Below are 57,478 nucleotides of genomic sequence, written 5' to 3'. Positions count from 1 at the left end.
CCCTGACCGAGTCCGGCTGGTTCGCCGTCGCTCTCGACGCGGTTGACGGCTATCCGCCCAGACGCCCGTGGGAGCCATCGGAGCTGACCACGACCCTGACCGCGTACGCGGAGGTCGCCGCCGCCCTGGACCCACCGCCCAGTGACCTCGCCGCGCTCAACCCGCCGCACCTGGCCGACCTGGCCCGAGCCGACATCCTCTGCTGGGGTGACGTGGCAGCGGGCCGGGAGGCCCCGCCGCCGCTGCCGGCCGGGCTCGAGCAGCGGCTGCCCGAACTGGTCGGGCTCGAGTCCCGGCTGCCGGGGTACCTTGCCCCGGCGTCCGGTTTCGTCCACGGTGACCTGCGTCCGGACAACGTGCTACTCACCTCGCACGGGCAGGTGTGGTTCTGTGACTGGACCTGGCTCTGCCGAGGTCCGGCCTGGTTCGACCTGGTCACGCTCCTCCTCGGGGGGCTTGCCGTGGAGCAGCAGGAGATCACCGTCGCAGCGTTGGCCGGGACCGGCGGCGCAAGCTCCCCGAACGAAGCCGCGAGCTCCTCCTTCCCGAAGATCACCGTCGGACCAACGCCCGCCCTGACCACCGACTGGCTGGAAACCGCCTTCGCGGCCCACCCAGCTACCGCCGAGGCCCCGCCGGATGCCCTGGATGTCACGCTGGCGGCGCTGGCCGGCTACTTCCTCACCACCGCAGCCACGGTTCCGGAGACCGCGACCGAGCAGCTCGCGGCCCACCAACGCCGCAGCGGCGAGTACGCGCTCGACTGGCTCGCCCGCCGGCAGGGCTGGAGTTGAGCCGCGGTGGGTGCAGAGCTCCACCGCCCCCGGCGGGTGGCCCGGGAGGCAACTTTGGCGCTACCCAAGCGACCTGGTAGCCTGGCACCTCGCGCGACGATGACGCATGCTCGCCGCGTGGATGCAGACCAACCCGAGCTATCAGACGAGGCTGTCGCGTGGCGAACATCAAGTCCCAGATCAAGCGCAACCGGCAGAACGAGAAGCGCCGGCTGCGTAACAAGTCGGTCAAGTCGTCGCTGAAGACCGCCATCCGCAAGTTCCACGAGGCCGCCGAGACCGGCGACGTGGAGAAGGCGACGGTCCTCATGCGCGATGCCGCCCGCAAGCTGGACAAGGCCGCCAGCAAGGGCGTTATCCACGCCAACCAGGCTGCGAACCGTAAGTCGGCTATCGCCAAGCGCGTGGCGTCGTTCTCCGCCTGACCCAGCCATACCAGTTCAGGACAAGACCCCGGGTCCGATCCGGTCCGGGGTTTTGTGCTGCCCGCCGCACACTCCTGCGGTGACCCGGGGCAGCCGTCGTGTCGCCGAGGTCAGCGGTCGGTCGGGGCCGCTCCGGCCGAGGAGAGCTCCCCGCTGCGGCCGAGGACAGCTCCCGTGCTCCGGCCGAGGTCAGCTCCCCGGGACGCTCCGGTGCGGACGAGACGACGACGCCGGGCACGCTGTGCCAGTTCCAGCCGACCCGCGCGGTGCCGACCACCGGCTCCATCTGGTGACGGAAGCGGTCCCGCTCCTGGTCGGGCACGAGCGCCGCGGAGCGGACGACCCGCGCCGCCACCACGTCGTTGATCTTCACCATCACCGCGACCATCGTCGGCAGCACCAGCACCGACCACCAGCTGACCAGTTCGGCGAGCGCCAGTAGCGCCGCCAGCGCGACGGCCCCCTCGAAGAAAACGAAGCAGAGCACCCCACCGGGGTTGACGAACCGCAGCCCCAGCAGTCGCGCGTACAACGGCCGGTAGCGCTCCTCCTCCGCCGTCAGGATGGCCCACGACCTCGGTCCGGTCACCGGCCGCCACCCTGCCGCGCCGCCGCCACCGAAAAGACGGCCCGCTCCAGCGCGTACGCCCGGTCGTCCGAGCCCCCCTTCACGGCCGCATTGCACTCGGCCGCAGCCCGCATGGCCTGGACCAGCCCCTCCGGCGTCCAACCGCGGCTCTGCCGCTGCGCCCGCTCAATCTTCCAGGCCGGCATGCCGAGGGTGCTGGCCAGTTGGTAGGGGCTTCCCCGCCCGGCGGAGGCGACCCGGGCCACGGTACGCACGCCGTCGGCGAGCGCATCAGCAATCGGCACCGGGTCAACGCCGACGTGCAGCGCCCAACGCAGCGCCTCCAACGCAGCCGGCACGTCGCCCACCATCGTCGCGTCGGCGACGGTGAAGCCGGACACCTCGACCCGCCCCCGGTAGTACCGGGCCACCGTCTCCGGGCTGATCTTCCCCTCGGTGTCGGCCAACAACTGCGAGCAGGCGGCGGCGAGTTCGCGCAGGTCATTACCGACCGCCGCGATGAGCGCCTCGGCAGCGGAGTCGGTACACCGGCCACCGGCCCGCCGAAACTCGTCCCGGACGAACGCCACCCGCTCCCGGTGCCCCCGCAGCCGGGCAGCCGGCACCACGGTCGCGCCGGCCGCCTTCAGCCCGTCCGCGAACGCCTTGCCCTTGGCCGCACCGAGGTGGAGCACGACCAGCTGCACCTCGGGGTCGGGGTGCTTCGCGTAAGCGAGGAGGGCCGTCGCCAGATCCTTACGCGCGTCCTGGCCAGACCGCAGAATCAACAACCGCCGTCCGCCGAAGAGCGACGGACTGAGCATCTCCGCGATCTCACCGACGGTGAGGGAGCCGGCTTGATACTCGCGGACGTCCACCTCCGGATCCACACTCCGACTCTGGGCGACCGCCTCGGTGACCGCACGAGTAGCGAGAAGTTCCTCGTCACCGAGGACGAGCAGAATCGGAGCGAGGCTGGCGGCGGTCACGCCGCCCATATTCGCATGGTCGGCCGAGCACGCCAGCCCGGTCGTCCGCCCTCCGATGTCAGAGCCCGCACTCAGCGCAAATCCCGACTTTTACCCCTGTTTCATCTTGAAAACTGACATAACGAGCACCGGGTGGGGCTCTCGGAACCGGATGGCGACGGCAGTGCCACTGAACACCTATCCCGGGCTGCCACTGAACACCTATCCCGGGCTGGTAGTTACCCCGAACCCAAGACGTCGTAGCCACGGCCGGGGCGTCCAGCAGTTACCCATCCGTAAGCAGGTGACCGGGTGAGCACAGCATGACCACGGTCCGACCAGACAGCGTCTCGGCAACGGAGCGTGAGGAGGGCATCGTCGGTGCACAGGGCCCCTGCTTGCCCGCAAAGCGATCATCCGCAACAACCGTCGTAATGCGTTGTGGCACCCAAGCAAAAAATGAAGCCCGGGCCCGCCGCCCGTACGGGGGTGGTCGAGCCGGTCGACTGGTTCGACGCCTTCCTCCCGTACGGCGAACAACGGCGTCAACATCTGCGACAACCCGCGAGGAGCGCAGGTATACCATCATCACTTTCACCCGCTTTACGCCTGGAAACTGGCGTACGTAACTAGCGCCCGGTCGGGTCCTCGGCACCACGGGCAACAACGGCCAACCCGGATGGCTGGTTCACCACGGCAACGTCGCCGTCAAGGTCGGTACGCAGGATCCGGGTTCCGCCGCGGGCAAGACGGCCCAGCACCGACGCGTCCGGATGCCCATAGGTGTTCTCCCGGCCGACCGGGACCACCGCGACCAGCGGACGGACCGCGTCGAGAAAGGCCGGGTCCTGATACGCCGAACCGTGATGGGCGACCTTCAACACGTGCGCGCGGAGCCCACCAGGCGGCGCATGATCGAGGAGGGCCTGCTGTTCCTCGATCTCGGCATCTCCGGTCAGCAGGATCCGCACCCCGTTGACGGTGGCCAGTAAGACCAGCGAGTTGTTGTTCGGATCTGAACGGGTGCCCCGCAGTGGAACCGGTGGACCGATCACGGTCATCTCCACCGTGCCAGCCCGATAGCCCCAACCGGCCGGCGCGGAGATCATCTCGACGGAGCCCGCCGCCGCCGCGACCTGAACCAGGTCCCGGCCGAACGCCGGCTCCGACCACGACGGAGCGAGCACGGCCGCGACCCGCCGCCCCCGGAAGACACCGGCCACCCCACCCACATGATCGTGATGGAAGTGGCTGATCACCAGCAGCGGCACCTCCCGGATACCGATCCGACGTAGGCAACGATCCACCACCCCCGGCTCCGCCCCCGCGTCCACCACCACCCCCCGCCCCGGACCAACCGACAGGACCAGCGCATCACCCTGGCCGACCGCACACGCCACAACCACCCAACCGGCCGGCGGCCAACCAGCAGCCACCAGCCGCACCGGCAAGGCACCGAGCACGGCCGCAACCGCGGTCACCGCCACCAGCCGCCGCACCACCCGGCGACGGACCGCCACCAGCAACGCCAGCGTCAACCCCGCCAGTAGCAACGCGCCCCCGACCCCCGCCGGCCAGGGAAGCGCCCCCGCCGGCGTCCGCGCCCCGTAGTGCGCCACAGTGACCAGCCACCACACCGGCCAACTGGCCAGCCAGGCCAGAAACTCGGCACCCGCCGACCACAGCGGCGACAGCGCCGCCGCCACAACACCGAGCACCGTGGCCGGCGCGATCGCCGGCGCCACCAGCAGATTCGCCGGCACCGCGACCAGGCTGACCGTGCCCGAAATCCCCGCGACCACCGGCGCGCAGGCCACCTGCGCAGCAGCCGGCACCGCCAGCGCCTCAGCAACCCCCGGCGGCACCCGACGGCGACGTAACGCATCCCGCCACCGCGGCGCCAACAGCAACAACCCACCCGTGGCGAGCACCGAGAGCGCGAAACCGAAGTCCCCCGCCAGCTCAGGATCGACAAGCACCAGCACGGTGACCGCCGCAGCCAATGCCGGCAACGCTGCGCGCGGCCGACCCACGGCGAGCGCGGCCAACCCGATCGCGCCCATCGCCGCCGCCCGCACCACACTCGGCGACGGACGGACCAAGATCACGAAACCCACCAACGCAACCACACAGAGTCCGGCGGCGAGCCAGGGACCAGCCCGCCCCCAACGAGCGAGCAGCAACACCGCACCAACGACGATCGCGACGTTGGAACCAGATACCGCTGTCAGGTGGGTCATCCCGGTGTCGAGAAAGTCCTCCCGCACTGAGTCGGGCAGCCGGCTCGTGTCGCCCACCACCAGGCCGGGCAGCAGGCCACCCCGCTCGTCCGGTAGCGGCTCGCAGGCTTTCTGGAGGCCGGCGCGGAGCACGCCGGCGGCACGCTGCAAGCCCGGTGGCGACCCGTGTGGGACCGGGGCCCGGGTTGACCCCAGGACCGCAGCGGTCAGATCGCCGCCCCGTGGAGCAGCGAGTCGACCTTCGGCGGTCAGCCGCTGCCCCGGCAGCAGCGCTAGCCAGGCCGGGTCGGTAGCGAGGACCAGCATCCGGACCCGCGCCTCGACCCGGTGCCCGCCGAGAGTGGTGATGCGGGTCGACTCCGCTGCCACCAAGAACGTGGCCGGCCGCCCAGACCCGGAGCGGACCAGCCGGGGGTCGTCCCGGACGACCAGGTCGACGGTTACGACGGCCCGCTCCTCGACGAGGGCACGCACCGGGGTGGCGTCCCGCGCGGCTACCCGCGCGGCGGTGACGCTCGCTCCGCACACCACGCCGAGTAGGACGGCGATGGCCGTCCAGCCGTACCGGCGGACGGATGCCGGCGGCCGGCCGAGAAGCCCAGACAGGTAGACCCCGCCGGCGGCGGCCATCACCGCGGCGATCGCGGCGACCAGCAGCGACGCCCTGGCGGGCAGGTACAGGCCGGCCAACGCGGCCAGCCACGCGGCGACGGCCAGCCCAGCCAGCCGCAGGTCCGGCGGGTCAGCGGGCGTACCAGGGGCGGAACGTCCCGGGTGGGCAGGGACGCCGCCGGATGCGGTCGGTGCAGCTGCCCGCCGAGCGGGCCCAGGGCGCTGCCCGTCCCGGTGGCTTCTCACACCGTCACCAGGTCCTTGAGCTGTTCGTACCGGGTGTCGCCGATGCCGCCAACCTGGCGTAGGTCGCTGACCGACCGGAAGCCGCCATGCTTTTCACGGTGGTCAAGGATGCGCTGCGCGAGCACCGGGCCGACTCCGGGCAAGGTGTCGAGCTGCGCCAGGGTGGCGGTGTTGAGGTTGACCTTGCCGCCGGGCACCGCTCCCGCCGCGCCACCGGCGGAGGCCACCCCCGGTGGCGCGGTGACACCGATCAGAATGAGTTCCCCATCGACTACCTTCCGGGCCGGATTGAACAGGGCGACATCGACGCCGGGCAGCGCCCCACCGGCCGCCTGCACCGCGTCCGCGACCCGGGCACCGGCCGGCACCCGGACAAGTCCCGGTCGGCGGACCTTGCCGGCGACCGCCACGACCAGCTCACCGACCGCCTCCGTCGGGTCAATGGACGCGGACGGAACGACCGGCGTCACCGCTGCGACCGGCTCGACCGGCTCGACCTGAGGCCGGGACTGCCACGCCCAGAAGCCCGCACCGAGCACCACCAGCACAGCGACGAGAGTCAATGCCCGCACCCCACGCCGCCCCGGATCGAAAGCGCCCGGCCCCGACAGGACCCGGCTCGATGGGTCTCCATCCGATTCGGCGGACGACACCGCCTCCCCCTCCGACCCGTCCTGCGGGGTGCGCCACGGACCGTCCGGCGCCGCCGGCCGCGGCACCACCTCCGGCGCCGCGGCCATCGGCGGGCCGACGCCGGACAGCTCGCCCGCGGGCAGCACTCGATGCAGGCGCTCCCGGACCGCCCTCTCCTCGTCGTATGACACGGCGCGACGCTAGGCCGACGGGCGGAACGAACGCCCTCCGCGCGAGGCTCCGCTGTGGATGAGAGCGCGCCTGTGGACAGCCCCCTGACCATGGTCCCGGTATGCTACCGATCGCGCCTCCGACAGCCGTTCCGCCGGAACGAGCAGCGTGCTGGGTCAGCCCTCGGCAGGCGGACGGCGGTGCACGACCACGCCGATCAGACCGGGCCCCGCATGCGCGGCAACCACCGCACCGGCCTCAGAGACGTACGTGCTCCGCAGGCGATCCCCGAACCGCGCCGCCAACGCCACCTGGAGTGCCTCGACGCGCTGCGGCGCGGCGAGGTGATGCAGAGCCAGGTCAACGTCGGCATCCCCGGCGGCCTCGACAGCGAGGTCCACCAGCCGGGCGATGCCCCGGCTGGCGGTACGCACCCGGTCTCGGAGGACGATCACGCCATCCCGCATGTGCATGATCGGCTTCACCGAGAGAGCAGTCCCGAGCAGCGCCGAGGCGGCGTTGATCCGCCCGCCCCGACGGAGGAACTCCAACGTGTCGACGTAGAAGTAGATGGTGGTCCGGGCTGTGGCCCGCTGGGCGGCAGCGTGAGCCGCGACCAGGTCGGCACCGGTTGCCGCAGCTTCGGCTGCGGCAACCGCGGGGAATCCGATGCCCATGCCGCAGGAGCGGCTGTCCACCACCGCCACCCGGTCACCGAACTCCGCGGCGGCCAGTCGCGCCGACTCGACCGTGCCGGAGAGCCCCGCGGACAGGTGCACCGAGACGATGCCGTCGGCGCCGCCATCGAGGATCCGGCGGTACGTGCGCACAAACTGCGCTGGGGCCGGCCGGGAGGTACTGACTGACACCCGCCGCCCGCTCAGGGCCCGGGAAGCGTCAGCGGGAGAGGTCTCCACCCCCTCGCGCCCTTCCATGCCGTTGAGCACGACGGTCAGAGGCACCACCGTTAGCTGGTGACTGGCCAGCAGCCCAGGGGGAAGGTAGGCGGTGGAGTCGGTGACGACCGCGACGGGCATGCCGGAACGCTAACCGATGCCGACCGGCGCCGCAGAGGCAGAATCAGGTCAGAAACCGCCGAAGGCGCTGTTGGCCGGCACCCGGTTCGGGTGCCGGCCAACAGTTTCTTTCCCCCTTGTGTGGGTCAGGTCTGCGGGGGTTTGTTGTGGGTGGTGCGGGTGGTGCGGGTGGGGTCAGCTGGTCCAGTGCTCGGCGACGAGGTCGGCGGCCTGGGTCTCCCACTGGGCGTAGTGGAACGGGAACGCCGACACCTGCACCTTTTGGGCGGCTTCGGTCAGGGGCATGTCCTGCCAGCCCTCGACCTGCTTGAGGCCGTTGAGGAAGGCGGTGGTGGAGTAGGCGGGGTCGGTGATCTGCTCCACCGTGCCCCAACCAGACGACGGACGCTGCTGGAACAGGCCCTGCGAGTCGTGGTCGTTACGCGCACCCAGGTGTCCCAGGTTCTCCAGCTTCGACTCCTGCAGGCTGGTGCCGATCGCCACCACGGCGGCGCGCTCGTCCATGCCGGCCTTCTTGGCGGCCTCGATGATGGCCTTCACGTTGGCGACCTGCTCGTCGCCCAGGTCGATGCGTGACTGCTCGCCCTGGGTGCCGTGCGGGATCAGCGTGTCCATGTCCGGCTTCGCGACCTGAACGGCCGCAGCAGCGGCCGGGGTGGTGTCGGTGAGGGTGGCCAGGGGGCCGGCGACGACACCGGTGGACAGGGCCAGACCAGCGATACCAAGGACGCTACGACGCAGAATCGTGTTCATCATGAGGGGGCTCCATTCGGGGGTCGACACCCACACGCACGCCCGAAGGAAAAGGGGGCCTTCAGACGGCAAAAGGGGCGGGTGCAAGCACCGTCCGGCGCTCAACAGAACAGGGGAGAGAGGATCCTCGGCTACCGCGGCCGGGGGGGCACGCACGGCGCCGGGTCCAGATGTAACGACCGGCGGGCCGCCAACATTCCGGGGCTCACGCACGGCTGGCATCCGCCATCGGCGGAACGCCGGCTCGGTCGTACGCATGGTGTAACGCCCTGACGGCGGCCGGGATTCCGCCACCACCGTGCCCCCGACCACACCCCAAACCGGGACAAACCAGATTTTCATTGCCTAACCAAACGCACAGCCACAAAACGGATAGCCGCTATCGGAGCCGCTATCGGTGGCTAACGGTGGAGTCGGCGTCATAGCGGGGTCCGATGTTGTGTGCCCGCAGGCGCCAACCCCGCAGTTCGTCGTGCCACAGCTCCGTCCAGTGGCAATTACGCAGCGAGTCGATCGTACGCAGCACGGCGGGCTCCCAGCCAAGTAGCTGACCGATGCCCTGCCGGGCGGCACCAGCATGGGTGGCGACCACCACCGTCCCACCGGCGGCGGTATCGGCGGCCTCCTGGAACGCGACACCCAGCCGCTTACCGACGTCGTCCAGGGTCTCGATGCCGGCTCCTGGGTCTGGGTCACCAGCTCGCCAACGGGCGTACTCGTCCGGGTACTGTTCGGCCGCCTCGGTGAGCCGCAGCCCCTGCCAGGGCCCGAAGTGCCGTTCCCGCAGTCGTACGTCGGCGTGGACCGGCAGCCCGGTCAGGGCGGCCAGAGCGGCGGCCGTGTCCGCTGCCCGCTGCAGGTCACTAGCGAAGATCGCGTCGGGGTGGAACCCGGCGAGCAGCCGGGCGGCAGCCCGGGCCTGCTCCCTACCGAGGTCGTTCAGACCGACGTCGGTCTGCCCCTGCACGCGGCCGCTGGCGTTCCAGTCGGTGTTGCCGTGTCGCCAGACGATCAGCCGAGTCATTCGGCGGCGCCGGGCTCGGCGGCGGCGAGGTCGCGGTCAACAAAGGGAATCTGCGGGCAGTCCTTCCAGAGCCGGTCCAACGCGTAGAACTCGCGCTCCTCGGTGTGCTGGACGTGCACGACGATATCCACGTAGTCAAGCAACACCCAACGACCGCCTCGCTCCCCCTCGCGCCGGACCGGCTTGGCCTTCTCCGGCAGCTGGAGCAGACGCTCCTCGATTGCGTCAACGATGGCGAGCACCTGACGCTCATTTGGGGCGGCGGCGAGCAGGAAGGCGTCGGTGATGGCGAGCTGATCACCCACATCAATGATGACGATGTCCTGCGCCCTCTTGTCGGCGGCGGCCTGGGCGGCGGCGGTCGCCAGCTCGTGTGCGCGTTCGGAAACTGTCACCGTTCTCCTTCGATCATGCGTGCGACCCCTTAAGCGTCTCACATGAAAGCGCGACTCGGCCGGTCGGTTACGGCGCATTCGGGCAGAAAGGGCCGCAGGCCAGGACGAATCACTGCTGGTAGAGCCGCCGCTTTGCGATGTACTGCACCACACCGTCGGGCACCAGGTACCACAACGGCTGGCCGCGGGAGACCCGGACACGGCAGTCGGTGGAGGAGATCGCCATCGCGGGTACCTGCACCAGGCTCACCGTGTCGGCGGGCAGGTGCGCGTCGGACAACCTGAAGCCGGGCCGGGTCACGCCGATGAAGTGGGCCAACCCGAAGGCCTCGTCCAGGTCCTTCCAGGAAAGGATCTTTTCCAGGGCGTCCGCGCCGGTGATGAAGAAGAGCTGCACCTTGGCGCCGTACACGGCCCGCAGGTCACGCAGCGTGTCGATGGTGTAGGTGGGGCCACCACGGTCGATGTCGACCCGACTGACCTGGAAGCGAGGGTTGGAGGCGGTGGCGATGACCGTCATCAGGTATCGGTCCTCGGCCGGGCTGACCGGCTCGTCCTCCTTCTGCCACGGCTGCCCGGTGGGGACGAAGATCACCTCGTCCAGCCCGAACCGGTCGGCCACCTCGCTCGCTGCGACCAGGTGCCCGTGGTGGATCGGGTCAAACGTGCCGCCCATGATCCCCACCCGCCGGATGTCTTCCTCCACCCCGCGATCTTAGGCCGACCGCGCAGCCAGCACCGGCACCGCCCCGGCTTTCCGCCCGCCCGAGGCCAACACGGCCCCGCCTCCCCGCCGCCTGAGGGCCGAAGCGGCCCGGTCCCCGCGCCGCCCGAGACCGAAGCGGCCCCGCCGGAAGTGGGGTGCTTTCCGTCGGTCAGGACTGCGCCCACACGGCCGGACCGCTCTTCTCAGGCGTCCACCGCCGCGACGGCGGTCCGGGCGATCAGCGCCCGGCGCATGTCGTCGTCCGCGTCGATCAACGTCCGACGAAGGCCCCGGGTGAGATCCTCCCGGGTGAGCAGCGCCGCGACGCCCTCCCGGGTGCTCTGCGCGACCGCATAGCGCGGAAACGCCCGCTCCGCGATCCGCTCCGCCGCCCACGGGGTACGCAACCGCGAGGCAGCCGGCATGTCGGCAAGGTACCGCCCCACGTATGGGGCGGTCAGCGTCGCCTGCTCCGGCTGCCAGAAGCCCTTCGCGGTAGCCGCGACCAGGCGGTTGGAGCATTCCGTGTCCGCCACGATGATCTCCCAGGCAGCCTGCTTGGCCGCCGGGTCGGGCAGGGCCGCGCGACAACGGGCGGCCCGCTCGGCCCCGGTGGCGCTCGGGTCGGCTGCCGCCTCGGCGGCGATCTCCGCCGCACCGGCCCCACCCAGCGCCACCAGCCGCCCCAGCACCGACCACCGCAGCTCCGCGTCGATCGCGAGCCCCGGCGGCCTGACCTGGCCGGCAAGCCAACCGGCCAGCCGGTCGACGTCGTCGGTCGCGGCGATCCACCCCCGAGCCGCGGCCAGCTGCAGCGAACCACCGGGCGGCGCGGTGGCGAGTAGCTGCCCGGCGGCGACGGCGACCTGGGCCAGGGCCGCCTCGCGGGCGCGGGGGGCGAGGTAGCGGTTGATCAGCGATCGACTGATCGCCACCACATCCTCGACGATCACCACCTCGGTCTCGGCCGGCAGCGCGGTGGTGATCAGCCGCACCAGCTCCGTGACCGGCCGCTCCCCGTCAGTGACGGCATCCAGCTCAGCTCCCCAGAGCAGCGCCCGCGCGAGCGAGTCGGTCAGGCGGGGCAACAACAGCGGTACCGCGTCCGCCGAGGCCGGATCCAGTCGGATCTTGGCGTAGGTCAGGTCGCCGGCGTTCGGCAGCAGCAGCTGGGCGGCCACCTGCCCGGCCAGGTCCGTGAGCACCGTGCGACCGCCGTCGACGGAAGGTTCAAGATCCGCCAGACGGTGCTGCACGGTGCCGTCAGCGGCGTACCGGGCGACGCCGACCCGGTGCGGGCGCAGCGCCGGGTGGGACTCCGGCCCGCTCTGCACCAGGGCCACCTCGGTGTAGCGACCATCGGCTCCGAGCGAGACCTCCGCCCGCAGCGTGTTGACCTGCGCGGTCCGCAGCCAGCACCGGGCCCAGCCGGTCAGGTCACGCCCACTGACCTCGGTCAGGCTGGCCAGCAGGTCCGCCAGGGTGGCGTTGCCGAACCGGTGCTCGGTGAAGTACGCGTTGAGCCCGGCCAGGAAGTCGTCGTCGCCAAGCCAGGCCACGAGCTGGCGCAGCACCGCGGCGCCCTTCGCGTACGAGATGCCGTCGAAGTTGAGCAGTCCCTGGGCGGCATCGGTCACCTCCGCCGGGGCGACCGGGTGGGTGGACGGGCGCTGGTCGGCCGCGTACCCCCAGATCTTGCGCCGCATCGCGAAGGTCGTCCAGCCGCGATCGAAGCGGGTGGCCTCCACGATCACCCGGGTGGCCAGGTACTCGGCGAACGACTCGTTCAGCCACAGGTCGTCCCACCACCGCATGGTGACCAGGTCCCCGAACCACATGTGCGCCATCTCGTGCGCGATGGTGCTGGCCCGCCACTCGCGCTCGCTCTCGGTGACCGCGGACCGGAAGACGTAGTCATCCCGGATGGTCACCAGCCCCGGATTCTCCATCGCCCCCGCGTTGAACTCCGGTACGAACGCCTGGTCGTACTTGCCGAACGGGTACCGCTGCGCGAAGAGCTGGTGATACCGGTCCAGGCACTGCTTCGTGATCGTGAGAATCTCGCCGATCTCCGAATCCAGGTACGTCCCGAGCGACCGGCGACACCAGACGCCGAGCGGAATGCCGTCATGCTCGTCCCGGTGGACGTACCAGGGCCCGGCGATCAACGAGACCAGGTACGTGGCCAGCGGTTCGGTCGGGGCGAACTCCCACCGGCCTGGACGCGGCGAGGCAGCCAGTACGCCGTTCGCGGCGACGGTCCAGTGCTCGGGCGCGGTCACCGCGAGGGTGACCGGGGCCTTGAGGTCGGGTTGGTCGAAGGCGGCGAAGATGCGCTGCGCCTGGTCGAGGAAGGACATGGCATACAGGTAGGTCTCCCCGTCGGCCGGGTCGACAAAGCGGTGCATCCCCTCACCGGTATTGGTGTACCCCATCTCCGCCTCGACCGTCAGCGTGTTCCGCTCGGCGAGGCCGGTCAGCGGCAGCCGGTTGTCGACCAGCAGGGCGGGGTCAAGGTCGGTGTCGTTGATTCGGACCGAGCGCAGCGTCTGCGGTTGACATTCGACGAACGTCCGCGAACCGGGAGTCGCCCGAAACCGGATGGTGACCTGCGAACGAAACCCTTCGTCGCCGGTCACGTCGAGGTCCACCTGATAGGACTCGACAGAAATCACAGCGGCGCGCGCGGTCGCCTCTACGCGGGTAAGGCTCGGCATCCGCTTATCCTGCCCGATGGAACAATACGAATTGCCCCCCCAACCCACGGCACTGGAGGAATGCACCATGACGACGCACCCCAAAGGCGACTTCGATGTCTCGCGGGCCGTCTGGCAGCGAGCCGAGGGCGACACTTCCGAGGCCGCCGTCGAGGTCGCGTTCGTCGACGACCTGATCGGCATGCGGAACTCCGCCGAGCCGGACGGGCCGGTACTCGTGTTCACCCAGGCCGAGTGGGACGCCTTCGTCGCCGGCGCCCAGGACGGCGAGTTCGACCTGGACTGATTCGGCTGGACCGCCTCGGCCCGGATCGGCGGTCCGGGTCGGGGCGGTGCGTCCGGCCCTTCGCCCGCCTCGGCTCCGGCCGGCCACCGGTGTGATCCACCGTTTGGCTGCGGAGTCCGCTGGTGGGACCGGACAATGATGGACTGTCGGGTCGGGGGCGAGCCCGCGCCACGGCGCCAAGGCCGCGGATCGACGGAGGTGCAGGCATGGCAGAGCACGCACGAGCGCGGTCGCGAACCGGGCTCCAGGTCGCGGCCCTCGCCGTGGCGGGACTCCTCCTCCTACTGGGAGTGCTCGGGTTCGTGCCCGGGATCACCACCGACTATGCCGAGTTGCGGTTCGCCGGGCCAGACTCCGAAGCGAAGCTGTTCGGCCTGTTCCAGGTCTCTTTCCTGCACAACATCCTGCTCCTGGGCTCCGGCCTCGCCGGCCTGCTGCTGGCCCGCCGGGTAGGCGGGGCACGGGTCTTCCTCACCGTGGGTGGTGCGCTCACCCTCGCCCTGTGGATCTATGGGCTCGTGATCGACCGATCCAGCGCAGCGAACGTGATCCCGGTGAACGACGCCGACAATTTTCTACACCTCGGGCTCGGCTTCGCGATGCTCGTGCTCGGCCTGCTTCTGTCCAACCAGAAAGGCACCGGGGGTCGACTCGACACTCCCCTGGACCGGCCCTGACCCACCCATCGGCCCGACTGCCCGCCCGCCAGACCAACCTGGCCCTCGCCCGGGGCAGTCGCCCGCCACGAAACGTGGCCCTCGCCGGGTGGTTGCCCGGGCGATCAGCCGGCGTGGTCGGTCACTCCGCGTCGTCGCCGACCGGCTCGCCGGAGTCGACCTCATCGGCTGGGCGCTGCCGCCGGGCCTTGCGGGCCGCCAGCCGCTCGGCGGCCGACGGCCGCTCCGACTTCCCCCCCAGCCGCTGGTCACCACCGCGTATCCCGGGGACGAACTCGGTGTACAGCGTCGGCTGCCAGTCGAACTCGCGTTCGCCGATTCGGACCAGGTCGCCCGCCTGCGCACCGGCCTTGCCGAGCTTCTCCTCGACGCCGAGCCGGGCCAGTCGGTCAGCCAGGTAGCCGACCGCCTCCTCATTGTCGAAGTTTGTCTGCCGGACCCACCGCTCCGGACGGGTACCCCGCACCACCCAGGCACCGCCCGGCACAGCCTCCACGGTGAAGCCCACGTCGTCGACCGCCTTGGGCCGGATCACGATCCGGGCGGGCTCCGCCGGCGGTGCGGACGCACGCGCCGCCGTCACCAGTTCGCCCATGGCGTACCTCAGTTCCTTGAGCCCGGCCCGGGTGGCCGCCGAAACCTCGAAGACCCGGAAGCCACGGGCCTCCAGCTCCGGCCGGACCATCTCGGCCAGGTCCCGCCCGTCCGGCACGTCGACCTTGTTGAGCGCGACCAGGCGCGGCCGATCAACCAGACCGCCGTACGCGGCCAGCTCCGCCTCGAGGGCGTCGATGTCGGCCACCGGGTCGCGCTCCGTCTCCAGGGCCGCGGTGTCGACGACGTGCACCAGCACCGCACAGCGCTCGATGTGCCGGAGAAACTCCAGGCCGAGCCCCTTGCCGGTGGCCGCGCCCGGAATCAGGCCGGGTACGTCCGCGACGGTGAAGGTGTGGTTGTCCGCCCGGACCACGCCGAGGTTCGGTACCAGGGTGGTGAACGGGTAGTCAGCGATCTTCGGCTTCGCGGCGGACATCACCGAGATCAGCGATGACTTACCCGCGGACGGATAGCCGACCAGACCGACGTCGGCGACGCTCTTCAGCTCCAGCACCACGTCCATCTGGTCGCCGGGCTCGCCCAGCTCGGCGAAGCCCGGCGCCTTGCGGCGGGCGTTGGCCAGCGAGGCGTTACCCCGGCCACCACGGCCACCGCGGGCCGCCTCGAAGGTCGTCCCGGCACCTACCAGATCGGCGAGAACCGTACCGTCGGCGTTCTGCACGACAGTGCCGTTGGGAACCTTGAGGACCAGGTCGGCGCCGTTCGCGCCGTCCCGGTTCGAGCCGGCCCCGCCCCGGCCGTTGGCGGCCTTGACGTGCGGGCGGAAGTGGAAGTCGAGCAGCGTGTGCACCTGCGGATCAACCACCAGTGAGACGCTGCCGCCGTGCCCGCCGTTACCCCCGTCCGGACCACCGAACGGCTTGAACTTCTCCCGGTGGACCGAGACACAGCCGTGCCCGCCGTCGCCGGCCTGCAGGTGTAGGACGACCCGGTCAACGAACGTCGTCACGCCACCAATCCTTCCAGCGGGGGTTGAACTGAGCACAAGAAAAGCCGAAGCGGGCCGGGACACCAGGTCCGCGGCCCGCTTCGCCGGAGCTACTGCTGCGGAACGATGCTGACAGTCTTGCGACCGCGCTTGGTACCGAACTGGACCGAACCGGCGGCCAGCGCGAAGAGCGTGTCGTCCCCGCCCCGACCGACCAGGTCACCCGGGTGGAACTTGGTGCCACGCTGGCGGATGATGATCTCGCCCGCGCTGACGAGCTGACCACCGAAGCGCTTCACGCCGAGCCGCTGGGCCGCAGACTCACGACCGTTACGCGAGCTGGACGCACCCTTTTTGTGAGCCATTGGAGGACGACCTACTTCCCGCTGGAGATGCCGGTCACCTTCACCTGGGTCAACGGCTGACGGTGACCCTGGCGCTTGTGGTAGCCGGTCTTGTTCTTGAACTTGTGGATCCGGATCTTCGGGCCCTTGGTGTGCGCGGCGATCTCACCGGACACCTCGACCTTGGCAAGCTTCGCCGCGTCGGTCACCAGGTCGTCACCGTCGACGAGGAGCACCGCGGCAAGCTGCACCGCGTCACCGGGGGCACCGGCGAGCTTCTCGACCTCGATCACGTCGCCCTCGGCGACCTTGTACTGCTTGCCGCCGGTCTTGACGATCGCGTACATCGGAGGCGGACTCCCTGTCGTTGAGGCTGCTGGCGGTCGTTCCCACGGCGGCTCGCCGGATGACACAAGGCACGGCGGCGCGGGCACGCGGGAGGTCGGCACACCAAAGTGCGCCGCCGGCAAGCGTACGCCATGGTCCGGAGCTCCCCCAAACCGGCCGGCCAAAACGCCCAACCCTACCCGGCAGGAGGATCCGCCGACCGGACCCGCGGGGCGGGTTCCGGTCGGCGTGGCACCGCCGTCAGGGGCGGGTACGGCGTCGCGCACCGCTCCGGCGGGAGCGCCGCCGGCCCGCGGTTTCGAGCTCCTCGCCGTCCTCGCCGCCCACCGCGTCCGGGTCGTCGGGCGCCGCGAGCCGCGCCATGTCGCCGCTCTGGCTCGCCACCGCGCTCGGGGCAGCCGGTGTCTCCACCTCATAGCGGGACAGGTCATAGCCCATCGTGTCGTAGTAGTCAGCCCCGGACGTCGTGGAGGTGGCCTCCGGGGTGGTGGTACCAGCGCCCCGCGACTCCTCGCTCTCGGACCCGGTCTGCTCGGCGGCGGAGGTCCCCTTCCGCGCCCGCCGGCGGGACGACCCGCCCGACTCGGCCGGTGCCACCGCCTTGACCTTCTCTCCGCTGCCGCCCGTACGTGGCTTCTCCGGCACCGGCTCGGTGTGCAGGATCAACCCACGACCCTTGCAGCACTCACAGGTCTCGCTGAACGCCTCCAGCAGACCGGCACCGATCCGCTTCCGGGTCATCTGCACCAGACCAAGCGAGGTGATCTCCGTCACCTGATGCTTGGTGCGGTCCCGCCCCAGGCACTCGGTCAACCGACGCAGCACCAACTCCCGGTTCGACTCCAGGACCATGTCGATGAAGTCGATGACCACGATGCCGCCGATGTCCCGCAGCCGCAGCTGCCGGACGATCTCCTCGGCGGCTTCCAGGTTGTTCCGGGTAACCGTCTCCTCCAGGTTCCCGCCGGCACCGGTGTACTTGCCGGTGTTCACGTCCACCACGGTCATCGCCTCAGTACGGTCGATCACCAGGTGCCCCCCGGAGGGGAGGAAGACCTTGCGGTCCAGGCCCTTCAGGATCTGCTCGTCGATCCGGTACTCGGTGAAGACGTCCACGGTGCCCACGTGCCGGCGCAGCCGGGCGACCAGGTCCGGCGAGACGTGCGACAGGTACGACTCAACCAGGTCGTACGCGCTCTCACCCTCAATCACCAGCTCGCGGAAGTCCTCGTTGAAGAGGTCCCGGACAACCCGGATGACCAGATCTGGCTCCTCGTAGAGCAGCACCGGCGCACCGCCTCGGCCCGCCTTCGCCTGGATGTCCTCCCACTGCGCCTGCAACCGCTTGACATCCCGCGCCAGCTCGTCCTCGGTGGCCCCCTCGGCGGCGGTACGGACGATCACGCCCGCTCCCTCCGGAACCAGCTTCTTCAGCGCGTCCCGCAGGCGCTTGCGCTCGTTGTCCGGCAGCTTGCGGCTGATCCCGGAGGCGTTGCCGCCCGGCACGTAGACGAGGTGCCGGCCGGAGAGCGCCACATGGCTGGTCAGCCGCGCGCCCTTGTGTCCGATCGGATCCTTGGTGACCTGCACCAGGACCGAATCACCGGACTTGAGGGCCTGCTCGATCGAGCGGGCTCGCCCTTCCAGCCCGGTGGCGTCCCAGTTGACCTCACCCGCGTACAGCACGGCGTTGCGGCCGCGCCCGATGTCGACGAACGCCGCCTCCATGCTGGGCAGAACGTTCTGCACCTTGCCCAGATAGACATTGCCGGCCATGGTGACCGCTGAGTTACGGGTGACGTAGTGCTCGACCAGCACCCCGTCCTCCAGTACGGCGATCTGCGTCCGGTCGCCCCGCTGCCGGACCGCCATCACCCGGTCCACCGCCTCCCGGCGGGCCAGGAACTCAGCCTCGCTGAGGATCGGCGGCCGGGTCCGGCGCTGCTCGCGGCCGTCCCGGCGGCGCTGGCGCTTGGCCTCCAGCCTGGTCGAGCCGGAGACGCCCTGCACCTCGTCAACGGTGCGACGCGGCTCCCGGATCTTGACGACCGTGGGTACCCCGTCCTCTGCGGCGGCCTCCACGTCTCCGGCACCACGCCGGCGCCGACGGCGGCGGCGCCGGGTCAGCCCGTCGCCTCCTCCGGCGTCGGCCTCGGCCTCGTCGTCCTCCTCGGCCTCCGGCTCCACCGCCTCGGCCTGGGCAACGGCCTCCTCCTCGGCCTCCTGCTCCTCAACCTCGTCGGCGCCCCCCTTGCCCCGGCCACGCCCGCGACGACCCCGCCGACGGCGGCGCCGGCCACCGAGGATGTCGTCCTCGTCCTCGCCCTCGGGGACCTCCCCGGCCTCCTCGACCTCCTCGACCTCCCCGGCCTCCTCGGTCTTCCGGTCCGCCCCAGGCTCGACGGCCTCGGCCTCCGCGGTCGACTCGCCGTTGCGGCGGCCCCGCCGGCGGCGCCGCGACGTCTCGACCGGCTCCTCCGCGGCCGGCTCGGCGGCGGCCGGTGTCTCGGCGGCCCGGGCCGGCACCGACTCCTCGGGCAACGGAGCCATGAACAGCACTGTTGGGGCGGAGAGCCGGGCACGTCGACCACGAGCCGGGCGCTCCGGCTCGACCGGGTCGGCTACCGCCACCCCGGGCGGCACCTCCCCCACCGCCGCACCGCCGGGTGGAGCCGACTCAGCCGGCTCCTCCTCAGGCGCGGCAACCGGTTCGGGCGCGGTTGGCTCAACCGGAGCACCGGTCGGCTCGACGGGAGTATTCGGCGCAGCGGGAGCAATCGGGTCAACCGGAGCAGCGGCCTCAGCCGGGGTGGCGGTCGGCTCGACCGGCGCGGGGACGGTCTTCTTGCGGCGGGTCCGCGTCGCCTTCACCGGCGGCGCGGTTTCCGCCGCCGCCTCCTCCTGCGCGCCGGGGGCTGGCACCGGCTCCGCCGGCGCCTTGGCCGTCGTCGCCTTCCGACGACGACGCGTCGCCTTCGTCGGTGACTCACCCTCACCCGCGATCGGGGCAAGCACCTCGGCCTGGGGTGCCTCGCCCGCCCCCGGTACGGCGCCGCTACCCGCCTCGATCGGCGCATCGCTCTGTTCCGGCCGGTTGACCGGGGTCACCCGTTTCCGGCTGACCCGCTTGCGGACCCGGGCCGCCGGCTCGGCCGCGCCGGCACCCACCGCCTCGCTCGTCGTTGGGCCGACCGACGACGGTGTGTCCCCGGCGGGTTCCCGGGCAGCCCGGTCGCCCTTCTCCGACGTGGTGTTCGCGGCGGCGGCACCGTCGCCAACACGGTGTTCGGCGGTCTCGCCATCCGGGTGGAAGCCGGTGCGTTCGCCGCCCTCGGGCTCGTTCTCGAGCATGGACGTCTCCAGTTCTGGCTACCCCGGGCGCGGGTGAGCGCTGCCACGCAGGGTCGCCGCAAAAGGTGTTTCCGCCAGTCGCGATCGGCGCGACCGGCGAAGTCTGCCTAGCCAGACACTGACCGTCGGTCAGCGTCCACCGATAACTGCCCCGTCGCGGCCCGCGTCCAACGGATCCGCGATCGCACCCTGCGCGGTCAGCGTGCCCTGAGCCAGCCGGGTCACCCGCGGCGACACCGGCGGCTCCAGGTCGGCCACCACGCGGAGGCCGGAAAGGACGTCATCAGGTCGAACGGCGGGAGTGACCTGCCGCACGACCAGCTCGAGTATCGCACACGGTACTGCCACGGCCTCGGAAGGTGTCTCATCCGACATGATCACATTGATATCGATGACAGCTGCCCGGGCGTCAAAAGTCCGCCGGCCCTGCTTGGTCATCCGCTCGACGAAGACCTCGTCCGCAGCGGTGAAGGCGGCCACCGCCGCGCGCAGCACATCCGGGTCCACCTCCGGCAACTCGATCCGCCAGTGCGCCGCCTCGATCCGGTCGACCAGGCTGCCGTCGGTCGCCACCACCGCATCCAGCACGTCGAGTCCGGGCGAGAGGGCCGCGTCAAGCGCCGCCCGCAACGCCGCCGGGTCGACCGACTCCCGCAACCCGATCTCCAGGTACTCGGCCTCGCTCGCCACACCGGTCGGCGCGGCGCTGGCATAGGAGATCTTCGGGTGCGGGGTGAAGCCCTGGGAGTACGCCATCGGTACGCCGGCCCGACGCAGCGCCCGCTCGAAGGCGCGCGCGAAGTCTCGGTGCGAGGTGAACCGCAGTGGCCCCCGCTTGGCGTACCGGAGGCGAATCCGCTGGACGACCGGCGCCTGTCCGCCCTCCGGCTGTCGTTTCCTACTGATCGTTGCGCTCCTCGGTTTCAGGCCGACGACGGTCGCCGGTACCCGGGACCTACTGCTACTGCTGGGCGTCGCTGGGGACCCGCAGCCCGTTGACCGGGGTCAACGGGAGCAGTTTCCTACCCGTCGGGCCGATCTGGATCTCGGTGTCCATGGCCGGGCAGACACCGCAGTCGAAGCACGGCGTCCACCGACAGTCGTCCTGCTCGTACTCGCCCAGGGCGTCCTGCCAGTCCTGCCAGAGCCAGTCCTTGTCCAGGCCCGAGTCCAGGTGATCCCAGGGTAGGACCTCCAGCTCGTCGCGCTCCCGGGTGGTGTACCAGTCGAGGTCGACGCCGAAGTCGGGCAGCACCTCCGCGGCGGCCTCCACCCAACGCTGGTACGAGAAGTGCTCGCTCCAGCCGTCGAACCGGCCGCCGTTCTCCCAGACCCGGCGGATCACCGCGCCGACCCGGCGGTCACCGCGGGAGAGGAGGCCCTCAATCAGCGACGGCTCGCCGTCGTGGTAGCGGAAGCCGATCGCCCGGCCCAGCGAGCGATCCGCGTTGACGGCCTGTTTGAGCAGCCGCAGCCGATTGTCGATGACCTCCGGCCGGGCCATCGCGGCCCACTGGAACGGGGTGTGCGGCTTCGGCACGAACCCGCCGATGGAGACTGTGCAGCGGATGTCCCGGCTGCCGGTCGCCGCACGGCCGGCCCGGATCACCTCGTGCGCCATCGCCGCGATCTCAAGGACGTCCTCGTCGGTCTCGGTCGGCAGGCCGCACATGAAGTAGAGCTTCACCTGCCGCCAGCCGTTGGTGTAGGCGGTGACCACGGTCCGGATGAGGTCTTCCTTCGACACCATCTTGTTGATCACCTTGCGGATCCGTTCCGACCCGCCCTCCGGGGCGAAGGTCAGCCCGGTCCGCCGGCCGTTGCGGGCCAACTCCTGCGCCAGGTCGATGTTGAACGCGTCCACCCGGGTGGAGGGCAGCGAGAGCGACACGTTGGTGCCCTCGTACTGCTGGGCCAGGCCGGAGCACATGTCGCCGATCTCCGAGTGGTCGGCCGAGGAGAGCGAGAGCAAGCCCACCTCGTGGAAGCCGGAGAACTCCAGCCCCTCCCGCACCATCTGCCCCACCGTGGTGATCGAGCGTTCCCGCACCGGGCGGGTGATCATGCCGGCCTGGCAGAACCGGCAGCCCCGGGTGCAGCCCCGGAAGATCTCCACCGCGTACCGCTCGTGGACCGTCTCCGCCAGCGGCACGAGCGGCTTCTTCGGGTACGGCCACGCGTCCAGGTCCATCGTCGTGCGCTTGTGCACCCGAAACGGCACGTCCGGGCGGTTCGGCACGACCCGCTGAATTCGACCGTCAGGCAGGTAGTCCACGTCGTAGAAGCGCGGCACGTAGACGCTCTCGGTGCGGGCCAGCCGCAGCAGCAGCTCGTCCCGGCCGCCGGGAGAGCCCTCGGCCTTCCACTCCCGAACGATCGTGGTGATCTCCAGGACCGCCTCCTCGCCGTCACCGAGCACCGCGGCGTCAACAAAGGCGGCGATCGGTTCCGGGTTGAACGCAGCGTGCCCACCGGCGACGACCACCGGGTCGGCGTCGCCGCGGTCGGCGGCCAGGAGCGGAATTCCCGCCAGGTCAATCGCGGTGAGCAGGTTCGTGTAGCCCAGCTCGGTGGCGAAGGAGACGCCGAAGACATCGAAGTCCCGCACCGGACGGTGCGCGTCAATGGTGAACTGCGGCACCTGGTGGGCGCGCATCAGTCGCTCCAGGTCCGGCCAGACCGCGTACGTCCGCTCCGCGAGCACGTCGGGCTGCTCGTTGAGTACCTCGTACAGGATCTGCACACCCTGGTTGGGCAGGCCGACCTCGTACGCGTCGGGGTACATCAGGGCCCAGCGCACGGCGGCCGTGTCCCAGTCCTTGGCCACCGCCCCCAACTCACCGCCGACGTACTGGATGGGCTTGGCGACCTGGGGCAGCAACGGCTCCAGCCGGGGCCACACGGAGTTGGCCACGGCGCTGCGCGGCGTGGTGGACGGGGCACTCATGATGCCCAAGGGTACGCGCAACGACGACGAGCCCAACGGCGGCGGCTCACGGACGCGGGTAGGTCGGTACTAGCCTCGGGTCGCCGAGAGGAGATTGACACGATGCCGGAGCCGACCAACGCCGAACCGGACGGCCCGACCCGTACCCAGAGGTTCCCCGCCGACGGGAGCACCCAACCACCGGCTCCCGCCGGGAGCGGGTCCGCTGCCGCGCCGCTGCCACGCCGCCGGTCCCGGGCGGAGTCGAGCGAGCCCGCCGCGGCGGAAGGGCGCCCGGAGGCACCGGAGGACCAGACCCCGGTTGATCCGTGGGCCGGCACCGACACCACCGGGTGGGACCTGCTCTCCATCGAGCTGCCGTCGACCCCACCGGCCCCGTCCGCCCCGTCGGCCCCGTTCCCTTCGCCGGCCCCACCGGCCCCGTCCGCCCCGTCGGCCCCGTTCCCTTCGCCGGCCCCACCGGCCCCGTCCGCCCCGTCGGCCCCGTTCCCTTCGCCGGCCCCACCGGCCCCGTCCGCCCCGTCGGCCCCGTTCCCTTCGCCGGCCCCACCGGCCCCGTCCGCCCCGTCGGCCCCGTTCCCTTCGCCGGCCCCACCGGCCCCGTCCGCCCCGTTCCCTTCGTCAGCCCCGCGACAGCCACCCTCCGCCGGCCCGGCGGCTGCCGCGTCGCCGCCGGCCGGGTACGCGGCCGTCCCCTCGGCCGCACCGGCTCCCACCGATGCTCCCGCCCCAGCTCACCACAGTCACCCGACCCCACCGCCCGCCGGCTTCGCCAGTCCACTGGCACCCGGTCGGCCGACGTCGAAGCCAACCGGCTCGGCACCGAGCCGCAACCGCCGGAAGTGGCCGTGGGCGCTGCTGTTCGTCATCGCGTGCTGCTGCGGCGGCCCAGCCTACTGGGCGACACCGGTGCTCAACCAGTTCCCGGCGCACGCCGCCCTCCCGACCGAGTTCGGGGACCTGCACCTACGCGAGGACCACCACAGCAGACAGACCACGGCGGAGTTGGCGCGGCAGATCGACGAGGCACACTGGACGGCCAGCGATACCTTCGCCGGCATATACCGCACCGGCGCCGGCAAGAAGGTGACGGTCTTCGGCGGCACCGGCCTCTGGCTCGCGCCGAAGTCGGCAGCGGAAGCCGAGATAGAGCGGCTCACCGGCCAGTACGCGCTCGGCCCGGCACAGGTCATCGGGACCGGGGTCCGCAGCCGGCACGGACGCTGCGCTCTTGGTCACGAGGACGGTACCGACGTCGTGGTCTGCACCTCCGTTGACCACAGCAGCATCGCCACCGCCGTCTTCACCCGGCTCTCGGTGGCAGACAGCGCCACCCTGCTCGGCGCCCTACGGAAGCAGATCGTCGTCCAGCCGGACTGACCCCTCCGGCGTCCGTTCCCGCGACTCGGTCGCCCGGCTGGGTCAATTAGCCGGGGCCCCCGCTCCCCCAGCATCGGTTCAGGCCGGGCCCGATTCCCCGTCCACCGGCGGACGGCCACGTGCCGGCGCGTACCGCGGGACATACTCCTGACCGGTGAGCTTCTGAATCTCGCTCATCACCTCATCGGTCATGACCCGCAGCGAGCTGCGGTCGTCCGACCGCCCGGTGAAGTCCAACGGCTTGCCGAACCGGACGGTGATCCGCCCGGTGAAGGGGCGAGGCACCCGAGCACCGATCGGCTGCACCTTGTCGGTGCCGATCATGCCGACCGGGATGATCGGCACACCCGCCGACACCGCGAGTCGGACCGCGCCGGTGCGTCCACGGTAGAGCCGCCCGTCCGGGGAGCGGGTCCCCTCCGGGTAGACGACGACGAGGTCACCGGCGCGGAGCGCGGGGATAGCCGCGTCAAAGGCCGACAGCGCCGCGCGACCGCCGCCCCGTTCGACCGGGATGGCACCGAGACCGGTGAGCACGAACTTGGAGAACCGCCCCTTCAGCCCGGCGCCCCTGAAGTACTCGGACTTGGCCCAGAAGGCCAGGTGCCGGGGGACCGTCGTGCCGAGGAAGAGCTCGTCGGCGACCGAGAGGTGATTGCCAGCGAAGATCGCACCGCCGGTCTCCGGCACGTACTCCAGCCCTTCCACGGTCGGACGGAAGCCCAACCGAAGCGCGGGCGCCAAGGTGAGCTTGCCGATGGTGTAGAGCAGCGGCACTGGTCCTCCGGCTGGTCGAATGCGGGCACAGGGGCGGTGTCACCGTAGCGGACCCCCACCAGACACCCCGCGCGAGGTGCGGCGGGTCCGCTGACCGAGTGACCAACTTTAAGATCAACTTGGCGGGGCGGGGTGCGGAGGGGCACGCCCGGGCCGCCGGCTACGGCCCGAGCCCTTCCGCACCCTGCCTAAACCTGACGGACGGTTACCGCGACCTGCTCACCGTCGCCCACCTCACCGGTGAACCCGGACAGCCCGGGGATGAGCTCCACCGAGTCGGCGAGCACCTCCCGAGCCACCACCTCGCGGTACGTGGAGACCGCCGCCCACACCTGCTCGGATGCGGCGAGCGCGACCACGATCCGGTCCGAGACATCCAGGTCGGCGTCCCGGCGGGCCTGCTGCACCACCCGGATCACATCCCGGGCCAGACCTTCGGCGGCCAGCTCCGGGGTGACCTCGGTGTCCAGGACGACCACGCCCTCACCGCCGGGCAGCGGCGCCGACTGCTCGGCGTCGGCGGCGACCAGCCGCAGCTCGTACTCGCCCTCGGCGAGGGTGACCCCGGCGGCGACCGGTGCGCCGTTGACCAGCTCCCACTCACCGGCCTTGACCGCCCTGATCACCTGCTGGACCGCCTTACCGACCCGCGGGCCAAGGGCCCGGGGCACCACCGTCAACACCTGCTCGCAGTAGCTACCCAACTCGTCGGTGAACTCGACCCGCTTCACGTTGACCTCGTCGGCGACCAGGTCGGCGAAGGGCCGCAGCGTGGCGGCGGCCGGCGTGGCGACGGTCAGCACCGACAGCGGCAGCCGTACCCGCAGACCCCGCGCCTTGCGCAGGGACAACGCCGCCGAGGCGACCCCCCGCACGGCGTCCATCGCGGCGACCAGGTCGTGGTCGGCGGGGAACTCCGCCGCCGCCGGCCAGTCCGTCAGGTGCACCGAACGCTCACCGGTCAGGCCCCGCCAGATCTCCTCGGCCGTCAGCGGCGCCAGCGGTGCGACCACACGACAGAGCGTCTCCAACACCGTCCACAAGGTGTCGAAGGCGTCCTCGTCGCCGGACCAGAACCGATCCCGCGAACGGCGTACGTACCAGTTGGTCAACGCGTCCAGGTAGGACCGAACGGTGGCGCAGGCACCGGAGATGTCGTACCCGTCCAGCTGCGCCTGCACCGTCGAGACCAACTCGTTCGTCTTCGCCAGCACGTACCGGTCGAGCAGGTGCGCCGAGGCGGTGCTCCGCCGCGCCTCACGCCCGTCGGCGTTGGCGTAGAGCGAGAAGAAGTACCAGACGTTCCAGAGCGGCAGCAGCACCTGCCGGACCGCATCCCGGATGCCGGCCTCGTGCACCGCCATGTCACCACCGCGCAGCACCGGGGAGGACATCAGCATCCAGCGCATCGCGTCCGAACCGTAGGTATCAAAGATGTGATAAACGTCCGGGTAGTTACGCAGGCTCTTGGACATCTTGCGCCCATCCGACCCGAGCAGGATGCCGTGACTCAGGCAGTTACGGAACGCGGGCCGGTCAAACAGCGCCGTGGCGAGCACGTGCATCGTGTAGAACCAGCCGCGGGTCTGCCCGATGTACTCGACGATGAAGTCACCCGGGTAGTGGGACTCGAACCAGTCGGCGTTCTCGAACGGGTAGTGCACCTGGGCGAACGGCATCGCACCGGACTCGAACCAGCAGTCCAGCACCTCCGGGACCCGACGCATCACGGACTTCCCGGTCGGGTCGTCCGGGTTGGGGCGGACCAGCTCATCCACCGCGGGCCGGTGCAGGTCGCTCAGGCGGACGCCGAAGTCCCGCTCCAACTCCGCGAGGGAGCCGTAGACATCCACCCGCGGATAGGCCGGGTCGTCGGATCTCCACACCGGGATCGGCGAGCCCCAGAACCGGTTCCGGCTGATCGACCAGTCCCGGGCGTTGGCCAGCCACTTGCCGAACGAGCCATCCTTGATGTGCCCCGGAGTCCAGTTGATCTGCTGGTTGAGCTCGACCATCCGATCCTTGAACCGGGTCACCGCGACGAACCAGGACGACACCGCCTTGTAGACCAGCGGGGTGTCGCAGCGCCAACAATGTGGGTACGCGTGGGTGTAGGTGTCCTGCCGGAACACCACGCCCCGTTCCTTCAGCTCCCGGATCACCGGCTTGTTGACGTCGAAGACCTGCTCCCCCTGGTACGGCGGGACCAGCGCGGTAAACCGGGTACGGTCGTCCACCGTGACCACAGTGGGTATGCCGGCGGCGTTACAGGTGTTCTGGTCGTCCTCGCCGAACGCCGGCGCCAGGTGCACGATCCCGGTGCCGTCCTCGGTGGTCACGAAATCCGCGCCGAGCACCTGGTACGCGTGCTCCCCCGCCGGCTCGACCAGGAAGTCGTACAGCGGGGTGTATCGGCGTCCGACCAGGTCCCGGCCGTACACGGTGCCGACCTGCCGGTACCCCTCCAGCTCCTTGGCGTACGCGGCGAGCCGGGCGGCGCCCACCACGTAGCGCTGCCCGTCCCGCTCCAGCACCGCGTACTCGATGTCCGGGCCGACGGCGAGCGCCAGGTTGGACGGCAGCGTCCACGGCGTGGTGGTCCAGACCCCCAACGCGACGGCGCCGCGCAGCAGCTCCGGCGCGCCCTCGTCGGGGGTGAGCGTCAACCACACGCTGAGCGTCGGGTCGTGCCGGTCCCGGTAGACATCATCCATCCGGGTCTCGGTGTTCGACAGCGGCGTCTCGCACCGCCAGCAGTACGCGAGCACCCGGAAGCCCTCGTAGACCAGGCCCTTGTCGTGCAGGCTCTTGAAGGCCCACAGGACGCTCTCCATGTAGTCCAGGTCCAGCGTCTTGTAGTCACTGGCGAAGTCCACCCACCGGGCCTGCCGGGTGACGTAACGCTCCCAGTCCTGGGTGAACTCCAGCACCGAGCTCCGGCAGGCCTCGTTGAACCGGTCCACTCCCAGGTCGAGGATCTCCGCCTTGCTGGTGATGCCGAGCTGTTTCTCGGCGACCACCTCGGCGGGCAGGCCGTGGCAGTCCCAGCCGAACCGACGCTCCACCCGCCGGCCACGCATGGTCTGGTAGCGCGGCACCACGTCCTTGACGTAGCCGGTGAAGAGGTGGCCATAGTGCGGCAGGCCGTTGGCGAACGGCGGGCCGTCGTAGAAGACGTACTCGTTGTCGGCGGGGGCGCCGTCGGCGACGACGCCGTCTGCGGATCGGCGGGAGGCCGGCCGGGCCTCGACGGAGGCCTCAAAGGTCTTGTCGGCCGTCCAGTGCTCCAGGACCCGGCGCTCGATCGCGGGCAGGTCCGGGCTCGCGGGGACTCCGGTCGCGGTCGGGTCATGCAACGGATAGGCCATCGGAGGGTCGCGCTCCTTCGCAGCTCACACTTCGTGGGTCTGCGAGGACGAACCCGTTCCGGACGCCGTCGGCGTGCCGGGGCCGGGCCCGCGGTACCACCCCGCTTGACGATCAGGATCGACCGCCCGCTCGTTGGCCGGCTGTGACGGGCCGGACCCGTCCGGTTCTACTCGGGCGCGGCGGCCCTTTCTTCCGGAGGCTCACCGGTGATAGCCGGGTCGTCGCCGTGGTCGCCAACCCTACCCGACCCCGGGCAGAGATCGCCGCCGACTTCCACCGCCGGACCGGCCGATCACGAAGCTCCGACCAGCTCCATGATCGGCCGGCGTGATCACCGCGGAGCGGGAAGCGTCGTGCTCCAGAGCGAGTTACCGGTGCGGTCCCGCAGGTGGACCGTGCAGGCACCGCTGTCGGCGTCGATACGCACCTCGCCGAAGTGCTGGAAACCCGCCGCGGGGCTGGTGTTCGCGCTGGGCGGCGCGTTGACGAAGACCGCCTGCGGGCCGAACGTGCCGTCCAGCTGGTTGGGGCCGAAAGCGCCGGCGTGCGCCGGGCCGGAGACGAACTCCCAGAACGGCGTGAAGTCGCCGATCGCCGCCCGGGCGGGGTCGTAGTGGTGGGCGGCGGTGTAGTGGACATCGGCGGTGAGGAAGAAAATGCCGGTCACCCCGGCGCGATGGGCCGCCCGGAGCACCTCGGCCAGCTCCAACTCCCGGCCCGCCGGCGCCCCCGGGTCGCCCTGCGCCACACCCTCCTGGGCCGACCCGTCCGGCACCACCAGCCCGAGCGGCAGGTCAGCGGCGATCACCTTCCACGTCGCCCGGGAGCGGGTCAGCTCGCGGATCAGCCACTCCCGCTGCTCCCGGCCGAGCAGCCCCCGGTCCGGGTCCGGGTAGTTGTTCCCGTCGTTCGGGTCCTTGTGCGTACGCATGTCCAGCACGAAGACGTCCAACAACGGCCCGTACGGCAACCGCCGGTAGCGGGGGCCCCGGATCGGGGTGGGCAACCACTCGTCGAACGCCTGCCGGGCACGGGCGGCGAGCACGTCGACCCGCTTCTCCGTGTACCGGTCATCGGTGAGCACCTCACCCGGGTACCAGTTGTTCGTCACCTCGTGGTCGTCCCACTGGTTGATCTGCGGCACCTCGGCCACGAACGCCCGCAGGTGCTCGTCGAGCAGGTTGTACGCGTACTGCCCCCGGAACTCCGCCAGGGTCTCGGCGACCTTGCTCTTCTCCGGGGTGACGAGGTTCCGCCAGACCCGCCCGTCCGGCAGCGACACCGTCTCGGTCAGCGGGTTGTCGGCGTACACCGTGTCACCGCCACAGAGGAAGAAGTCGGGTTCGGCGGCGCGCATGGCGGCGAAGATGGACATGCCGCCGAAGTCGGGGGCGATGCCCCAGCCCTGCCCCGCGATATCTGCGGTCCAGACAAACCGGATGTCGCGCCGCGAGCCTGGACCGGGGGCGGTCCGCAGGGAGCCGGTCAGCGGCTCACTGCACAACCCGGGCCGGTCCAGGCTCTCCGCCCGAACCCGGTAGTACCAGCGCTCACCGGCCGGCAACCCGCGCAGTCGTACCTTGCCGGTGAAGTCCCCGGTCGGGTCCAGGACCGGCCCACGCAGCCGCCGGGCGTCCCGCAGGTCCGGCCGACGGCCCACCTCCACCAGCATCCGGCCGGGCCGATCAGCCCGGGTCCACACCACCGCCGACTCGGCGGAGAGGTCGCCGCTCTGCACCCCGTGCGTCAGAACGGGACGACCGGCTGGGCGCCAACCCGCGGCGGCGGGCCCGGCGGCGCCGCTGACACCTCCCAGGAGCGCTCCGCCAGCGGCTCCCGCGCCCACGGCAAGGCCGGTCCGCAGGAGCGTACGTCGATCGAACTCGGTCATGGTTCCTCCCGGGTCGGGGACTTACCCCGCCGGTCTACCGAACCGACATGACCTTTCCCCGCGGCCCAGATGGCCACCCCGGGAACACCCGATGACGACCGCGCCGCGGGCGCGACACCACCCTGCCGTGGGCGCGACCCTACCGTCGGCGCGCGCGACAACACCTCAGCCGCGGTCCTCAGACCAGTTCCGGGAACCAGAGCCCGATCTCGCGCTTCGCGCTGTCGACGGAGTCGGAGGCGTGCACGAGGTTCTCCCGGTTCGACAACGACAGGTCACCCCGGATGGTGCCGGCCGCGGCCCGCCGGCCATCGGTGACGCCGATCATGCCACGTACCACCTCGATGACCTGATCGCCCGAGAGCACCAGCGCGACCAGCGGGCCGCTGGTCATGAAGGTCTTCAGCGGCGGGTAGAAGGGCTTGCCGACGTGCTCGGCGTAGTGCTGATCGGCGAAGTCCTCATCCAGCGTCCGCTGCACCATCGCGTCGAGCCGCAGGCCCTTACCCTCGAATCGGGAGATAATCTCGCCGACCAGCCCGCGGCGGACCGCGTCGGGCTTGATCAATACGAGCGTACGCTCCTCGGGACTGCTGCTGGACACGCTGTTCCTCCTGTACACCGAAGGCGACCGGGCTGGGTACGGTCAGCGTATCGGCCCGGTCTCGGCGCCGGCGCGGCGGTCGGTCCTTCCCCCGGCGGGCGAGCCGGCCTAGCCTGACCCCTACCCCCTCCAGGAGGTCCACAGTGGCGAATGGCGGTAGCCGCCCGATCGCGCCGGTCCGCAAGCTGGTCGGCGCGGCGCTGGGCACGGTGGCTACGTTCGTGGTCTTGTTCGGCCTGGGCATGCCGAGTTGGTCGATCGTGGCGCTCGGCGGCGCCATCCTGGTGCTGGCGGTCGCCCTCGCCACGGTTCGCGCCGGCGGCCGCACCTGGGTCATCGGTGAAGGGGCCGTACACACCGTCTCCGAGCCACCAACCCAGTACGCGTTCGGCCGCTGCGAGCTGCAGCTCTTCATCGACGCACCCGGGCTACCACCCCGTTCCAAAAAGATCATCGAACCACGGGTGCCGGTCGCCAAGTGGCCGGCGCCGGGCCAGACCCTACCGATCCGGGTGGCGCTCGACGACCAGCGGCACGTTCGCGTTCTCTGGGACGAGGTGCTCACCCACGCCGAAGCCGCGCGGGTCAGCGGGGCGGACCTGCCCCCACACTATCCGGACCCGGACCTACCGGCAGAAGAGCTACTGATCCAGCAGGAGGCACCGCCGTGGGCCGGCCGGGCAGTCGACGACGAGTTCCGGGACCCGTACGGCGACCCGGTCCCGCCGCCGCCCGAACCCAGCACGGTCGTCGTACACCAGGTCCCTGGCGGCCCGACAGTTCTGGACGGGGAACTGGTCAACCCGCCCGCCCCGGGCGACCTACCGCGGCGCGCCGCGCCGAGCCCTCGACCTCCGGCCGAACAACGATTCGACCCATCGACCGAGGCGACACCGTTCCCGGCGGGGCCATTCGAGACCTCGTCCACCGCCACGCCGGCTCGCCCGACCCCCGAAGGGCCCGGACCGATGGCCGAGGGGTTCCGGGTTCCGGCCCCGGCAGACCCGATCGACCTGCCCCTGGACGACCCGATGCCGCCGTACGCCGAGGAACCGGTGATCCCGGACCTGGACGAGGCGATCTTCGGGGAGCCCGCCGGTGACCCGCCGATCGCCGGGGTGGGGTTCACTTTGCTCGTCACCAACCTGACGCGGTCGCTCACCTTCTACCAGGATCTCGGCTTCACCGAAGTTGACCAGGGCTCCGGGAACGCGGTGCTCGCCTCCGGGGCGACCCGCCTGGTGCTCCGGGAGGCCACCGAGGCCGTCCCCATCAGCCGTCGGCTCGTACATGTCAACCTTGAGGTTGACGACATCGAGGAGGCGTACACGCGGCTGCGCGAATCCGGCGTCCGCTTCACCTATCCGCCGCGGGTCGTCAACCGTGGGTCGAAGCTGGAGGTGTGGGCGGCCGCCTTCCGCGACCCGGACGGGCACGGCATCGCCCTCACCCAGTGGCGGGAACGCGCCGAGGCCTGAGTGGGCCGGTCAGCCCAGGATCACCCGCCGCACGTGCAGGGCGTACGCCCACACCAACGCGAAGATGACCCCGAGCACCAGCAGCGACCAGTGCAACGCGCCGGCGAGCAGCAACGCGCCCTGCAGAACGACCCCCGCCGACCAGGCCCAGGCACGACGGATCATTCCGGCCAGCAGCACCGCCACCACCGCCAGCGTCACCACAGCGGCGATCGCGGCAGCACTCAGCCCGCCGCCGACCACCCGGATCGGCTGGATGGCCAGCACCAGGACCAGGGCCTCAAGGCTCAGGAGCCCGGCACCGAGACCGGCCACCGCCCGCTGCGGATTACGCAACCCGGAGCGGCGCGGCGGCGACGCCGAGCCCGGCGACAGCTCGCCCGCCGGTCCCGAACCCGGCGACAGCTCGCCCGCCGGTCCCGAACCCGGCGACAGCCCGGCCGCCGGTCCTGAACCCTTCGGCAGCCCGGCCGCCGGTCCTGAGCCGGCCGGACGCCCGGCGGCGGTCATCGCTTCAGCAGCCGGCGGGCGTCGGCCACGGTCACCACCGAACCGGTGACGAGTACGCCGATCCCGGCCAGCTCACCGGGGACATCCTGCTCGGCCAGCGCCACCGCCGCCTCGATGGCGTCCGGCATCTGCTCCGCCACCACCACCCGGTCCGGGCCGAAAACGTCGGCGGCGAGCGTCGCCAGTTCCCGGGTGGGCATCGCCCGCGGCGAGCTGTTTCGGGTGACCACCAGCTGGTCAACCACCGGCTCCAGCAGTTCGAGCAGGCCGAATGCGTCCTTGTCACCGAGGACACCGAGGACGGCGACCAGTTTGCTGAACGCGAACTCCTCCTGCAGCGCGGTGACCGTGGCCGCCATGCCCTGCGGGTTGTGCGCGCCGTCGAGCAGCACGGTCGGGGCGGTGCGGACCCGCTCCAACCGCCCCGGCGAGCTCACCGCGGCGAACCCCTCCCGGACCGTCTCGACATCCAGCTGGCGGCGCGCACCCGCGCCGAGGAACGCCTCCACGGCCGCGAGCGCCACGGCGGCGTTCTGCGCCTGGTGGGCACCGTGCAACGGGACGAAGAGCTCCTCGTACTGCCCGCCGAGCCCCTGCAGGGTGAGCACCTGGCCACCGACCGCGACGGCCCGACGCAACACCCCAAACTCGGCGCCTTCTCGGGCGATCGTCGCGCCGACCTCGGCGCAGCGCTCGAGCACCGGACGCGCTGCCTCCTCCTCCTGCCCGGCCGAGATCACCGTCGCGCCCTTGTGGATGATGCCTGCCTTGTGGAGCGCGATGTCGGAGATCGTGTCGCCGAGCCACTCGGTGTGATCGAGCCCGATCGGAGTCAACACCGTGACACCGGCCTGAAGGACGTTGGTCGAGTCCTCCGCGCCACCGAGGCCCACCTCGACGACGGCGACATCCACCGGCGCGTCGGCAAAGGTGGCGAAGGCCAGCGCCGTGGTCAGGTCGAAGTAGGTCAGGGGCTCCGCGGATCGCTGGTCAACGAGTTGGGCCAGCGGCGCCACCTCGCGGTAGGTGGCGACGAACCGCTCTTCGTCCACCGGCTCGTCGTCCAGGCTGATCCGCTCGCGGACGGTCTCCAGGTGTGGGCTGGTGTATCGCCCGGTGTGCAGCCCGAACGCCCGCAACAGCGAGTCGATCATGCGAGCTGTCGAGGTCTTACCGTTGGTGCCGGTGAGGTGGATCGACGGGTACGCCCGCTGTGGGCTCCCGAGCAGATCCAGCAGCATCTCGATCCGGTCCAGCTCGAAGACCATCCGGGTGAACCCGCGAGTGGCGAGTTCCGCCTCGACGGCGGCGAAGTCAGTCTGCTCGCTCATGAGGGGAGGGCCTCCAAAGCCGTGTCGATGCGCACCAGGTCGGCCTCGGCGGCGGCGAGCCGGTCGCGGATCTTCTGCACCACCGGCTCGGGCGCCTTCCCCACGAACGCCGGGTTGTCGAGCTTGGTCCGGGCCTGTCCGACCTCCTTCGCCGCCGCCACCCGGTCCTTGGTCAACCGCGCCCGCTCGGCCGACACGTCGATCGACCCGCGGGTGTCCAGCGCGACCCCCACCTCACCGGGCAGGGTCAGAACGGCGCTGGCCTGGAAGTCCGTCCCTGCCACGTCGAGGCGCACCAGCGACCGGATCAGCGGTTCGTGCCCAGCGATACCGGCGCCGGCCAATCCGTCGAGCCGGGCCACGACCCGCTGGGTCGGACGCAGCCCCTGGTCGGAACGGAACCGCCGGATCTCGGTGACCACCCGCTGGAGCGCGGCGATCTCCGTCTCCGCGGCGGCGTCAACCAACGCCCGGTCGGCGGCCGGCCAGGCTGCCGTCATGACCGTCTCACCGCCGGTCAAGGCGATCCACAACTCGTCGGTGAGGAACGGGATGATCGGGTGCAGCAGCCGCAGCAGTTGGTCCAGCACCTGCCCGAGGACGCGCCGAGTGACATCCGCGGCCGGACCACCGGCAGCCAGGAGTGGCTTGGTCAGCTCCACGTACCAGTCGCAGACCTCATCCCACGCGAAGTGGTACAGCAGGTCGCAAACCTTTGCGAACTCGTACGCCTCGAACTGCTCGTCCGCCTCCACGGTGACACGCGCGAGCCGGGAGAGAATCCAGCGGTCGACTGTTGACAGTTCCGTCGCCGGCGGTAGCGCCCCCCGGGTGTGCGCGCCGTTCAACAGGGCGAACCGAGTCGCGTTCCAGAGCTTGTTGCAGAAGTTACGGGAGCCCTGGCACCACTCTTCGCTGACGGCGACGTCCCCGCCGGGGTTCGCACCACGGGCCAGGGTGAACCGGGTGGCATCGGCGCCGTACCGATCAATCCAGTCCAGCGGATCAACCACGTTGCCGAACGACTTCGACATCTTCTTGCCGTGCTCGTCGCGGACCATGCCGTGCAGCGCGACCACGTCGAAGGGCTGTCGGCCGTCCATCGCGTAGAGGCCGAACATCATCATCCGGGCGACCCAGAAGAAGAGGATGTCGTAGCCGGTGACCAGGACGCTCGTCGGGTAGAACTTGGCCAGCTCCGGAGTCTGCTCCGGCCAGCCGAGGGTGGAGAACGGCCACAGCCCGCTGGAGAACCAGGTGTCCAGCACATCCTCGTCCTGGCGCCAGCCGTCGCCGGTCGGCGGCGTCTCGTCCGGACCAACGCAGACGACCTCACCGGCCGGGCCGTACCAGACCGGGATGCGGTGCCCCCACCACAGCTGGCGGGAGATGCACCAGTCGTGCATGTTGTCGACCCAGGCAAAGTACCGCTTGGCCAGCTCCGCCGGCTCGATCCGCACCCGTCCGTCCCGCACCGCGTCACCAGCCGCCTTGGCCAACGGGGAGGTGTTGATGAACCACTGCAACGACAGGCGGGGCTCCACCGTCGTACGGCAGCGTGAGCAGTGACCGACCGCATGCGAGTACGGGCGCTTCTCGGCCACGATCCGGCCCTGTTCCCGCAGGGCGGCGACGATGGCGGGACGCGCCTCGTACCGGTCCAGGCCGGCGAACGGCCCGGGCGCGGTGATGACGCCCCGCTCATCCATGATCGTGTGGGACGGCAGGTCGTGCCGCTGGCCGATCTCGAAGTCGTTCGGGTCGTGCGCCGGGGTCACCTTCACCATGCCGGTGCCGAAGGTCGGGTCAACATGCTCGTCCCCGACGATCGGAATGCGCCGGCCGGTCAGCGGCAGCTCGACCTCGGTGCCGATCAGGTGCTGGTAGCGCTCGTCCTCGGGATGCACCGCGACGGCGGTGTCACCGAGCATCGTCTCCGCCCGGGTGGTGGCCACCACGACCTCGTCGCTGTATCGGATCGACACCAGCTCACCGTCGTCGTCCGTGTGCTCCACCTCGATGTCCGACAGCGCGGTGAGGCAGCGCGGGCACCAGTTGATGATCCGCTCGGCCCGATAGATCAACCCGTCCTCGTACAGCGCCTTGAACATGGTTTGGACGGCCCGCGACAGGCCCGCGTCCATGGTGAACCGCTCCCGCTCCCAGTCGACGGAGTCGCCGAGCCGGCGCATCTGCCCAAGAATCGCGCCCCCGGACTCGGCCTTCCACTGCCAGACCCGCTCCACGAACGCCTCGCGGCCGAGGTCATGCCGGGACAGGCCCTGCTCGCCCAGCTGCCGCTCCACGACGTTCTGGGTGGCGATACCGGCGTGATCCATCCCGGGCAGCCAGAGCGTCTCGTAGCCCTGCATGCGCTTCCGCCGGATCAGAGCGTCCTGCATCGTGTGGTCCAGCGCGTGCCCCATGTGCAGCGAGCCGGTGACGTTCGGTGGCGGGATAACGATGGTGTATGGGGGTTTGTCGCTCTCCGCCGACGCGCGGAAGTGTCCGCCGGCTACCCACTGCTCGTACCGTCGCTGCTCCACCTCGCCCGGCAGGTACTGGCCGGCAAGGGTCGGGGCGTCGGGGCGTTGGGCGTCCAGTCTCTCGGTCACTCCTGGAAGTCTACGGAGAGCTTCCGCAGACCTTACGTGCGCCACCAGGGCTTCGCGTACGGTGTCGGTTATGTCCAACGGGCACCTCAGTGAACGCGCCGTCAACGAGGCTCCCGAGCCAGTCAACCTGACCGACGAGCCGATCCGACTCGACGGCGAGGACCCGGCTCCGAAGCCCAAACGAACCGACACCCGAGCTCGTCGCCGCCGGGTGGCCTGGCTGCTGGCGGCAGCCGTGGGGCTCGCTGGCGCGGGAACCTTCGGCGCTGTGGGCTGGCGCGTCTTCCAGCAGCAGGACACCACGGTAGCCAGCCCAGCGCAGGTGGCCGGGTTGACTCGGGACGACAGCGAGCCGGCCCGCAGCACGGCCGACTATCTCCGGAACGGGTTCGCGGCCGGCATCGAGTTGGACCAGAGCTTCGGCACCGTCTACCGGGATCCGACGGACGAACGCCGGCCGGTGCTCGTCTTCGGCGGCACCACGCTGCTCTGGCAGCCCGAACGCGACCTGGACAGTCTGTTCGGGCTGATGGCCGACGAAACTGGTCAGGTCAGTGGCCTGCGGAGCCTCTCCCCAGGCCCCCTTGGTGGGGTGCTGAAGTGTGGCACCACCAGCGGCACGGGTGGCGATTTCGCTGTGTGCGGCTGGGCGGACCATGGAAGCGTGGTGATGGGCCTGTTTCCGGATCATCCGGTAGAAGACGCCGCTGACCTGTTCCGGAAGATGCGCAACGAGATGCAGACCCGCTGATCGGAGGAAGCGGTGATGGCGGTGTTGTCTTCCGGGTGGTGTGCCCGCCGGGAAAAGCGTTGAGGGCCGACCCGGGTAGGGTCGGCCCTCAACAAAAGTTTTGCCCGGCGGTGTCCTACTCTCCCACACCCTCCCGAGTGCAGTACCATCGGCGCTGGAGGGCTTAGCTTCCGGGTTCGGAATGTAACCGGGCGTTTCCCCTCCGCCATGACCGCCGTAACACTTATCGACATATCAAACACACCCAACACCACAGGCAATGTTTGCTTGCCAAGAGATACACAGTGGACGCGTAGCAACTTAGTAGTCAAGTCCTCGGCCTATTAGTACCGGTCAACTGAACCCGTTACCGAGCTTACATTTCCGGCCTATCAACCCAGTCGTCTAGCTGGGGGCCTTACCCCACCAAAGGTGGATGGGATACCTCATCTTGAAGCAGGCTTCCCGCTTAGATGCTTTCAGCGGTTATCCCTTCCGAACGTAGCCAACCAGCCGTGCCCCTGGCGGGACAACTGGCACACCAGAGGTTCGTCCGTCCCGGTCCTCTCGTACTAGGGACAGCCCTTCTCAAGTATCCTACGCGCACGGCGGATAGGGACCGAACTGTCTCACGACGTTCTAAACCCAGCTCGCGTACCGCTTTAATGGGCGAACAGCCCAACCCTTGGGACCTGCTACAGCCCCAGGATGCGACGAGCCGACATCGAGGTGCCAAACCATCCCGTCGATATGGACTCTTGGGGAAGATCAGCCTGTTATCCCCGGGGTACCTTTTATCCGTTGAGCGACACCGCTTCCATTCGCCAGTGCCGGATCACTAGTCCCGACTTTCGTCCCTGCTCGACCCGTCAGTCTCACAGTCAAGCTCCCTTGTGCACTTACACTCAACACCTGATTGCCAACCAGGCTGAGGGAACCTTTGGGCGCCTCCGTTACCCTTTAGGAGGCAACCGCCCCAGTTAAACTACCCACCAGACACTGTCCCTGAACCGGATAACGGTCCGAAGTTAGATACCCAAACCAACCAGAGTGGTATTTCAAGATTGCCTCCACATGCACTGGCGTGCACACTTCACCGGCTCCCACCTATCCTACACAAGCTAATTCAGATACCAATGTCAAGCTATAGTAAAGGTCCCGGGGTCTTTCCGTCCTGCCGCGCGTAACGAGCATCTTTACTCGTAATGCAATTTCGCCGGGCCTGTGGTTGAGACAGTGGGGAAGTCGTTACGCCATTCGTGCAGGTCGGAACTTACCCGACAAGGAATTTCGCTACCTTAGGATGGTTATAGTTACCACCGCCGTTTACTGGCGCTTAAGTTCTCCGCTTCGCCCCGAAAGACTAACAGGTCCCCTTAACGTTCCAGCACCGGGCAGGCGTCAGTCCATATACATCGAATTACTTCTTCGCATGGACCTGTGTTTTTAGTAAACAGTCGCTTCCCCCTGCTCTCTGCGGCCATACAACGCTCCAGCAGCACGTGCCTTCACGTCTCCGGCCCCCCTTCTCCCAAAGTTACGGGGGCAATTTGCCGAGTTCCTTAACCACAGTTCACCCGATCGCCTTGGTATTCTCTACCTGACCACCTGTGTCGGTTTAGGGTACGGGCCGCTCGGAACTCGCTAGAGGCTTTTCTCGACAGCATAGGATCACTGACTTCACCTGAATCGGCTCGGCATCACGTCTCAGCCACACGCGCCGCGGATTTACCTACGACACAGCCTACACGCTTACCCCGGCACAACCACCGGCCGGGCTCAGCTACCTTCCTGCGTCACCCCATCGCTTGACTACTACCCGCCAGGTTCCCACGCTCCCCCAGCACAGTCCAAAGACCACACCAAGATCGGATGGTTAGCACAACGAAGTTCATCAGGGACGCTCCTTCGCGGGTACGGGAATATCAACCCGTTATCCATCGACTACGCCTCTCGGCCTCGCCTTAGGCCCCGACTCACCCAGGGCGGATTAACCTGGCCCTGGAACCCTTGGTCATCCGGCGGAAGGGTTTCTCACCCTTCATTCGCTACTCATGCCTGCATTCTCACTCGCACCGCGTCCACAACTCGATCACTCGGCTGCTTCACCCCCGGCACGACGCTCCCCTACCCATCCACACACCTACACACAACCCAAAGGCCATGCGAAGTACACGCGTGAATGCCACAGCTTCGGCGGTGTGCTTGAGCCCCGCTACATTGTCGGCGCGGAACCACTTGACCAGTGAGCTATTACGCACTCTTTCAAGGATGGCTGCTTCTAAGCCAACCTCCTGGTTGTCTATGCGACCCCACATCCTTTTCCACTTAGCACACGCTTAGGGGCCTTAGCTGGTGATCTGGGCTGTTTCCCTCTCGACTACGAAGCTTATCCCCCGCAGTCTCACTGCCGCGCTCTCACTTACCGGCATTCGGAGTTTGGCTGATTTCGGTAAGCTTGTAGGCCCCCTAGACCATCCAGTGCTCTACCTCCGGCAAGAAACACACGACGCTGCACCTAAATGCATTTCGGGGAGAACCAGCTATCACGGAGTTTGATTGGCCTTTCACCCCTAACCACAGGTCATCCCCCAACTTTTCAACGTTGGTGGGTTCGGCCCTCCACGCAGTCTTACCCACGCTTCAGCCTGCCCATGGCTAGATCACTCCGCTTCGGGTCTAGGACACGCGACTCTGACGCCCTATTCAGACTCGCTTTCGCTACGGCTCCCCCACCCGGGTTAACCTCGCCACATGCCACTAACTCGCAGGCTCATTCTTCAAAAGGCACGCCGTCACCCCTAAAGGCTCCGACGGATTGTAGGCGAACGGTTTCAGGTACTATTTCACTCCCCTCCCGGGGTACTTTTCACCATTCCCTCACGGTACTATCCGCTATCGGTCACCAGGAAGTATTTAGGCTTACCAGATGGTCCTGGCAGATTCACGGCAGATTACAGGAGTCCGCCGCTACTCGGGAACACCCACAGGAGACTGGCAGCTTTCACCTACCGGACTTTCACCGTCTACGGTCAGCCATTCCAGACTGTTCAACTAACCACCAGCTTTATAACTCCCCACACGAGTGTCAGCCCGTGCCGCAGGGTCCCACAACCCCAACCACGCAACCCCTGACAGGTATCACACGCAGCCGGTTTAGCCTCAATCCGCTTTCGCTCGCCACTACTCACGGAATCACAATTGTTTTCTCTTCCTACGGGTACTGAGATGTTTCACTTCCCCGCGTTCCCTCCACACACCCTATGAGTTCAGGTGCAGGTGACATCACATGACTGATGCCGGGTTCCCCCATTCGGACACCCTGGGATCACAGCTCGGTTGACAGCTCCCCCAGGCCTATCGCGGCCTCCCACGTCCTTCATCGGCTCCTGGTGCCAAGGCATCCACCGTTCGCCCTTGACAACTTGACCACAAAGATGCTCGCGTCCACTGTGTAATTCTCAACAAACAACCAACCCGCAACCACCACCCCGCACCAGCAACACCAACCCCACCCCCTCACAGGAGGCAAAAGCCAGCATCCGGTATACGAAGCAAGCCACGCCAGGCAAACCGCCAACCCGCAACACCACCAACCGGCGACATCACAGACCACACGGCCCAAGAAACAACCACACGGTCATTCCTTCAGGACCCAACAGGGTGTCCAACGCCAGCCCCAGCCGCATCATCAACCCCTTCCAACCACCCCCCGAAGAGAGCGTGTACAAGAGCATCAAACCGCTGCCAAAACCAACTAGCCAGTGTCTCCGACCAATGAGCACCCCATCACCCAACACAGGCAACCGAGGCTCCATACCGCCCTTCGACGGATGGCGCTCCTTAGAAAGGAGGTGATCCAGCCGCACCTTCCGGTACGGCTACCTTGTTACGACTTCGTCCCAATCGCCAGCCCCACCTTCGACGGCTCCCCCCACAAGGGTTAGGCCACCGGCTTCGGGTGTTGCCGACTTTCGTGACGTGACGGGCGGTGTGTACAAGGCCCGGGAACGTATTCACCGCAGCGTTGCTGATCTGCGATTACTAGCGACTCCGACTTCACGGGGTCGAGTTGCAGACCCCGATCCGAACTGAGACCGGCTTTTTGGGATTCGCTCCACCTCACGGTATCGCAGCCCATTGTACCGGCCATTGTAGCATGCGTGAAGCCCTGGACATAAGGGGCATGATGACTTGACGTCATCCCCACCTTCCTCCGAGTTGACCCCGGCAGTCTTCGATGAGTCCCCGCCATAACGCGCTGGCAACATCGAACAAGGGTTGCGCTCGTTGCGGGACTTAACCCAACATCTCACGACACGAGCTGACGACAGCCATGCACCACCTGTCACCGGCCCCGAAGGACCCCCCATCTCTGAAGGATTTCCGGCGATGTCAAACCCAGGTAAGGTTCTTCGCGTTGCATCGAATTAATCCGCATGCTCCGCCGCTTGTGCGGGCCCCCGTCAATTCCTTTGAGTTTTAGCCTTGCGGCCGTACTCCCCAGGCGGGGCGCTTAATGCGTTAGCTGCGGCACAGAGAACCGGAGAGGCCCCCCACACCTAGCGCCCAACGTTTACAGCGTGGACTACCAGGGTATCTAATCCTGTTCGCTCCCCACGCTTTCGCTCCTCAGCGTCAGTATCGGCCCAGAGACCCGCCTTCGCCACCGGTGTTCCTCCTGATATCTGCGCATTTCACCGCTACACCAGGAATTCCAGTCTCCCCTACCGAACTCTAGCCTGCCCGTATCGACTGCAAGCCCGCAGTTGAGCCACGGGTTTTCACAGTCGACGCGACAAGCCGCCTACGAGCTCTTTACGCCCAATAAATCCGGACAACGCTCGCGCCCTACGTCTTACCGCGGCTGCTGGCACGTAGTTGGCCGGCGCTTCTTCTGCAGGTACCGTCACAAACGCTTCGTCCCTGCTGAAAGAGGTTTACAACCCGAAGGCCGTCATCCCTCACGCGGCGTCGCTGCATCAGGCTTCCGCCCATTGTGCAAGATTCCCCACTGCTGCCTCCCGTAGGAGTCTGGGCCGTGTCTCAGTCCCAGTGTGGCCGGTCGCCCTCTCAGGCCGGCTACCCGTCGCCGCCTTGGTAGGCCATTACCCCACCAACAAGCTGATAGGCCGCGAGTCCATCCCAAGCCGAAAAATCTTTCCACCAACCACCATGCGGCAGCCAGTCATATCCGGTATTAGCCCCGGTTTCCCGGGGTTATCCCAAAGCCTAGGGCAGGTTACTCACGTGTTACTCACCCGTTCGCCGCTCGAGTACCCCGAAGGGCCTTTCCGCTCGACTTGCATGTGTTAAGCACGCCGCCAGCGTTCGTCCTGAGCCAGGATCAAACTCTCCAACAAAAACTTGAAGAAAACCCCAGCAACAAAAAACAATCTGCTGCCAAATTCAAGCCCAAGCCAACCCACCAAACAGCAGGCCAACCCAGACCAAAACGGCACTGGCTTTCCAAACACCCTGTTGAGTTCTCAAAGAACAACCACACACCATCAGAACCCCAAACCAGGGCCCCTCAAGAGGCAACCGCTCTAAACTAGCCGGGCCATTCCGCGCTCGTCAACCTGACGATTCAGGCAACAAACTCGTCTTAGCCCACCCACAATCACGCACGCCAACTTGGCGGTCGTTACTGTTGTGAGAATCGGCAGACCGGCCGACATCCGCCTCGCGGCTATCCGCCCGGCTCCTGCCGGCTTCAGTACTCTACCCGGTCGGCTTCGTGATTGCAACTCCGTCTCCGGAAGCGCCTCACACCGCCCGCGCTCCAGCCCCGCTCGGCGATATCGCCACGGTCCTGGTGCCCGCTCTCCACCGGTCTGCCCGGCTTCCCGCGTGCAGAGAGAAAGTTACGCGGTCCCCCCGCAGAAGGCAAATCAAGATCCATCACTGACACCAACCGGCGGCGACGCCCAGCTCCGCCGCCACCACTCAACCCCGTGCAGAAGACCGGAACCGCTCATCCGTGGGAGAGTGTCTGCATGGCCGAGCTGACAGCGACCCCGGTGCTGGCCGAGGAGGTGCTGCTCGGGCTGCTCCTGCCGTTCTGGCAACTCGTCATCGGTGCCTTCGTACTCGTCGTCCTGGTCCTGTCGATCGGCCGGCTGGCTCGTCGGGGACCTTCGCGAATGACAACGGCGCTCCTGGTCACCGCCGCCGCCATCGTCGGCCTCGCAACAATCGGGGTCCTCCTACAGGACTGAGGACGGATCCGACGAACAGCGGCTCGACGACAAGCCGTTCGCCGCCTGCAACTCTGACGGCTGGGCTCAGGGAGACTACAGGCGACGGTTGGCCAGGCTCGGCAACTCGGCCCGGACCGTCCGCAGCCGCTCCAGGTCGAGGTCGACAATCGCGAGCCCGGCACCATCTGGCACCTGGGCGAGCACTGTCCCCCAGGGATCTATCACCATGCTGCGCCCGAAGCAGGTACGGCTCGGCTCGTGGTCCCCCGTCTGGGCCGCAGCCGCAACGAAGCACTGGTTCTCGATGGCCCGGGCACGCAACAGCACCTCCCAGTGGTCCCGCCCCGTGTGCAGCATGAACGCTGCCGGGACAAGGAGTAGCTCCGCCTCACCGTCCGTGACGAGCTGACGATAGAGCTCGGGGAAACGGAGGTCGTAACAGATCGACAGCCCAACCCGAATGCCCTCCACGTCTACGACGACCGGCTGCACGCCAGCGGCGACCGTGGCTGACTCCAGATACGACACCCGACCGGGTATCTCCACGTCGTACAGGTGGATCTTGCGATAGGTGGCGGCGAGCGCCCCGGAGCGATCGAACACCAGACAGGTGTTATACGAGAGCTCCGGATCCGGGCCCCGCTCGTGAATCGAACCAACCACGACCCAGATACCAAGCCGCTGCGCGGCATCGGCGAAGAAGGTCCCGACCTCCCCGTCCACCGGCTCCGCGACCGGTTGCCCGGCGGCCGGACCGAGATAGTCGACATACTCGGGGAGGATCGCCAGATCGGCGCCGCCGGCCGCCGCCCGCTCCAGCAGGGCCTCGGCGGCTGCCAGATTTGACCCTCGGTCATCCCGGGCATTCAACTGGCAGACCGCGACTCGCATGCACCCAGGTTACGGGCAGGGGAGTCAGCGGAACAGAAGCAGGACTGTGGCCGCGGCAAAGTTGACGGCAGCGAGGTGGCTGGAGGGCCTTTCGGGCTCGGCTAGCCCCCCGAACGGACCAACCCGATCACGCCGACTTATCCTCACGCTCCCGCCGCGCCCGACGGCTGGTGAACTCACGCGGAACAATCGTCGGGTTGACGTTCTCCAACACCACTTCGCGATTGATCAAGACGCGGGCCGCGTCGGGGTTGCTCGGCACCTCGTACATCACGGAGAGCAGAACCTCCTCCATGATCGCGCGAAGGCCGCGGGCGCCGGTGCCCCGGAGCATCGCCTGGTCGGCGATCGCCTCCAGGGCCGACTGCTCGAACTCCAGCTCGACGCCGTCCAACTCGAAGAGGCGCTGGTACTGCCGGACGAGCGCGTTTCGCGGCTCGGTGAGGATCTGTACCAGAGCCTCACGGTCGAGACTGCGAACGTTGGTGATCACCGGCAGCCGACCGATGAACTCGGGGATCAGACCGAACTTCAGCATGTCCTCCGGCATCACCTGGCTAAAGGTGTCATCGGTGGAACGCTCCGAGACCGCCCGCAGCCGGGCACCGAAACCCGTGCCGCCGTGACCGGTACGTGCCTCAATAATCTGGTCGAGGCCGGCGAAGGCACCGCCACAGATGAAGAGCACGTTGGTGGTGTCGATCTGAATGAACTCCTGATGCGGATGCTTGCGGCCGCCCTGGGGCGGAACGTTCGCAACCGTCCCCTCCAGCATCTTGAGGAGGGCCTGCTGCACGCCCTCGCCGGAGACATCGCGGGTGATCGACGGATTCTCCGACTTACGCGCGATCTTGTCGACCTCGTCGATATAGATGATCCCGGTCTCGGCGCGCTTGATGTCGTAGTCGGCGGCCTGGATCAGCTTGAGGAGGATGTTCTCCACGTCCTCCCCGACGTAGCCGGCCTCGGTCAGGGCAGTGGCGTCCGCGATGGCGAACGGCACGTTGAGCATCCGAGCCAGGGTCTGCGCCAGGTGGGTCTTGCCGCACCCGGTGGGACCAAGCAGCAGGATGTTGGACTTGGCCAGCTCAACGCTGTCCACGCTGGGCGCACCGGCCGCCTCGGCCTGAATTCGCTTGTAGTGGTTGTAGACCGCGACGGCGAGAGCCTTCTTGGCCTGAGCCTGACCCACGACGTAATTGTCGAGGAACTGGCAGATCTCCATCGGCTTGGGAAGCTCTTCCCACTTCACTTCACCCGACTCGGCCAGCTCTTCTTCGATGATCTCGTTACAGAGATCGATACACTCGTCGCAGATATAGACACCGGGACCAGCGATAAGCTTCTTGACCTGCTTCTGCGATTTCCCACAGAAGGAACACTTCAGTAGGTCGCCGCCGTCACCGATCCGTGCCACCCACAGTCTCCCTGCACTCGTCGGCCGGTGATCCGGCCATGACTCCCGGACACCACGCGCCGCCCATCTCAGCTACCACCGGATCGACCGGCGAAGCGGCACAGACCCGACGTTACCCGCTGGCGCGGATTTCTCCGACCCCTAAAACGGGTGTGTCAGAGGTCGGTCGAGTTTACCCCGGCCGACCCCTGACCCGATCCGGCTCAGTTGGCGGCGTTGGCGGCCAACAAGCCCTTCTTACGGCTGGTGAGGATGGTGTCGACCAACCCGTACTCGCGGGACTCCTCGGCCGTCATAATCTTATCCCGATCGATATCTTTGCGGACCTTCTCCACCGGCTGGTTGCAGTGCCGGGAGAGCATCTCTTCCAGCTGGGTACGCATCCGCAGAATCTCCCGGGCCTGGATCTCGATATCCGAGCCCTGCCCGTAGCCCCCCTCCGTGGCAGGCTGGTGGATGATGATCCGCGAATTCGGCAGTGCCATCCGCTTACCGGGCGTGCCGGCCGAGAGCAGCACCGCCGCCGCACTGGCCGCCTGCCCCAGGCAGACCGTCTGAATATCCGGCCGGACGTACTGCATGGTGTCGTAGATCGCCGTCATGGCCGTGAACGAGCCACCCGGCGAGTTGATGTACATGATGATGTCGCGGTCCGGGTCCGTGCCCTCCAGCGTGAGCAACTGGGCCATCACGTCGTTGGCCGACGCGTCATCCACCTGGACCCCGAGGAAGATGATCCGATCCTCGAAGAGCTTGTTGTACGGGTTGGACTCCTTCACCCCGTACGACGTGCGCTCGACGAAGGACGGCAGGACATAGCGGTTGTGCACGGCCGCGAACTGCGGCGGCAGGCTCAGGTCGGTCATCGTCAGCTCCTCGCTCAGCTCAGGGTCCCGGCGCCTTCCGGAACCTGAGCGGCCCCGGTGATCACCTTGTCGATGAAGCCGTACTCCATGGCCTCCTGGGCGGTGAACCAACGGTCCCGGTCCGAGTCTGCCTCGATCTCCGCCTGAGTCTGGCCGGTGTGGAAGGCGACCCGCTCCTGGAACATCCGCTTGGTGTAGAGCATCTGCTCCGCCTGGATAGCGATGTCCGATGCGGTGCCGCCCATGCCACCCGACGGCTGGTGCATCATGATCCGGGCATGCGGCAGGGCGTACCGCTTGCCCTTGGTGCCGGCGCAGAGCAGCAGCTGACCCATGGAGGCCGCCATGCCCATCGCCACCGTGGACACGTCGTTGTCGATGAACTGCATCGTGTCGTAGATCGCCATGCCCGAGTAGACCGAGCCGCCCGGCGAGTTGATCCAGAGGTTGATGTCGCGGTCCGGGTCCTCCGCGGCGAGCAGCAGCAGCTGCGCGCAGATGCGGTTGGCGACCTGGTCGGTCACCTCGCTGCCCAGGAAGATGATCCGCTCCTTGAGCAACCGGTTGTAGACCGAGTCGTCGAGGTTGCCAATGTTGTCGCCACCGCGGGCGTCGATCGCCCGGAGCGGCGTCGGCGGAATGTGCATGTCGGTCATGGCAGCCCTTCGCTCTCCGTACCGTCCTACCCGACACTAACGGCTCGACCGAGTGGCAGAACCCCGGTCAGGGCACTGTTCGCTCTCAGCGCAGCCCGGTCAGGCGTACCCAAAAACAGGTTTCGGCCGTCGCCCCAGCCAGCGGCGGGGACGGCGGCCGAAACCTAAGATCATTCCGCGTGAGCGTGCGCGGCCTCGTTCTCGGCGCGCAGGGCGTCGAGGCTGACCGCCTCGCCGGTGGCGTCCTTGATCGTGATGCGATCCATGATCGAGGCCAGGGCCTTGCCCCGCCGGACGTCACCGAAGACCGCGCCGGCGGCACCCGAGCGGACCAGCTGGTCGTAGAACTGCTGCGGCGCCACCCCGGCGCGCTGCGCCCGGTGCACGATCTCGTGGCCGAACTCGTCGTCGGAGACCTGAATCTCCTCCGCGTCGGCGACGGTGTCCAACAGGAGCTGAATCTTCACGCCCTGGACGGCCGCCTCGGTGAGCTCGGTGTTGATCTGCTCCTCGGTCTTCTCCTCGGCCGCGAGGTACTCCTCCATCGAGGCGCCGATCCGCTCAAGCTGATCCACCATCGCCGCCTTGCGGCTCTCGACCTCCTCGCGGACGACCCCCTCCGGCGCCGGCACCTCGACCGCCTCGACAATCTGCTCGAGGGCCTTGTCCCGGGCGGCGTAGATCTGCTCGACCTGCTTACTCCGGGTCACCCGCTCGCGGACGTCGTCGCGAAGCTCCGCCATGGTGTCGAACTCACTAGCCAGCTCGGCGAAGTCGTCGTCCAGCTCCGGCAGTTCCTTCTCCTTGACCGTGCGGACGGTCACCGATACCTCGGCGTCGCGGCCGGCGTGGTCCCCGCCGACCAGCTGCGTGGTGAAGGTGGTGCTCGCGTCGGCCGCCAGGCCGACGACGGCCTCATCCAGGCCCGGCAGGAGCTGCTTGCTGCCGACCTCGTGCGAGAGGTTGGTCGCCGAGCCCCCCGGGACCTCCTCGCCGTCAACGGTCGCGTTCAGGTCGATCTGCACGAAGTCGCCCTCGGCGGCTGCCCGCTCGACGGTCTTCAGCGTCGCGAACCGCTCCCGCAGGCTCTGCACCTGCTCGTCGATCTCGCTGTCATCGATCTTGAGCTCATCGACGGTCACCTCGACCGTCGACAGGTCGGGGAGGTTGAGCTCCGGCCGGATGTCCACCTCGGCGGTGAAGTTGAGCGAGTCACCGTCCGCGAACTCGGTGATCTCGACCTCGGGACGACCAAGCGTCTTCAGGTCATGCTCGCGCACCGCCGAGAGGATGTTCTGCGGGATGGCCTCCTGGACCGCCTCGTTGAGCACGGTGCCCCGGCCGACCCGCTGATCGATCACGGCGGCCGGAACCTTCCCCCGGCGGAAGCCGGGAACCTGGACCTGCTGGCCGATCTCCCGGTACGCCTTCTTGAGGCTCGGCTCGAGCTCGACGAACGGCACCTCGATGGCGAGCCGCACGCGCGTCGGGCTCAGAGTCTCGACGGTGCTCTTCACAGGCGTACTCCTTGACGGATCTTGGTGGTCTGGGCGCTGTCTACAGCCCATCGAGTGTAGGCGAGCCGGTACGGCCTGCAGGCAGTGCCCGGGAACCACACGTAGAACGGCGGCACCCGGGTCGACCCGGCCGCGAACGACAGTCGGGGTGGCGGGATTTGAACCCACGGCCCCTCGCTCCCAAAGCGAGTGCGCTACCAAGCTGCGCCACACCCCGTGGCGGGATGCAGTCTATGCCGTCCACGCCACCGCATAGTTCCCCGGGGCCACATCCGATCGCGTGTTCCGCCGTAGGGTCGACCGACGGAGCCCACCAGCCGGCTTGGAGTAGCGGCAGCGGGAACCCCTCGGTCGCGCCGCACCGACCGCAGGCTGAGCTCTCCCGAGCCCGCCCGGCCTGTGCCCGAGGTTCGTTCCCGACCACAGCCATGGGCAGGCTACGCGGAGATCGGCGGCATTGGGTACGCTGTCGGCGCGCCTCCACACGGAGGCCGTCGCGGGCGTAGCTCAATGGCAGAGCTTCAGTCTTCCAAACTGACGGTGCGGGTTCGATTCCCGTCGCCCGCTCCAACAACCTCCGGCCCAGCTCAGAGGCGGCATCCCGCAATTCTGGGCTGGTCGGACACTCCCCGCCCCGATCTTGCCGGTCAGCCGTGGGCGGAGGCTGTGGCGAGGGTGTCAGCCGGTATGGCGCAGGTCATGGAAGTGAGAGCCGGGCAGCCCGAGCGCTGCGACCGTCCGCGTCCACCTGGCCGCACGGCCGAAGTTGCCGGATCACCGCAGCATGCCCTTGAGCGCCGACAGATATCGGTGATCTGCTCAATGCGCATGCCGCCGTCAGATAGCAGGGACCCGAAGCTGTGTCGTAGCTCGCGTGCGGTTCGGTCGTACGGATCAAGGTCCGCTCTGGCGACAATCGGAGCGCACGAAGACTGGAAGGGTGTCTTGACCTCGACGGAGTTGGAACTCTTCGCGGACTACCACCAGGTCTACGTGTTCGACGACGGGTCCGTCACCGACCTTGGGGACGCCTGGACCGATGAGGCGGTGCTCGACGACCTTGCCGTTGACACGGACGCCATGGCGGTCGGCACCGCCGTCAACGTCAACGTGGCCGTGACGGTAGAGATGCTGGAGGCAGCGCCAGAAGACGACAGCGCGGAGTTCGACCACGTTCTGGAGGCAAGCCTGCACGTTCCCTCGGGCCGACTCGTCGTCATGGGCTGCACCGACCACGAGCCGGAAGCCGCACGGTTCGAGATAGCGGCGGGACCGGTTCGCGTACGAGCCGCGAGAAGCAACCTGGCCGAAGCAGAACGTCTCGGCATTGATGCCGACAACGCTGGACAGCAGTGGCACCGGAGAGTTTGACTTCGAGTGCTCGCTACGTAGGCAGGACAGCGGTTCATCCTTGGACTCCACAGTGGAGACAGACTCTTCCGGTAGTCCGACCGGAGCTAGGCGACAACCAGGGCTCGCTCAGGTATTAACCAGCTCCTTGGTCGTGCTCCTTTACCCAGTTTGTCAACCGCACGAGCTGATCCCGGAGTTCAGCAGGTCCACCAACCTGGACGTGGTCAACACAGCTACCCCCACGCTCCAGCCTGACGTATCCAGTCGGCCATATCTCGGCTACGCCGGACGTCTCACCCAGCCTGAGCGTCACGCTTGCCAATGGATCGATCGGGGTCAGCAACTCGTCCAGATCCGCACCCCATGCCTCATGGCTGATTCCGCCCAACTCCCAGCCTCGCTTGAGGGATCTGCACACCTCCACAATGACAGGTAGGTCGAGCGGGTCCACACCTGCATCGTACGGCGGTGGGCCGGGATGACCACGAGGGCGACCAACCGCCGCCTCTGATCATGGTCAGCGCAGTAGGGTCTCGCCGTGACCGTCAACACCATCGATCGGCTTGCCGCCGCTGTTGCCGCCCGTAGGCCGATCAACGGCATCCGCATCGTTGGCATCGACGGCCCGAGCGGCTCCGGAAAGAGCCACCTTGCCCGTGACCTCTCGGCGGCACTCCACGCGCCGATCATCGAGATCGACGACTTCGTGTCGTGGGACAACTCCGCCGGCTGGTGGCCTCGCTTTGACGCCCAGGTACTCACCCCACTGCTTCGCGGCCAGGATGCCCACTATCAAGCGCGGGACTGGACGGACTGGTACGGCAACAGGCTCGGCGAGTGGAAGACCCTACCCTGGGCCCCGGTCGTGATCTTCGAAGGACTCACCTGCACCCGCCGCGACACGATCGGTCGGCTCGCCTACGCGGTCTGGGTCGACGCACCGGCACCGTTACGGCTGACGCGCGGCCTCACCCGCGACCGCTCCTTCGCCGGCGCCGCGCAACTCTGGCAGAAGTGGATGGTCGAGGAGGAGGAATTCTTCGCCGCGGACGGCACCCGCGACCGCGCCGACCTCGTCATCGACACCGCACATCGTGGCTGACCGCTAACGCACACCCGGGCCACAACCGTCCCGGCGCGGAAGCAACTCTTCCAACGTAGCGAAGCCCACCCGCCATTGGTATGGTCCACTGCCGCATCGATGAGTCCGGCGGGAAGGGGCATCATGTCGTCCGAGGTCCTACTCTTCACCGGGGCTGTAGGTGCGCTCTTGGCGACAGCCGTCCTGCTTGGCAGGACACTGGCCAAGCGGCGGCACTGGCGAATTCTGCCCATGATGGGCTCCCTTACCGCCTCGGTAATAGTGCTGACGGTGACCACGGGGCCGTTCGGTGCACGTTCACTGGCGGTGATGCTGGCCGCCGCGCTGTGGGGTGCGGTCCTCTTCTCCACCGCCAGCTTGGTGCGACACTCGCACTCCCTCCTTGCGACCGTTGTCAGCGTGATTGGTGGTGTCATAGCGATCAACGCGGCGCTGGTTGCCTTTGTGGTAGTGAGATTCAGCTCGACGGACGCCCCCCGGGAGTACGCCCTGCACTGGTTGCCCGCGATGCTGACCGGTGCGGTCAAGGATCTGGGTGGGGTGCGCAGCGAGACCGAGACGCCGCTGTGGGTGCACATGTCCGAGGACGCCAGCTTGTTGCCGTTGCTGATGGTCGTGCTGACGGGCTTCGCCCTGTCCTACGTCGTGCGACGAGGGGCCCTCACCCGTACGGCCGGTGTTGCGGGCTGAGCTGGCGCTTGGACCCGGTTGGCGAGATTCGCCCAGTGAAAGCTCAACCCGGCGAACGACAGCGACCAGAGGCCGGCGCCACACCCGGCCCAGGAGCCCCGTCGCCCCCCGACCGTGCCGGCGGCGCCCTCGCTGCGTCGGTCGTCGTTGTTCGCGGTGCTCCGGCTCATGTTGCCTCCCGGTAGATCGGCCCGATTCGGTAGCGCCGTGCGGTCCAGCACGGGCTACCGCCCGCCGGGCGCTGACGGGACACCACCGAAGGGGCGAAGCGGCCGGTCAGATGGTGATGACGACCTTTCCCTGGGCGTGACCTCCCTCGAGATAGCTGATCGCCTCGGGTACCTCGCTCAGGGGATAGGTCCGGTCGAGGACCGGGGTGACCTTTCCGGATTCGAAGAGATCGGAAAGCGCCGCCAGGTCGTCCCGGTTGGGGCTCGCCACGAAGAACACCAGGCGTTGCCGTACGAACGGGGACAGGGCGAGCCCACGGAGCACGCGAGCCAGGGGGCCGAGCAGCCCGTCGCCCGAACCGCTGTTCAGGATGAGTGTGCCCCGCGGGGTGAGGATGCGTCGGCAGGCGAGGAGCGGGTGGTTGCCGACGTTGTCGAGGAGCAGGTCGTAGCGCTGTCCGCTGCGGGTGAACTCCGCTGTGGTGTAGTCGATGACGTGGTCGGCGCCCAGGTCGCGGACCAGCTCGACGTTTCGGCTGCTGCAGACCCCGGTCACCTCGGCTCCCAGCGCCTTGCCGATCTGCACGGCGAAGGTGCCCACGCCACCCGCCGCGCCGTTGACCAGGAGCCGCTGACCGGGTTGCAGCCGCCCGTGGTGGCGTAGCGCCTGGTAGGCGGTGAGGGCGGCCACCGGCACGGAGGCGGCCTGTTCCGGGGTCAGGCGGGCCGGCTTCTTCAGCACTCCGGCGTCGTGGCGCATCGTGACGTACTCGGCGAACGCCCCCTGTTGCAGGGCGAACACCTCGTCTCCCACCTGGAGCGTGGTGACATTACTGCCCACCGCCTCGACCTGCCCGGCCAGGTCGTACCCGAGCGTGTTCGCCTTGGGGCGGGTCAGTCCACCCTGGGCCCGGGTGATGTACGGGCTGCCTCGCATCATGTGCCAGTCCACCGGATTGACCGAGGCGGCCCGCACCCGGACCAGCACGTCGTCGGCACCGACGGCTGGCATGTCAAGATCTTCAAGGGTGAGGACCTCGGGAGAGCCGTACGCGTAGAAACGGATTCCTTTCATCGGTTTCCCCTCTCATTCCACGCTGCGGAGGATGTGTTCGATCGATGCCGTACGGGTTCGTAGTTCGGCGAGGTCAACGGCGCTCCGCTGCTGGGCGTCGAGAGTGTTCTCGGCGAGCTTCTCGAACCGGTGCACGAGCTGACGCAGGTCGTCTGCGCGGGCGGCTGCCCGCTTCTCTTTTCGGCCCTCGAACAGCCCGACGATGACCAGGGCGACCAGAAAGGCCGCCACGATGACCACGACCAGCAGGAAGACTGTCGTTGGCCAGGACATTTCCCCTCCAAGCGGGTCCATTACGTTGACTCCTTGGGTGCGGGACCCTTTCCTGGGTCCGGCCGGGTAAGGGTCTGGGCCGCCTCGGCCACCGCCGATGCGGTCAGGTGCAGGTCGAAGTCGGTGACTTCGTAGTACTTCATGGCTTTGCCATCGTCGGAGAGCTCGAGCCGGCCGGTGATCAGGCCTGCCACCTCCAGCCGCCGCAGGTGCATGTGCAGGAGTGGACGACTCACTCCAAGCTCGCGGGCCAGCTGGCTCACGTAGTCACGACGGCCGGCCAAGGTCGCGACGATGCGCAGTCGAATCGGATTGGCCAGAGCCGCCAGCATCTCGACCAGGTCGTCTCCGGTCGGTCCGCCCACTGACACAAGACCCCTTCACATGTCATTTTTTCCTTACACGTGAAACACTAGCAGTCACCACCCCCGCCGGCAATGCTCACCGCCGTTCGACCCGGAGCTGCAGCAACGAGCACCCGACCGGCCAGGGCCGCGACCCACGATCGAGGCCACTGCGGGATCCGGGCTCGTCGGCGGCGGGCTGGACGGCACACAGCTGACCGCCACCCGCGACTCAGGGGGCTCCGACGATCACCACAACCGGAGCCAGATCCGCCGCTCCTCGTCGGTGAGGGGCTGATCTGGGACCAGCCGCTCCGGGTGGCCCGGCGGCGGCTGCTCGGAGACCCGCCGCGGCCTGGAAGCGCCAGCCGGCGGCCCCCCGACGACCGGGGAAGAACTGTCGGCCAGGGCAGAATCGCCTTCCGGCCCGGCACCGCCCGCGGGCGCCGCGTCACCCCAACGGGCCCGACCGCCCCGCAGAATCTCCCGGGGATCCATTCCGACGACCGACGCCCCGAACAGGCTCAGGCCGAACGCCAGCTCGGACTTGATGCGCCGGAGCCAACCCATCAGCCCGCCACCCCCGGAACCGGAGCGGCGCAGTCGGCAACCAGCCCGGCCACTGATGCGTACGTCACGGGGCTCCTCGGGTCCGGCGCCAAGCTGAGCCGACCGATTCTCCCGAGCCCCACTCAACAGCGACTCAAGTCAACGGACCGAAGACCGCCCCCGTCAGCTGTTGGTAATCCAGCTCCAGAACGACACCACCCACTCGGTCTGCTTGAGCCACCCGAAGCCGAGGCTGACGAGAAAAACAGCCGTCACCAGGTGCGCGCCGCGGGCGCCACGTCGCACCCGGCCCAGACGCTGCTCCAGTACCACCCGGCCAACGAGCCGGGCGAGGGCGAAGAGCCCGACCGCCACCAGCAGACTCAACAAGAAGATCAACAGTGGTGCGGCGAGGTTGCCGCCACCCGAAATCGCCCAGATCCCCCAACAGACGAACGCGAAGAGCGCTCCGCCGGCGCTCCACTCCCGGCCCGGGCGGAGCTGCGCGAGGTGCCAGCTCATCGGCCGACGCGAAGCCCGCGCCTCCGGCCAGCCCGCTCCGACCTCCTCCTGCTCGACCGCCGGGAACGGCGTGGTCCGACGGGTACCGGTCTGCCCTACCGAGGCCACCCCCCGCTGGAAGGCATCCGGCTGCGGCGGCACCCCGGCCTCCGGCTGCGGCGGCACCCCGCCTCCCCACTGCAGCGGAACCCCGACCCCGGGCTGCGGCGGCACCCCGACGCCTGACTGCGGCGGCACCTCGACGGTCCGCTCGGCCCACGGTTGCGTCTGGTCGGCCATGTCGTCCCTCCCCTGGACCAGACGGGGACCGGCGGACCCCGTCTAACTATCGAGGGTAGCCAGCACGCAAAGATGGGTCCGGTTGGCACCGGGCTCCCGCGGCCATGGAGGTCATCGGACAACCCGGGGTACGGTCGGTAGATGGGTGACGTGGAACGACGACGACGGCGGCACCGGAAGCCCGCTGACCGCACCACCGAGAGCCCGAGCCCGGCCCCCACAGCGGCCGGGGGAGCGAGCGGCGGCCGGCCATCCCGGGTCCGCCGGGGCGGCGCCGACGAGAGCGAACGAGGGCTGCGGGGCCTGGTCGGCTCGGGCTCGTCGCAGCTGAGCGTGACCGCGGCGATGCGGGCCCGGGACGCCACCCGCCCGACGGAGCAGGACCTGGTGGAGGCGGAGGCCCGGGTGGTCCTGGTCCGCCGGAACTGGGTTCCGCGCGAGGACCTCCCCCGTCGGTGACGACCCGGTTCAGGGCAGGTCCGGAAGCTTCCGGGTGCGCTCGTAGTCGGCCACCTGGCCGATGCGGCGGGTGTGCCGTTGCTTCTCGGAAAACGGGGTGGTCAGGAACGCCTCGACGATGGCGGTGGCTTCATCGAGGGTGTGCTGCCGCCCGCCGATCGCGACAACGTTGGCGTTATTGTGCTCCCGGGCCAGGTGCGCGGTCTCGATATTCCAGGCCAGCGCGGCCCGAACACCGTCGATCTTGTTTGCGGCGATCTGCTCACCGTTGCCGGAGCCCCCGATGACCACGCCGAGGCTACCCCGATCGGTAACCACCCGGTCGCCGGTGTGTAGGCAGAATGCCGGATAGTCGTCGTCCGGGTCGTAGGCGCGCGGGCCGACGTCAACCACGTCGTACCCCTCCTTGGCCAGATGGTTGGCCAAGTGCGCCTTCAGCTCGAAACCGGCGTGGTCGGATCCCAGGTAGACACGCATACCGGGCAGTCTGACAGGACGTGTCTCCGACCGACGCTCGCGGGTCGGTCGGAGACACCTTCAGCACAGTCCGGGAAGAGCTCAGCACAGCCCGGGAGATGTCAGCCAGCCCGGGCGGGTGTGCCTACTTTCCGCCCGGTCCGGACAGCAACTCGGCGACGACCAGGCCGCCCCGGGCCTTCGGGGTGAACCAGGTGCTCTTGCGGGGCATCTTCTCCCGCGCCAGGTTCACCGCGACGAAGTCGTCCACGGTCACCGGTGCGACGAGAACGGCCAGCTCGGCGCGGCCGGCGTCAACCTCACCGGTGAGCCAGCTCGCCGGGTAGTCGCCGCCGACGTAGGTGATCCGCTTGTCGCCCGGGTCCAGCCCCAGCGCGTCCCGCAGCAGCAACCGCTCGACCAGGGCATGATCCAGGTTCTCCAGGCGCCCCGCACCGACCTGGGGCAGGCGTACGGCGTACGCCGCATCGGGGAGCCGGAGGTGGATGGTGCCGCCGGCCGCCGGGACCTCGACCGGGCCGTCGATCGGCTCGACCTGGGCGCCGGCCGCGCGAAGCCGGTCGATCAGCTCAGCTGGGCTGACGGTGAGCTCGTCAACCAGCCGGTTGTACGGGGCGATGGCGACCGAGGCCGGCGTGGTGACCACGGCCAGGAAGCGCGACAGCCCGCCGGTCTGCGCCGCGAGACTGCGGTGGTTGCCGTCGGCGACGACCAGCTCGCCACCGCCGGCCAAAGCGGTCAACTCGTCCTGCTGCTCGCCCGGACCGACCAGCCAGATGGCGTGCGTCCGTCCGGTCTGGTCGGTGTCGGTCGCCGCCGGCACCCCGGCCCGGTCGGCCGCCGCAGCGAGGGCGGCGTGCAGCTCGTCGCCCCGGCCGGTCTGCAGCAGGAGCACCGGCGACAACAGATGCCCCAGCGCCTCGGCCAAGGCCACCCGCTCGCGCACCTTGGCGATGAAGACATCCTCGTTGCGGATGACCAAGCCCGGCTCGGCGGTGCTGGTGGAGATCTGGTCGGTGTCGACCATGACGAACAGCCCGTATCCGGGCTCCTCCTGCGGGGCGCTGATCCGGTAGAGGACCACCACCTGTTCGGCGGGCGTGTAGCTGCCCGCCGCCTTCGCCTCGGCGAGCCGGGCTACCGCCTCCGGGAGCGCTTCGAG

General features: G+C 68.7%; 48 protein-coding genes, 2 tRNA genes, 3 rRNA genes and 1 pseudogene (2 of these 54 only partly in view). 14 read left to right on the top strand and 40 right to left on the bottom strand.

Going from position 1 to position 57,478, the window contains the following annotated elements:
- Together SALPAC3_RS0120350 and rpsT are read left to right on the top strand one after the other, a co-directional pair.
- Positions 1-794, top strand: the 3' portion of a protein-coding gene (locus SALPAC3_RS0120350) for a phosphotransferase family protein (RefSeq protein ID WP_033660661.1). The gene continues 292 nt to the left of window position 1, outside the view; 794 of the gene's 1,086 nt are visible here — the last part of the coding sequence; its start codon lies beyond the left edge, outside the window; it ends in the stop codon at positions 792-794.
- Positions 795-952: 158 nt separating this feature from the next.
- Entirely contained in the window at positions 953-1,219 is a 267-nt protein-coding gene (gene rpsT / locus SALPAC3_RS0120345) for a 30S ribosomal protein S20 (RefSeq protein ID WP_012014671.1), read from the top strand.
- On the opposite strand, the gene SALPAC3_RS0120340 is transcribed toward rpsT, so the two are convergent.
- Both SALPAC3_RS0120340 and holA read right to left on the bottom strand, forming a co-directional pair.
- Complete coding sequence (locus tag SALPAC3_RS0120340; protein WP_018223020.1) at positions 1,185-1,808, bottom strand: hypothetical protein; 624 nt, start codon at positions 1,806-1,808, stop codon at positions 1,185-1,187. The genes rpsT and SALPAC3_RS0120340 overlap by 35 nt on opposite strands.
- On the bottom strand, positions 1,805-2,785 hold the full coding sequence (holA, locus tag SALPAC3_RS0120335; RefSeq protein WP_018223019.1) for a DNA polymerase III subunit delta: 981 nt from the start codon (positions 2,783-2,785) through the stop codon (positions 1,805-1,807). The genes SALPAC3_RS0120340 and holA overlap by 4 nt, the downstream gene beginning before the upstream one ends.
- A gap of 142 nt (positions 2,786-2,927) precedes the next feature.
- Between holA and SALPAC3_RS28055 the strand changes: the two genes are divergently transcribed.
- Positions 2,928-3,071: a hypothetical protein gene (locus tag SALPAC3_RS28055; RefSeq protein WP_157632335.1), complete on the top strand. Its 144-nt coding sequence runs from the start codon at positions 2,928-2,930 to the stop codon at positions 3,069-3,071.
- 313 nt (positions 3,072-3,384) lie between these two features.
- Here the strand turns inward: SALPAC3_RS28055 and SALPAC3_RS0120330 are convergent, their stop codons facing one another.
- From SALPAC3_RS0120330 to pepN, 8 genes are all read right to left on the bottom strand, one after another.
- Positions 3,385-5,853, bottom strand: a complete 2,469-nt coding sequence (locus tag SALPAC3_RS0120330; RefSeq protein WP_026185757.1) for a ComEC/Rec2 family competence protein — start codon at positions 5,851-5,853, stop codon at positions 3,385-3,387.
- Positions 5,850-6,677 (bottom strand): ComEA family DNA-binding protein, encoded by an 828-nt coding sequence (locus SALPAC3_RS0120325; protein WP_026185756.1) that lies wholly within the window; start codon positions 6,675-6,677, stop codon positions 5,850-5,852. The genes SALPAC3_RS0120330 and SALPAC3_RS0120325 overlap by 4 nt, the downstream gene beginning before the upstream one ends.
- Positions 6,678-6,833: 156 nt before the next feature.
- Positions 6,834-7,694, bottom strand: a complete 861-nt coding sequence (locus SALPAC3_RS0120320; RefSeq protein ID WP_018223016.1) for a DegV family protein — start codon at positions 7,692-7,694, stop codon at positions 6,834-6,836.
- Positions 7,695-7,868: 174 nt separating this feature from the next.
- Positions 7,869-8,447 (bottom strand): hypothetical protein, encoded by a 579-nt coding sequence (locus tag SALPAC3_RS0120315; RefSeq protein ID WP_026185755.1) that lies wholly within the window; start codon positions 8,445-8,447, stop codon positions 7,869-7,871.
- Between the two features lie 391 nt (positions 8,448-8,838).
- Positions 8,839-9,471: a histidine phosphatase family protein gene (locus SALPAC3_RS0120310; RefSeq protein WP_018223014.1), complete on the bottom strand. Its 633-nt coding sequence runs from the start codon at positions 9,469-9,471 to the stop codon at positions 8,839-8,841.
- A complete protein-coding gene (gene rsfS, locus SALPAC3_RS0120305) occupies positions 9,468-9,866 on the bottom strand; it encodes a ribosome silencing factor (RefSeq protein WP_018216623.1) in 399 nt (132 codons plus the stop codon). Before rsfS ends, SALPAC3_RS0120310 begins: the two co-directional genes overlap by 4 nt.
- 109 nt (positions 9,867-9,975) lie before the next feature.
- Positions 9,976-10,572, bottom strand: coding sequence for a nicotinate-nucleotide adenylyltransferase (nadD, locus tag SALPAC3_RS0120300; RefSeq protein ID WP_018223013.1), 597 nt, complete (start codon positions 10,570-10,572; stop codon positions 9,976-9,978).
- Positions 10,573-10,775: 203 nt separating this feature from the next.
- Positions 10,776-13,289, bottom strand: a complete 2,514-nt coding sequence (pepN, locus tag SALPAC3_RS0120295; protein WP_018223012.1) for an aminopeptidase N — start codon at positions 13,287-13,289, stop codon at positions 10,776-10,778.
- A gap of 67 nt (positions 13,290-13,356) precedes the next feature.
- Here pepN and SALPAC3_RS0120290 point away from each other — a divergent pair, with 67 nt between their 5' ends.
- Together SALPAC3_RS0120290 and SALPAC3_RS0120285 are read left to right on the top strand one after the other, a co-directional pair.
- Positions 13,357-13,575 carry a DUF397 domain-containing protein gene (locus SALPAC3_RS0120290; protein WP_018216626.1) on the top strand — a complete coding sequence of 73 codons (219 nt, stop codon included), beginning with the start codon at positions 13,357-13,359 and terminating at the stop codon, positions 13,573-13,575.
- Positions 13,576-13,781: 206 nt separating this feature from the next.
- Positions 13,782-14,252, top strand: coding sequence for a DUF4383 domain-containing protein (locus tag SALPAC3_RS0120285; protein WP_018223011.1), 471 nt, complete (start codon positions 13,782-13,784; stop codon positions 14,250-14,252).
- A gap of 121 nt (positions 14,253-14,373) precedes the next feature.
- On the opposite strand, the gene obgE is transcribed toward SALPAC3_RS0120285, so the two are convergent.
- The 6 genes from obgE to SALPAC3_RS0120255 all read right to left on the bottom strand — a co-directional run bounded on the left by obgE (position 14,374) and on the right by SALPAC3_RS0120255 (position 22,788).
- Complete coding sequence (gene obgE / locus SALPAC3_RS0120280) at positions 14,374-15,819, bottom strand: GTPase ObgE (RefSeq protein WP_018223010.1); 1,446 nt, start codon at positions 15,817-15,819, stop codon at positions 14,374-14,376.
- A gap of 89 nt (positions 15,820-15,908) precedes the next feature.
- Positions 15,909-16,163 carry a 50S ribosomal protein L27 gene (rpmA, locus tag SALPAC3_RS0120275; protein ID WP_020608316.1) on the bottom strand — a complete coding sequence of 85 codons (255 nt, stop codon included), beginning with the start codon at positions 16,161-16,163 and terminating at the stop codon, positions 15,909-15,911.
- 11 nt (positions 16,164-16,174) lie between these two features.
- Positions 16,175-16,489, bottom strand: coding sequence for a 50S ribosomal protein L21 (gene rplU / locus SALPAC3_RS0120270; RefSeq protein WP_018223008.1), 315 nt, complete (start codon positions 16,487-16,489; stop codon positions 16,175-16,177).
- A gap of 241 nt (positions 16,490-16,730) precedes the next feature.
- Positions 16,731-19,841, bottom strand: coding sequence for an Rne/Rng family ribonuclease (locus tag SALPAC3_RS0120265; RefSeq protein ID WP_018223007.1), 3,111 nt, complete (start codon positions 19,839-19,841; stop codon positions 16,731-16,733).
- Positions 19,842-19,970: 129 nt separating this feature from the next.
- Positions 19,971-20,696 (bottom strand): TIGR03936 family radical SAM-associated protein, encoded by a 726-nt coding sequence (locus SALPAC3_RS0120260; RefSeq protein ID WP_080635209.1) that lies wholly within the window; start codon positions 20,694-20,696, stop codon positions 19,971-19,973.
- Positions 20,697-20,802: 106 nt separating this feature from the next.
- On the bottom strand, positions 20,803-22,788 hold the full coding sequence (locus SALPAC3_RS0120255; RefSeq protein ID WP_018813017.1) for a TIGR03960 family B12-binding radical SAM protein: 1,986 nt from the start codon (positions 22,786-22,788) through the stop codon (positions 20,803-20,805).
- Between the two features lie 102 nt (positions 22,789-22,890).
- Between SALPAC3_RS0120255 and SALPAC3_RS28440 the strand changes: the two genes are divergently transcribed.
- Positions 22,891-24,168, top strand: coding sequence for a hypothetical protein (locus tag SALPAC3_RS28440; protein WP_050563704.1), 1,278 nt, complete (start codon positions 22,891-22,893; stop codon positions 24,166-24,168).
- A 78-nt stretch (positions 24,169-24,246) separates the two neighbouring features.
- Here the strand turns inward: SALPAC3_RS28440 and SALPAC3_RS0120245 are convergent, their stop codons facing one another.
- The 4 genes from SALPAC3_RS0120245 to ndk all read right to left on the bottom strand — a co-directional run bounded on the left by SALPAC3_RS0120245 (position 24,247) and on the right by ndk (position 30,809).
- Entirely contained in the window at positions 24,247-24,945 is a 699-nt protein-coding gene (locus SALPAC3_RS0120245) for a lysophospholipid acyltransferase family protein (RefSeq protein ID WP_018223001.1), read from the bottom strand.
- 188 nt (positions 24,946-25,133) lie between these two features.
- Positions 25,134-28,313 (bottom strand): isoleucine--tRNA ligase, encoded by a 3,180-nt coding sequence (ileS, locus tag SALPAC3_RS0120240; protein ID WP_018223000.1) that lies wholly within the window; start codon positions 28,311-28,313, stop codon positions 25,134-25,136.
- 332 nt (positions 28,314-28,645) lie between these two features.
- Positions 28,646-30,205 (bottom strand): alkaline phosphatase D family protein, encoded by a 1,560-nt coding sequence (locus SALPAC3_RS0120230; RefSeq protein ID WP_018222998.1) that lies wholly within the window; start codon positions 30,203-30,205, stop codon positions 28,646-28,648.
- A 178-nt stretch (positions 30,206-30,383) separates the two neighbouring features.
- Positions 30,384-30,809 (bottom strand): nucleoside-diphosphate kinase, encoded by a 426-nt coding sequence (ndk, locus tag SALPAC3_RS0120225; RefSeq protein WP_018222997.1) that lies wholly within the window; start codon positions 30,807-30,809, stop codon positions 30,384-30,386.
- Positions 30,810-30,952: 143 nt separating this feature from the next.
- Between ndk and SALPAC3_RS0120220 the strand changes: the two genes are divergently transcribed.
- Positions 30,953-32,287, top strand: a complete 1,335-nt coding sequence (locus SALPAC3_RS0120220; RefSeq protein ID WP_018222996.1) for a VOC family protein — start codon at positions 30,953-30,955, stop codon at positions 32,285-32,287.
- A 9-nt stretch (positions 32,288-32,296) separates the two neighbouring features.
- On the opposite strand, the gene SALPAC3_RS0120215 is transcribed toward SALPAC3_RS0120220, so the two are convergent.
- The 3 genes from SALPAC3_RS0120215 to SALPAC3_RS0120205 are packed head-to-tail and all read right to left on the bottom strand — an operon-like array spanning position 32,297 to position 36,743.
- A complete protein-coding gene (locus tag SALPAC3_RS0120215) occupies positions 32,297-32,797 on the bottom strand; it encodes a DUF4233 domain-containing protein (protein ID WP_018222995.1) in 501 nt (166 codons plus the stop codon).
- Positions 32,794-34,128 (bottom strand): bifunctional folylpolyglutamate synthase/dihydrofolate synthase, encoded by a 1,335-nt coding sequence (locus SALPAC3_RS0120210; RefSeq protein WP_018222994.1) that lies wholly within the window; start codon positions 34,126-34,128, stop codon positions 32,794-32,796. The genes SALPAC3_RS0120215 and SALPAC3_RS0120210 overlap by 4 nt, the downstream gene beginning before the upstream one ends.
- Positions 34,125-36,743 carry a valine--tRNA ligase gene (locus tag SALPAC3_RS0120205; RefSeq protein ID WP_018222993.1) on the bottom strand — a complete coding sequence of 873 codons (2,619 nt, stop codon included), beginning with the start codon at positions 36,741-36,743 and terminating at the stop codon, positions 34,125-34,127. Before SALPAC3_RS0120205 ends, SALPAC3_RS0120210 begins: the two co-directional genes overlap by 4 nt.
- A 70-nt stretch (positions 36,744-36,813) precedes the next feature.
- On the opposite strand from SALPAC3_RS0120205, the gene SALPAC3_RS0120200 reads away from it, so the two are divergent.
- The gene (locus SALPAC3_RS0120200; RefSeq protein ID WP_018222992.1) at positions 36,814-37,494 is read left to right on the top strand and encodes a hypothetical protein; all 681 of its coding nucleotides are present in this window, start codon (positions 36,814-36,816) and stop codon (positions 37,492-37,494) included.
- A 102-nt stretch (positions 37,495-37,596) separates the two neighbouring features.
- Here the strand turns inward: SALPAC3_RS0120200 and rrf are convergent.
- The 3 genes from rrf to SALPAC3_RS0120185 form a co-directional block, all read right to left on the bottom strand.
- Positions 37,597-37,713 (bottom strand): 5S ribosomal RNA (gene rrf / locus SALPAC3_RS0120195).
- 84 nt (positions 37,714-37,797) lie between these two features.
- Positions 37,798-40,904: ribosomal RNA gene (locus tag SALPAC3_RS0120190) — 23S ribosomal RNA — on the bottom strand.
- A gap of 416 nt (positions 40,905-41,320) precedes the next feature.
- Positions 41,321-42,836: ribosomal RNA gene (locus SALPAC3_RS0120185) — 16S ribosomal RNA — on the bottom strand.
- The 16S, 23S and 5S rRNA genes sit together here, the layout of an rRNA operon.
- A gap of 636 nt (positions 42,837-43,472) precedes the next feature.
- Here SALPAC3_RS0120185 and SALPAC3_RS0120180 point away from each other — a divergent pair.
- Entirely contained in the window at positions 43,473-43,694 is a 222-nt protein-coding gene (locus tag SALPAC3_RS0120180) for a hypothetical protein (RefSeq protein WP_018222991.1), read from the top strand.
- Positions 43,695-43,769: 75 nt separating this feature from the next.
- Here SALPAC3_RS0120180 and SALPAC3_RS0120175 read toward each other — a convergent pair whose 3' ends face one another.
- The 6 genes from SALPAC3_RS0120175 to SALPAC3_RS0120150 form a co-directional block, all read right to left on the bottom strand.
- On the bottom strand, positions 43,770-44,567 hold the full coding sequence (locus tag SALPAC3_RS0120175; protein ID WP_018222990.1) for a carbon-nitrogen hydrolase family protein: 798 nt from the start codon (positions 44,565-44,567) through the stop codon (positions 43,770-43,772).
- A 127-nt stretch (positions 44,568-44,694) separates the two neighbouring features.
- Positions 44,695-45,984: an ATP-dependent Clp protease ATP-binding subunit ClpX gene (gene clpX, locus SALPAC3_RS0120170; RefSeq protein ID WP_018222989.1), complete on the bottom strand. Its 1,290-nt coding sequence runs from the start codon at positions 45,982-45,984 to the stop codon at positions 44,695-44,697.
- A 203-nt stretch (positions 45,985-46,187) separates the two neighbouring features.
- Positions 46,188-46,850 carry an ATP-dependent Clp protease proteolytic subunit gene (locus tag SALPAC3_RS0120165; RefSeq protein ID WP_018216646.1) on the bottom strand — a complete coding sequence of 221 codons (663 nt, stop codon included), beginning with the start codon at positions 46,848-46,850 and terminating at the stop codon, positions 46,188-46,190.
- 14 nt (positions 46,851-46,864) lie between these two features.
- Positions 46,865-47,506 carry an ATP-dependent Clp protease proteolytic subunit gene (locus SALPAC3_RS0120160; protein ID WP_018216647.1) on the bottom strand — a complete coding sequence of 214 codons (642 nt, stop codon included), beginning with the start codon at positions 47,504-47,506 and terminating at the stop codon, positions 46,865-46,867.
- Positions 47,507-47,676: 170 nt separating this feature from the next.
- Entirely contained in the window at positions 47,677-49,023 is a 1,347-nt protein-coding gene (gene tig, locus SALPAC3_RS0120155; protein ID WP_018222988.1) for a trigger factor, read from the bottom strand.
- Positions 49,024-49,166: 143 nt separating this feature from the next.
- Positions 49,167-49,240: transfer RNA gene (locus SALPAC3_RS0120150), tRNA-Pro, on the bottom strand.
- Between the two features lie 279 nt (positions 49,241-49,519).
- Between SALPAC3_RS0120150 and SALPAC3_RS0120145 the strand changes: the two genes are divergently transcribed.
- Positions 49,520-49,593, top strand: a tRNA-Gly gene (locus SALPAC3_RS0120145).
- Positions 49,594-49,814: 221 nt separating this feature from the next.
- Here SALPAC3_RS0120145 and SALPAC3_RS29240 read toward each other — a convergent pair.
- A pseudogene (locus SALPAC3_RS29240) lies at positions 49,815-49,943 on the bottom strand (site-specific integrase); the annotation flags it as partial.
- Positions 49,944-49,968: 25 nt separating this feature from the next.
- Between SALPAC3_RS29240 and SALPAC3_RS26050 the strand changes: the two are divergent.
- The 3 genes from SALPAC3_RS26050 (at position 49,969) to SALPAC3_RS0120130 (ending at position 52,168) form a co-directional block, all read left to right on the top strand.
- Entirely contained in the window at positions 49,969-50,394 is a 426-nt protein-coding gene (locus SALPAC3_RS26050) for a hypothetical protein (RefSeq protein WP_018222987.1), read from the top strand.
- Between the two features lie 520 nt (positions 50,395-50,914).
- Positions 50,915-51,478 (top strand): uridine kinase family protein, encoded by a 564-nt coding sequence (locus SALPAC3_RS0120135; RefSeq protein ID WP_018222986.1) that lies wholly within the window; start codon positions 50,915-50,917, stop codon positions 51,476-51,478.
- 123 nt (positions 51,479-51,601) lie between these two features.
- Entirely contained in the window at positions 51,602-52,168 is a 567-nt protein-coding gene (locus SALPAC3_RS0120130) for a hypothetical protein (protein ID WP_018827679.1), read from the top strand.
- Between the two features lie 276 nt (positions 52,169-52,444).
- Here SALPAC3_RS0120130 and SALPAC3_RS0120125 read toward each other — a convergent pair whose 3' ends face one another.
- From SALPAC3_RS0120125 to SALPAC3_RS0120105, 5 genes are all read right to left on the bottom strand, one after another.
- Complete coding sequence (locus tag SALPAC3_RS0120125; RefSeq protein ID WP_018222984.1) at positions 52,445-53,413, bottom strand: NAD(P)-dependent alcohol dehydrogenase; 969 nt, start codon at positions 53,411-53,413, stop codon at positions 52,445-52,447.
- Positions 53,414-53,425: 12 nt separating this feature from the next.
- On the bottom strand, positions 53,426-53,707 hold the full coding sequence (locus SALPAC3_RS0120120) for a hypothetical protein (protein ID WP_033660542.1): 282 nt from the start codon (positions 53,705-53,707) through the stop codon (positions 53,426-53,428).
- Positions 53,707-54,057, bottom strand: a complete 351-nt coding sequence (locus SALPAC3_RS0120115) for an ArsR/SmtB family transcription factor (RefSeq protein ID WP_033774887.1) — start codon at positions 54,055-54,057, stop codon at positions 53,707-53,709. The genes SALPAC3_RS0120120 and SALPAC3_RS0120115 overlap by 1 nt, the downstream gene beginning before the upstream one ends.
- 222 nt (positions 54,058-54,279) lie before the next feature.
- A complete protein-coding gene (locus SALPAC3_RS0120110; protein ID WP_018222982.1) occupies positions 54,280-54,600 on the bottom strand; it encodes a DUF6059 family protein in 321 nt (106 codons plus the stop codon).
- Between the two features lie 162 nt (positions 54,601-54,762).
- A complete protein-coding gene (locus SALPAC3_RS0120105) occupies positions 54,763-55,380 on the bottom strand; it encodes a hypothetical protein (RefSeq protein ID WP_018222981.1) in 618 nt (205 codons plus the stop codon).
- 141 nt (positions 55,381-55,521) lie between these two features.
- On the opposite strand from SALPAC3_RS0120105, the gene SALPAC3_RS0120100 reads away from it, so the two are divergent.
- Positions 55,522-55,839 (top strand): hypothetical protein, encoded by a 318-nt coding sequence (locus SALPAC3_RS0120100; protein ID WP_018222980.1) that lies wholly within the window; start codon positions 55,522-55,524, stop codon positions 55,837-55,839.
- 9 nt (positions 55,840-55,848) lie between these two features.
- Here SALPAC3_RS0120100 and SALPAC3_RS0120095 read toward each other — a convergent pair whose 3' ends face one another.
- Both SALPAC3_RS0120095 and SALPAC3_RS0120090 read right to left on the bottom strand, forming a co-directional pair.
- Positions 55,849-56,316, bottom strand: coding sequence for a ribose-5-phosphate isomerase (locus SALPAC3_RS0120095; RefSeq protein ID WP_018222979.1), 468 nt, complete (start codon positions 56,314-56,316; stop codon positions 55,849-55,851).
- 124 nt (positions 56,317-56,440) lie between these two features.
- Positions 56,441-57,478 carry the 3' portion of a DUF1015 family protein gene (locus SALPAC3_RS0120090; protein ID WP_018222978.1) on the bottom strand. The gene runs 177 nt beyond the window's last position, so the window shows 1,038 of its 1,215 coding nt (coding positions 178-1,215); its start codon lies beyond the right edge, outside the window; it ends in the stop codon at positions 56,441-56,443.

The sequence above is a fragment of the Salinispora pacifica DSM 45544 genome (assembly GCF_000378845.1).
GTDB lineage: Bacteria > Actinomycetota > Actinomycetes > Mycobacteriales > Micromonosporaceae > Micromonospora > Micromonospora pacifica.
The sequence above is the reverse complement of the archived record's forward strand: the minus strand, read 5'-3'. Positions and strand labels throughout refer to the sequence as shown.

What these genes read in the sequence shown, in the direction of transcription:
- holA (WP_018223019.1), bottom strand. Translation starts at nt 2,785, where the DNA reads ATGGGCGGCGTGACCGCCGCCAGCCTCGCTCCGATTCTGCTCGTCCTC.
- SALPAC3_RS28055 (WP_157632335.1), top strand. Translation starts at nt 2,928, where the DNA reads ATGGCGACGGCAGTGCCACTGAACACCTATCCCGGGCTGCCACTGAAC.
- SALPAC3_RS0120320 (WP_018223016.1), bottom strand. Translation starts at nt 7,694, where the DNA reads ATGCCCGTCGCGGTCGTCACCGACTCCACCGCCTACCTTCCCCCTGGG.
- SALPAC3_RS0120315 (WP_026185755.1), bottom strand. Translation starts at nt 8,447, where the DNA reads ATGAACACGATTCTGCGTCGTAGCGTCCTTGGTATCGCTGGTCTGGCC.
- SALPAC3_RS0120310 (WP_018223014.1), bottom strand. Translation starts at nt 9,471, where the DNA reads ATGACTCGGCTGATCGTCTGGCGACACGGCAACACCGACTGGAACGCC.
- pepN (WP_018223012.1), bottom strand. Translation starts at nt 13,289, where the DNA reads ATGCCGAGCCTTACCCGCGTAGAGGCGACCGCGCGCGCCGCTGTGATT.
- SALPAC3_RS0120290 (WP_018216626.1), top strand. Translation starts at nt 13,357, where the DNA reads ATGACGACGCACCCCAAAGGCGACTTCGATGTCTCGCGGGCCGTCTGG.
- SALPAC3_RS0120285 (WP_018223011.1), top strand. Translation starts at nt 13,782, where the DNA reads ATGGCAGAGCACGCACGAGCGCGGTCGCGAACCGGGCTCCAGGTCGCG.
- rpmA (WP_020608316.1), bottom strand. Translation starts at nt 16,163, where the DNA reads ATGGCTCACAAAAAGGGTGCGTCCAGCTCGCGTAACGGTCGTGAGTCT.
- rplU (WP_018223008.1), bottom strand. Translation starts at nt 16,489, where the DNA reads ATGTACGCGATCGTCAAGACCGGCGGCAAGCAGTACAAGGTCGCCGAG.
- SALPAC3_RS0120265 (WP_018223007.1), bottom strand. Translation starts at nt 19,841, where the DNA reads ATGCTCGAGAACGAGCCCGAGGGCGGCGAACGCACCGGCTTCCACCCG.
- SALPAC3_RS0120255 (WP_018813017.1), bottom strand. Translation starts at nt 22,788, where the DNA reads ATGAGTGCCCCGTCCACCACGCCGCGCAGCGCCGTGGCCAACTCCGTG.
- SALPAC3_RS28440 (WP_050563704.1), top strand. Translation starts at nt 22,891, where the DNA reads ATGCCGGAGCCGACCAACGCCGAACCGGACGGCCCGACCCGTACCCAG.
- ileS (WP_018223000.1), bottom strand. Translation starts at nt 28,313, where the DNA reads ATGGCCTATCCGTTGCATGACCCGACCGCGACCGGAGTCCCCGCGAGC.
- SALPAC3_RS0120230 (WP_018222998.1), bottom strand. Translation starts at nt 30,205, where the DNA reads ATGACCGAGTTCGATCGACGTACGCTCCTGCGGACCGGCCTTGCCGTG.
- SALPAC3_RS0120215 (WP_018222995.1), bottom strand. Translation starts at nt 32,797, where the DNA reads ATGACCGCCGCCGGGCGTCCGGCCGGCTCAGGACCGGCGGCCGGGCTG.
- SALPAC3_RS0120210 (WP_018222994.1), bottom strand. Translation starts at nt 34,128, where the DNA reads ATGAGCGAGCAGACTGACTTCGCCGCCGTCGAGGCGGAACTCGCCACT.
- SALPAC3_RS0120200 (WP_018222992.1), top strand. Translation starts at nt 36,814, where the DNA reads ATGTCCAACGGGCACCTCAGTGAACGCGCCGTCAACGAGGCTCCCGAG.
- SALPAC3_RS0120180 (WP_018222991.1), top strand. Translation starts at nt 43,473, where the DNA reads ATGGCCGAGCTGACAGCGACCCCGGTGCTGGCCGAGGAGGTGCTGCTC.
- SALPAC3_RS0120175 (WP_018222990.1), bottom strand. Translation starts at nt 44,567, where the DNA reads ATGCGAGTCGCGGTCTGCCAGTTGAATGCCCGGGATGACCGAGGGTCA.
- SALPAC3_RS0120165 (WP_018216646.1), bottom strand. Translation starts at nt 46,850, where the DNA reads ATGACCGACCTGAGCCTGCCGCCGCAGTTCGCGGCCGTGCACAACCGC.
- SALPAC3_RS0120160 (WP_018216647.1), bottom strand. Translation starts at nt 47,506, where the DNA reads ATGACCGACATGCACATTCCGCCGACGCCGCTCCGGGCGATCGACGCC.
- SALPAC3_RS0120130 (WP_018827679.1), top strand. Translation starts at nt 51,602, where the DNA reads ATGTCGTCCGAGGTCCTACTCTTCACCGGGGCTGTAGGTGCGCTCTTG.
- SALPAC3_RS0120125 (WP_018222984.1), bottom strand. Translation starts at nt 53,413, where the DNA reads ATGAAAGGAATCCGTTTCTACGCGTACGGCTCTCCCGAGGTCCTCACC.
- SALPAC3_RS0120120 (WP_033660542.1), bottom strand. Translation starts at nt 53,707, where the DNA reads ATGGACCCGCTTGGAGGGGAAATGTCCTGGCCAACGACAGTCTTCCTG.
- SALPAC3_RS0120110 (WP_018222982.1), bottom strand. Translation starts at nt 54,600, where the DNA reads ATGGGTTGGCTCCGGCGCATCAAGTCCGAGCTGGCGTTCGGCCTGAGC.
- SALPAC3_RS0120105 (WP_018222981.1), bottom strand. Translation starts at nt 55,380, where the DNA reads ATGGCCGACCAGACGCAACCGTGGGCCGAGCGGACCGTCGAGGTGCCG.
- SALPAC3_RS0120100 (WP_018222980.1), top strand. Translation starts at nt 55,522, where the DNA reads ATGGGTGACGTGGAACGACGACGACGGCGGCACCGGAAGCCCGCTGAC.
- SALPAC3_RS0120095 (WP_018222979.1), bottom strand. Translation starts at nt 56,316, where the DNA reads ATGCGTGTCTACCTGGGATCCGACCACGCCGGTTTCGAGCTGAAGGCG.